The sequence below is a fragment of the Halpernia frigidisoli genome (assembly GCF_900113805.1).
Lineage (GTDB): Bacteria > Bacteroidota > Bacteroidia > Flavobacteriales > Weeksellaceae > Halpernia > Halpernia frigidisoli.
Window position 1 is genome coordinate 1 of record NZ_FOQT01000003.1, and the last position, 57,671, is coordinate 57,671.

The following is a 57,671-nucleotide window of genomic DNA, read 5'->3' on the forward strand; positions in this document are numbered from 1 at the left end:
TCTCGATTAAGGTCTGCAAAAGTAAATATTAATTCCCAGCTATACAAACTTTTTTAAATAAATATCTAAAAAATTTAACCGCCTTCTCTCCTACTCCTTCGCTACAAATCCCTTCCGATTTGAGAGTGCAAAAATACATATTCCAAACATAGCAACCAAAAATATATCCCTATTATTTTATACGAAAATCCTAAAATTCTAATAATCAAGAACTAAAATTTTACCAACCATCCCCTATTATTAATTTAACACTTTAAATAAATTCTTTAAACAGAAAAAAACTTGAAATTAAAGCCTTTTGAGAAGGAGTTTATGGAAAAGATACTCCTCACCTCTATAAAATAATCAGATATATTTTGATTACTAAAATAAAAAAAGCCTGAAAAAATCAGGCTTTTGTATTATATATGGTATAATTTTAAAATCTCTTTAATGCTATTTTATATGTTATCATACCAAGCGACGATCCCACTAAATCTGCTAAGATATCAAGCAACTCAAACGATCTACCCATATGCATCACTTCCTGAAGTATTTCTGTGCTTAATCCATATATGAATATAATGACAAAGAAATAAACAACACTTAATTTTTGGAATGACATTAACAGACAAAAACCCAAAAAGGCAAAGATGCTTAAATGAATTATTTTATCAATCCCTTGAAACATGAACCAATACTCTTGGTTTTCTACTCCAGGTTTTAATAACATATAAGTAAGAAAGATTAAATATGCAGGAAAAACCAGCATTTTAAATAAAGAACGAAACTTATCCAATTACTTCCTGATATTCATCCGCAGATAATAAATCACCTTCTATATCTCCATCATTCAACTCAACTTTCACAATCCATCCTCTACCGTAAGGATCAGAGTTAAGTAATTCTGGTTCATTTTCTAAATCACCGTTAAATTCAATAATTTTCCCGGTTAGAGGCAAAAAAAGATCTGAAACTGTTTTCACCGCCTCTACACTTCCGAAAACGTCACCGGCAGCCAACTCATCATCTACACTGTCTACATCTACAAACACGATGTCTCCCAGCTCACCCTGCGCAAAATCAGTGATACCGATGGTAGCGATGTTGTTTTCTATCTTAACCCATTCGTGGTCTTTTGTATATTTTAATTCTACGGGAATATTCATAAGTATATTTTTAAATGTTTATTTATGGCAAATTTAATTTAAAATTGACAACACACCAATGAATTTCCTAGGTAAATATGTTTTTTAAAAAAAACCTTTAGAAATGTAAAGTGCACGGCCACTATATAATAGATGCAATATTTCACATATATAATAGAGTGACCAAAAATCTGGCAGTAATTTTTTAATATTTAGAAAGCAAAAAAATATTTAATCTTAAAGAATTTTATATATTTGCAGCATTAACAATTATTAATTAAAATTAAAATTATGTCAGACATTGCATCAAGAGTAAAAGCTATCATTGCGGATAAGCTTGACGTTGAAGAATCAGAAGTAACTCCAGAAGCTAGTTTCACTAATGATTTAGGCGCAGATTCTTTAGATACTGTAGAATTAATCATGGAATTTGAAAAAGAATTCAACATTCAAATCCCTGATGATCAAGCAGAAAAAATTACTACGGTAGGTCATGCTATTGCATACATCGAAGAAGTAGTAAACAAATAATATTTGCAGAAATAAAATTTATGGAATTAAAGAGAGTAGTTGTAACTGGTTTTGGAGCGATAACACCAATAGGTAATAATGCGCAAGAATACTGGGAAAATCTAATAAAAGGTGAGAGCGGAGCAGCTCCGATTACTCTTTTTGATACCACAAATTTCAAAACAAAGTTTGCGTGCGAGGTTAAAAATTTTGATCCTTTAAATTATTTTGATAAAAAAGAGTCAAAAAAAATGGACCGGAATACGCAGTTTGGTATTGCTTCCGCTCGTGAAGCAGTCGCACACTCAAGAATTATTGAAGACAATTGTAATAAGGACAGAATTGGTGTGATCTGGGGCTCTGGGATTGGCGGTCTGGAAACTTTTGAAAAAGAAGTTTTAGGATGGGCAGCTTCCACGGGCATTCCAAGATTTAATCCATTTTTTATCCCGAAAATGATTGTGGATATTACGCCAGGACATATTTCTATAGAATATGGTTTTCATGGACCAAACTACGCAACCGTTTCGGCTTGCGCTTCCTCAGCAAATGCACTTATCGATGGAAAAATGCTTATTCAACTCGGAAAAGCAGATATTATCGTTTGTGGCGGTTCTGAAGCAGCAGTAACAGCTAGCGGTGTAGGTGGATTTAATGCTATGATGGCTTTATCAACCAGAAATGATGATCCAAAAACTGCTTCAAGACCTTTTGACAAAGACCGCGACGGTTTTGTTTTAGGAGAAGGCGCAGGATCTATTATTCTGGAAGAATATGAACATGCTAAAAAACGTGGCGCAACGATCTACGCAGAATTAAAAGGCGGTGGAATGAGCGCAGATGCTTATCACATGACAGCTCCTCATCCTGAAGGGCTTGGCGCATACCTCGTAATGAAAAATTGTTTAGAAGACGCTGGGGTCTCTACTCATGAGGTTGATCACATTAATATGCACGGTACTTCTACTCCGCTTGGCGACGTAGCAGAATCTAATGCAATTTCCAAATTATTGGGAGATCACGCTTATAACATTCAGATCAATTCCACAAAATCTATGACGGGTCATCTTTTAGGTGCAGCCGGCGTTATAGAAGCAATCGCCGTTTTGGGAAGTGTTACCCATTCAATTGTACCTCCTACTATCAACCACTTTACGGATGATGAGAGAATAGATTCAAGGTTAAATTTTACTTTTGGTAAAGCTGTTCAAAAAAATGTTGACATTGCAATGAGCAACACTTTCGGTTTCGGCGGTCATAATGCATGCGTTTTATTTTCTAAGATCTAAATTCTGAAATATGCAGTTTCAAAAGTATTTTTCTAAATTGCTTTTAAAGGATAAAAAGAAAAATTACTCTGAAGATGATTATTTATTTAAAACTGAAATTGAAAAAATATTAGGTGTTCAAATAGAAAACCTGGATCTTTACAAAGAAGCATTTTCGCTTCGGACTTCATCAAAATTAAAAAACAAAAAAAACTATGAACGTTTAGAGTTTCTGGGCGACTCAGTTTTAGGAACAATAATTTCATGCTATCTTTTTGAGAAATATGCTACTTCCAACGAAGGCTATCTCACACAGATGAAATCTAAAATTGTAAACCGGAAAAATCTAAATAGATTAGGTGATGAATTAGGTTTAAAAAATTTAATTCAAAACAAAAAAAACTTAACACTGAGTGAAAACATCTCAGGAAATTTGCTGGAAGCCTTAATAGGTTCGATATATTTAGATTTTAATTATGAACTTTGCCACAGAATTGTTCTCGAAAAACTTTTAAAGGCAAGCGACATCTTTAAACTTGAAAACAAGATCATCAGTTATAAAGGTTTGCTTTTAGAATGGAGTCAAAAAAAGAAAGTAGCGATCTGCTACGAAACCTGTGAAGAATTTCACGCCAATAACATTCTCGTTTTTAGAAGCTGCATCATTTTAGATCAGGAGAAAATTTCTAATGCTACAGACAGTTCCAAGAAAAAAGCGGAAGAAAAAGCAGCACAACGCGCATTTTACGTTTTAAATAAAAAAGAAAATATCGTTGAAAACCAAAAAATTATTTCTTGAGGAAGAAGAGGAAGAAAATCTCAACCTAGGTCTTTTAAGACTTGCACAGGATCTTCCGGCTCATGAATTATTTTTTAAAATCAATCTATTAAATTCATTTAAATTTACCAGAATTATAGATCTCGTAGTTCAGGGTACTTTTTTTCAGTACAATTTCGCAAGATTTCAAGCCTATCATCATTTAGATAAAAACTGCCTTCAAATCATTAGTAATAAATCTGAAGTCAGCTACAAAATAAAAGAGCAAAAAGAACTGTTTAATTCTGAGACCGAAATGGCTTATATCTTCGAAGAATTACCTGATGTTGATTATCTTATAAAAACCTCAGACTATATTGATGATTTTTCCTTAATTTTGTTGCCGGAAAATTCTGCGTTTAATATTCAGACATTTTCCTTAAGTTCAACAAATGAACGTTACCAACTAATAAAATATTATGAATAAATTTTTAAAGAAAACTAAGATCATCGCCACTTTAGGACCTGCATCTTCCTCCAAAGAAGTAATGCTGGACATGGTAAAAGCAGGTGTAGATGTTTTTAGGATAAATTTTTCTCACGCCGATTATGATTTGGTGCGAATAAACGTAAATACAATTAGAGAAATAAACCAGGAATTTGGTTACACTGTTTCAATATTAGGAGATTTACAGGGACCAAAACTTCGTGTCGGTGTTGTGAAAGAAGGCTCTTATCTTAATCCAGGTGATATTCTTACTTTCACTAATGAAAAAATTGAGGGAGATTCTACAAAAGTTTACATGACTTATCAGAAATTCCCGCAGGATGTAAAAGTCGGTGAAAGAATTTTGATCGACGACGGTAAATTGGTTTTAGAAGTAATTGAAACCAATGAAATAGATACTGTAAAAGCAAAGACGATTCAAGGTGGACCGCTTAGTTCAAAAAAGGGTGTAAACCTTCCAAACACAAATGTTTCACTTCCTGCATTAACTGAAAAAGATGTAGAAGATGCTAATTTTATCTTAGATTTAGAATTAGATTGGATCGCTTTATCTTTTGTACGCCACGCTCAGGATATTATTGATTTAAAGGAAATCATTAAAAACCATCCGACCAATAAACAAAAAACACCAATCATTGCCAAAATTGAGAAACCGGAAGGTGTAAAAAATATTGAGCAAATCTTAATGGAATGTGATGCGATAATGGTTGCCCGTGGTGATCTTGGCGTAGAAGTTCCTATGGAAGAAGTTCCTGCCATTCAAAAAACTTTAGTAGAAAAAGCGAGATTTCATTCAAAGCCGGTAATTATTGCTACGCAGATGATGGAAACAATGATCAACAGTTTAACTCCTACCAGAGCTGAAGTAAATGACGTTGCAAACTCCGTTCTTGACGGCGCAGATGCCGTTATGCTTTCCGGTGAAACCTCTGTTGGCCGATATCCAGTTGAAGTCGTAGAAAATATGACCAAAATTGTAAAAAATATTGAGAACACAGACTTCTATCAAAATAAAAACGCACCTATTGAGAAAGATATCAATTGCATTGATGAGCGTTTTCTTACCAACAGAATTTGTCTTGCTGCAGTAAGAATTGCAAAAAGCACCAATGTTGAAGCAATTGTAACACTAACCTATTCAGGTTATACAGCTTTTCAGATTTCTGCTCACAGACCAAACTCACACATCATCGTTTTTAGCGCCAACAAACGCGTGATCACGATGCTTAATCTTTTATGGGGCGTACGTGCGTATTTTTACGATATGAACAAATCCACCGATGAAACTATCGTCCAGGTCAATACTTTGGCACACCATTACGGTTTTGTAGAAGGTGGAGATTACGTCATCAATCTTAATGCAACGCCTGCCAATGCAGATGGAAAAACAAATACTTTGAGACTGACTACTATTTAAAATAATTTGGGCGTATCCCTCATTACTGCTTTCGCAGCAATGACGGTCGCGCTATCCATTCCAAGTCCTCAGAAAAAAAATAGAGCGCCGCTTTTCAAGCGGCGCTCTATTTTTTTTCTTCCGGGCTTTCCATTACTATCGCTTACGCAGGAGTTTGCTTCTTCACACCAATATTTTCAAAAAGTAAATTCACTATTTTTTGAAAATTCTAAACCAAACTCATTCTCAGCCTAAATTATATCCTTTACATTGAAAATTTCTTATCTTTAATAAAAAGAAAATTTATGATTTGGCAAGGCAGATTTGATGGCGAAGATCCATTACACCACCGCATCTTCCAGCGTGTAACTTTAGAAAATAACTTCGAAAATATTAAAGAAAATGATTTCGCACTCCAGGGTTTTTCCGTTGATGAAGGCGTAAGAAGAAACAAAGGAAAAGTCGGCGCTGCAGTGGCACCAGATCATATCCGAAAAAATATGGGCAATTTTCCAGTAACGACAGCTTATTTTTCATTAAAAGATTTCGGAAATATTTCTTGTCAAGATCAAAATTTAGAAGAAGCCCAACAAAAACTGGCGAAGAACGTTCATCAAATTTTATTTAATAAAGCAAAATCAATTGTTTTAGGTGGCGGACATGAAGTCATGTTTGCACACTATTCTGGGATTAGAAAAGCTTATCCAAATTCAAAAATCGGAATTATTAATATTGACGCCCATTTTGATAACCGCGAAATTCAACCAGAAATCGGCGCCACTTCCGGCACAGGATTTTATCAAATCGCAGAAAATGAAACTTTAAATTCACTTCATATCGGCATTCAAAAAAACTCAAATACACTTAAATTATTTGATTACGCCCATCAAAACAACATGAAATACATTCTCGCTGATGAACTATTTTTTGAAAATCTACCGAAAGTTTATGAGAAAATAAATGAATTCTCGGATTCTGTTGATATTATTTATCTCACCATTTGCATGGATGTTTTCAACGTTGCAATCGCGCCCGGCGTTTCCGCACAAGCCTGTAACGGAATTTTTGCCGATCCAACTTTTATGCACTTTTACCGACATATTTTAAATAATAAAAAATTGGTAGCATTGGATGTTGCAGAAGTCAATCCAGGAATAGATCTACAGGAAAGAACCTCGCGTTTGGCAGCAAGCCTAATTAATGAATGGTTTATGGAAGGTTAGATAAAGTATAAAAATAAAATTTATATTTTTCAGGAAATACATAAATTATCAGAATATAAAAATTGTTCAAAATAGATTGAATTTTCTTACAGTTAAATTAATTTCATTTTGACTTTGTGGTAAAAATCACTCTCTATTTTTAAAAACGAGATTATCAATCTATTTCAATAGCTTTCAATTTAATTATTCACGATCTTTCCATCATAAAATTTAAAAAATGAATTTAGATAAATCTCAGAAAACTTTTGAATCATGGCGTACAACTCTATTTACGGAACGTCAAGATCTGCTTCATAAACTTTCAGAAATACTTTTAAAAAAGAAAGAAATCTTTGGTGAAATCATGACTAAAGAAATGAATAAACCCATTTCGCAATCTATTTCAGAGATTGAAAAATGTGCAGCAATGGCGCAGTTTTACGCAAATGCAGAAAATGTTTTAGCACCAGAAAAAATAGAATCAGAATTTGATTATTCAGAAATCCACCACGAACCAATGGGAATCATTCTTGGCGTCATGCCTTGGAATTATCCTTTTTGGCAAGTTCTACGATTTGCAGTTCCAGCAATTTTAGCCGGAAATGTGGTCATTATGAAACACGCCGCAATTTGTTTAAAATCCGGTGATGCATTACAAGAAGCTTTTGAAGAAGCAGGTTTTCCGGAAAATGTCTTTAAACATATCAAAGTATCTCATGATGAAATAGAAACTATTTTGGAAAATCCATTTGTGCAAGGCGTAAGTTTAACCGGAAGCGAAAAAGCAGGAAGTACAGTCGCGGCAATTGCCGGTAAAAATATCAAAAAATCTTTATTAGAATTAGGCGGAAATGATGCGTTTATTGTTTTAGATGATTCAGATTTAGACAAAGCCGCCAAAAGCGCCGCGCTTGGAAGACTGCAAAATTGCGGACAAACTTGCGTTGCATCAAAACGATTTATTATTCAAAGTTCTGTTTATGATGAATTTTTAGAAAAATTTATAGCAGAATTTAAAACTTATTTTGTTGCAGATCCGATGGACAAAGAGACAAAAATCGCCGGAATGGCGCGGGAAGATCTAACAGAAGATCTGGAAAAACAATATAATAAAGCAATCGAAAACGGCGCTGAAATTATTTTACCTTTGGAACGAATCGATAAAATCTCCTTCAAACCTGGTTTACTAAAAATGAATCCAGGAAATCCAGTTTTAGATGAAGAATTGTTTGGACCTCTGGGAATGGTTGTAGAAGCAAAAACGGATAAAGAATTATTAGAAATCGCCAATAATACAAAATTTGGTTTGGCAAATTCAGTTTGGTCAAAAGACAAAAAACGTCTCGAATTTTTCTTTAATGGTTTAGAATCCGGAACAGTTTCTATCAATCAAATTACAAAATCTGATGCGCGTTTTCCTTTCGGCGGAACGAAAAGTTCTGGTTATGGAATAGAACTTTCGCTAAATGCTTTGAAGGAATTCACGAATACGAAGATGGTTTTGGGGAAAATTTAAAAGTCACATAATTGATGAAAAAATATATTTTACTAAATATTGCACTAATTATTTTGATAATTTTTGCCTCAACTTTTGGAACATATTTTTCACCTCTCAACCAAAGATTTGCATATTGGTGGTCTATCACAGATTTTGATTGGTTAGCAATATTATTAATTATAAGTGCATCTATTGTTTTTGCATTATTAATGAGTATAATAAAGATCAAAAACTTGAATTACAAACAGAAATTTTTGAAGACATTTTGTATTTTTAATGTTTTAATTTTAATCTTTATGCTTTCCTTAATAATTAAGAATTATATAAACGTAAGGAAGGAATTAATTAAAATTGAAAAAGAATATGTTGACAAAGCAAAAAACGATATAAAAAATGATAATGTAACTTTTGAATTCACCGGTGGACTGTCAATTCGATATACTAAAAGCCCGGAAAACAAAATCAATAATATCTATAAAACTTACGGAATCACATATTTAAGCACTGGTTGTTTGTTTGATGACTACAATTCCGCAGGCCAACAGAAATATAAAGAAGTAGTAAAACCTTATTTAGAAAAACGAAATGGCAAAAATTGGGAACAAAAAATGAAAAGTGAAGTTGAAAAATTAAAAGATTAAACACTAACTATAAATGAAAAAATCCGGTTTATTTCTAAACCGGATTTTCTATTTATGCTATTTTGCTCATCACATTCTGCTTCTCAGCAAAAGCAATCGCGGCTTCTTTTACCCAAAGGTTTTCGCGTTGCGCTTTATTTTTTGTTTCTAAACGTTTTTTATTGCAAGGTCCGTTTCCTTTTAAAACTTCCATAAATTCGTCCCAAGGTAAAGCCCCGAAATCATAATGTTGTCTTTCTTCATTCCATTTTAGATTTTCATCTGGTACTTTTAAACCTAAAAAATCGGCTTGTGAAACGGTGACGTCAATAAATCTTTGTCTCAAATCATCATTACTTTCACGTTTTACCTTATAATTCATGGATTTTTGAGAGTTCGGTGAATCCGAATCATTTGGTCCAAACATCATTAAAGCCGGCCACCAAAAACGATTTAATGCTTCCTGTGCCAATTCTTTTTGCTCTTTTGTTCCTTTACAAAGCGTCATCAAAATCTCGTAACCTTGTCTTTGATGGAAAGATTCCTCTTTACAAATTCTCACCATTGCCCGGGAATAAGGACCGTAGGAATTCCCCATCAACATCACTTGGTTCATAATTGCAGCGCCATCAACGAGCCACCCAATTGCACCAATATCCGCCCAACTTAATGTCGGATAATTAAAAATACTGGAATATTTTGCTTTACCAGAAAGCATATCGTTGTAAGTAGAATCTCTATCCGCGCCGTTTGCACCGTTATTTAATGTTTCAGAAGCGGCATACAAATATAGTCCGTGTCCTGCTTCATCCTGAATTTTTGCTAAAAGTGCCATTTTTCTTCTCAAACTTGGCGCACGGGAAATCCAATTTGCTTCAGGCAACATTCCTACAATTTCAGAATGGGCGTGTTGGGAAATCTGACGAACCAAAAGTTTTCTATAATCTTCGGGCATTACATCTTTTGGTTCTACTTTATTTTCGGCTTGTACGTAATCTAAAAATTTATTATTTTCCATATCGAATTTTATTTAGAGATTTGAATTGGCTTAATATCTTTTCAATTCAGCATTCAAATTTAATCAATTGCATTAAATTATAGCAATTTTCCTTCCATTAATTTATCTTTAGTAAAAATTCCTACTTTTCCGTTTGAAAATTCACCTGCAATAAAGTTAATTTTTTTACCCTGATCTTCAATTTCATATTCATTAAACAAATAAATATGACCTTCATCTGGCTCCTGAACCTCAATCTTCCTGTCTGAACAATGCCAATAAAAATTCCAGATATTTAAACCTTCAACTTTATATTCTTTATCGATCTCAATGTAAGAAGCAAATTTCCAGGGATTCATAATTTTGGTTTTAATGTAACAATCTAAAAATGTAACAATCTAAAAATGTAACAGTTTAACAATATTTGTTGTGCTTAAATAATACTTGATCTTTTTTATAAATTTATAAAAAATAAAACAAATTCAGTTCATCATTGTTACATTGGTAAACTATTAAATTGTTATATTGATTTACACGTCATAACTCAACATCACAATATTCGTGGTCGGATGACATTGACAGGTCAAAACAAATCCACGCTCAACTTCATCTTCTGTTAAAGCGAAATTTTTATCCATAAAAACCTCGCCTTCCATTACCAATGCCTTACAAGTGCAGCAAACGCCGCCTTTACACGCAAAAGGAACGGGAAGTTTATCATTTAAAGCCTGATCTAAAATACTTCTTTTCTTAGAATTAAGGTGAAAAGAATATTCATCATCGTCAATAATAAGCGTCACCATACTTTCTAAATTCGGAATGGCTTTAAATTCATCGCTCATTTCCGCATTTTCTTCGTCGTCTGGCGCAGCATAATATTCAAACATGACTTTAAGTGAAGGCACTTTTTTGTCATTTTTTAAATAAGTCGACACATCTTTTATCATTTCTGAAGGTCCGCAAATAAAGAAAATACTTTCTTTCGGATCAATTTCTGGGAATCTTTCAAATAATAATTCTAATTTTTGGGAAGAAATTCTGCCTTCGAAAAGTTCATCTTCAAAATGTTTTTCTCGGGAAAGTAGATAAACGACTTTTAATCGACCTTGAAATTTATCGACCAAAGCGTCAATTCTTTCTTTAAAAATAATATCATTTAAACTTTTATTGCTAAAAAAAAGATAAGCCGTGCTTTCCGGTTCCTGGTATAATGCTTCAATTAAATTTGATAAAACCGGCGAAATTCCACTTCCGGCTGCTAAACCAATATAATTTTTTCGGTTGCTTTTATGATAATTTGTATAAAAATGTCCTGCAGGTGGCGAAACTTCTATCACATCACCCAAAGTTAAATTTTCATTTAAAAAAGAAGAAACTCTACCATCATCTAAATGTTTAACCAAAATTTCCAATTGGTCGTTTCCGTCCGTTGGTGCATTTACCACAGAATAAGAACGGCGCAGATCTTCACCATTCAACATCATTTTTAAATTTAAATACTGACCTTGCTTAAACTGAAAAAGCGGCTTTAAATCCTGAGGAATTTCAAACGAAATATGAACCGAATCATTGGTTTCTTTTGCGACTATTGAAGTTTTGAGCGAATGAAAATGATGCATTTTTTTACTTAAAGTGATTATTAACAAATATAGGAAATGCAAAGCGAATCTTCAAATAAACTTAAAATGCCATTTTTCGGAAATTATGTCTTAAATATTTTGATTAATTTTATATTATTCGGAAAAATTGACTTACTTTATTATGAAATTTTAATTAGAATACCTTTTGATATGTAGTTGGAAATCACAAGTAACATAACTAAGAATGAACTTAAATCAATATACAACCAAATCCCAGGAAGCGATCCAAAAAGCACAGCAAGTTGCGATGGAATTTGGGAATCAAAGCATAGAAACTCAACATTTGTTAGAAGGCATTTTGCAATCTGATGAAAATATTTCTGTTTTTTTAATGAAAAAATCAGAAGCAGAGTTAAATTTAATTCGTGAACGCAACAGAGAAAACATTGAAAAATTAGCAAAAGTAGAAGGTGGAAATATTTATTTATCACAAACTGCAAATAAAGTTTTACTCGATGCACCAAATATTGCCAAAAAAATGGGCGATGAATATGTGACGATCGAACATCTTTGGCTGGCGTTATTTGAAACAAATTCTGACGTTTCTAAAATGCTGAAAGATATGGGTGTTACAAAAAAATCCTTGGAAAGCGCGATTAATGAATTGCGAAAAGGCTCAAAAGCAACCTCGTCAAGTTCGGAAGAAACTTATCAGGCTTTAAATAAATACGCGAAAAACTTTAATGAACTAGCCGCAGAAGGAAAACTAGATCCCGTAATCGGAAGAGATGAAGAAATCAGAAGAGTTTTGCAAATTCTTTCAAGACGGACAAAAAATAATCCGATTTTAATTGGTGAACCGGGCGTTGGTAAAACCGCAATTGCAGAAGGAATCGCGCACAGAATAATTTCCGGTGATATTCCGGAAAATTTGATGGACAAAACCATTTATTCTTTGGATATGGGTTCATTAATTGCAGGCGCAAAATTTAAAGGTGAATTTGAAGAACGTTTAAAATCAGTCGTAAATGAAGTGATAAAATCTGACGGACAAATTATTTTATTTATTGATGAAATTCACACATTAGTTGGCGCAGGCGGCGGTGAAGGTGCGATGGACGCAGCCAATATTTTAAAACCTGCTTTGGCGAGAGGTGAATTAAGAGCAGTTGGCGCTACGACTTTAAACGAATATCAAAAATATTTTGAGAAAGATAAAGCCTTAGAAAGACGTTTCCAGAAAGTAATGGTGGAAGAACCGGATACTGAATCTGCAATCACGATTCTGCGTGGAATTAAAAATAAATATGAAGCGCACCATAAAGTTCGGATAAAAGATGAAGCAATAATTGCGGCCGTTGAACAGTCCCAACGTTATATTTCTGACCGATTTTTACCTGATAAGGCGATTGATTTAATTGATGAAGCGTCGGCAAAATTGAGAATGGAAATTAATTCTAAACCAGAAGAATTAGATACTTTGGATAGAAAACTGATTCAAATGGAAATAGAATTGGCGGCGATTTCTAATGAAGGAAATGATGTTCGCGTCAATCATTTAAAGGAAGATATTGCGAAATTTCAGGAAGATAGAAATGAAATTAATGCAAAATGGCTAAAAGAGAAACAAAAATCTGAGGATTTAAATTCTATTAAAAGAGATATTGAAGCCTTAAAATTAGAAGCCGAAAGAGAATCCCGCGCAGGAAATTATGCGAAAGTGGCTGAAATTCAATACGGAAAAATTAAAGAAAAAGAAAGTGATTTGCAAAAACTGGAACTGGAAATGCAAAATCACGAAAATGAACTCATAAAAGAAGAAGTTACCGCAGAAGATATTTCGGAAGTGATTTCTAAATGGACGGGAATTCCGGTAACTAAATTAATTCAGTCAGAACGGGAAAAATTACTGCATTTGGAAGATGAACTTCATAAAAGAGTTGTCGGGCAAGAAGAAGCGATTGAATCTGTTGCCGATGCGATCAGAAGAAATCGTGCTGGTTTGAATGATGAAAAAAAACCAATTGGTTCCTTTTTATTTCTTGGAACAACAGGAGTTGGAAAAACAGAATTAGCAAAAGCGCTTGCTGAATTATTGTTTGATGATGAAAATAATTTGACTAGAATTGATATGAGTGAATATCAGGAGAGTCATTCTGTGTCGCGATTAGTTGGTGCGCCTCCAGGATATATTGGTTATGACGAAGGCGGACAATTAACAGAAGCCGTTCGAAGAAGACCTTATTCAGTTGTGCTTTTAGATGAAATTGAAAAAGCACATCCAGATGTATTTAATACTTTATTGCAGGTTTTGGATGATGGAAGATTGACGGATAATAAAGGACGTTTGGTAAATTTTAAAAATTCAATTATTATTATGACTTCCAATCTAGGATCGCATTTAATTCAGGAAAACTTCGAGAATTTAACGGAAGAAAATCACAGTGAAATTTTAGAAAAAACAAAGAGTGATGTTTTATCTTTATTGAGAAAAACTTTGAGACCGGAATTTCTGAATAGAATTGATGAAACAGTTATTTTCCAACCTTTAACGAAGAAAGAAATTGGCAAAATCGTTCACTTTCAATTGCATGGTTTTAATAAAATGCTTGCAAGTAGAAATATTATAATGACGGCAACAGAAGACGCAATAAAATATATTACGCATAAAGGTTACGAACCAAGTTTTGGCGCAAGACCTTTAAAAAGAGTTCTTCAGCAGGAAGTTTTAAATAAATTATCGAAAGAAATCCTCGCCGGAAAAGTGAATGATGGCGACAGAATTACATTAGATTATTTTGAAGAAAGCGGTTTGGTTTTCCGCGCAATAGAATAAACCAAAATTTCATAGTTAGATTTTTTAATGGTTGAAGTCCGTTCTCAATTTTTTTGAGGACGGATTTTTTTTATATAAATTAGTTTAAAATTAAAAGGATGAATCCAAAAGTTAATTTTTATTTTGAAAAAGAGTCGAAGTTTCAAACTGAGATCCAGGAATTGCGAAAAATTGCTTTAAAGACCGGACTTCAGGAAGACTTAAAATGGGGACAACCCTGCTATATTTTAGAAGGAAAAATTATTTTCTTAATTCATCAGTTTAAAGAATATTGCGCCATTTTGTTTTTTAAAGGAATGTTGATGAAAGATCCTGAAAAAATTTTAATTCAACAGTCTTCAAATACGCAATCATCAATGCAGTTGAGATTTACCAATTTAAAGGACATAAAAAATTTAGAAAAAACAATCGAAAAATATTTAAGTGAAGCCATAAAAATTGAGAAAACCGGTGAAAAAGTAGTTTTAAAAAAAACTTCAGAATTTGAAATGCCAGAAGAATTTGCAAAAGTTTTAAATGAAGATTCAGAACTTAAAATTGCATTTCAAAACTTAACGCCGGGAAGACAGCGTGCATATTTATTATTCTTCGCAGCGGCAAAACAAATGAAAACCAGAGAAGACAGAATTGAAAAGAACAGAGTGAGAATAATGAATGGGAAAGGTTTAAATGATTAATTATTAAAAATAAATTAAATACAATAAAGATTTTTCAATACAATAAACTTTTATTTAATTTTATGGCATAATTTATGCAAATCCTTTAACAGATTTTCATCATTTGTGTTTTAGAAATCCCCTCGACTAGATTTTTGTCAGGGGATTTCTTTTTGCTTGAAAAAACTTTATTCTTAATTTTTATTTTTAAGTAAAATCCACCCGGTTTTTTGATAATTATTACCCAGATCTAATATATAATAATACGTTCCGGTCGCTAAGATTCTGCCGAGATATCGACCGTCCCAACTTAAACTGTCTTTATCTTTTGAAATAAAAACTGCTTTTCCGTACCGATCAAAAATGCTGATCTTCGCATTTGGAAAAAACTGAATATTATTAATTTTAAATATATCATTAAGCGAGTCATTATTTGGTGTGATCACATTTGGGATAAAAATAACAGCCGTTTCCTGCGAAATACTGCAAGAATTTAGTTGGGATTTTACAAAAACTGTATAAATGCCAGGCATTAAATTGGTAAAAACATTATTGTTTTGAAAGCTTTGTTGATTGTCTATCGAATAAGAATAAGGAGGATTTCCGCCAGAAGCAATAATCTCAATTGACTTTTCGGTAGAAATTATATTTACAATTGTTGGCGTTACGCCTGCCGTTACTTTTACGCTTTGAGTTGCAGAACAGTTATTTGCGTTTGTTAAAATAACAGAATAGGTGCCAATTTTCGAGACCTGTAATGTTTGTGTAAAAATAGGTGGTGTCGTATTCCATTCATAACTGCTAAAACCGCTTCCGGCGTCTAACACAATTGTTTCGCCGTTACATATTGTAGCATCAACCAATGTGGCGGAATGCGGTTCCTGAGAAATATTGACTTTAATTTCTGCGCGTGTACTCTCGCAATTTCCGTTATTTTGAGAAACGAAATAAGACGTTGCTCCTACTGTTGAAGTATTTGGAATTGGCGCAGTGGCGCTTCCTGTTCCGCCAGTTGCGGAAGTGTACCAAAGCAAATTAGTCCCATTTGCGGTTAAGGCTATTGCAACGGAATTTTGGCAATAATTTACAGGTGAAGTTACAGTTGGAGCATTTGGATTTGCTAAAATATTGACTTTAATTTCTGCTCTTGTACTTTCACAACCTACAATTGTTTGAGTAACAAAATAAGAAATTGTCCCTAAAACGGAAGTGTCTGGAATTGGCGCAGTTGTGCTTCCCGATCCTCCTGTTACAGAAGTGTACCAAAGTAAATTTGTTCCAGTTGCTGTTAAAGAAATTGCAATAGAATTTTGACAATAATTTATTTGTGAAGTTACGGTTGGCGCAGTTGGAATTGGATTAATTATAACTTTAATTTCTGAACGAGAACTTTCACAATTACCGTCATTCTGAGAAACAAAATAAGAAGTTGTTCCAACTGCAGAAGTGTTTGGAATTGGCGCATTGGTGCTTCCCGTTCCGCCCGTGTCAGAATTGTACCAAAGCAAATTGTTTCCGGTTGCAGTTAAGGAAGTTGCGACCAAATTTTGACAATAATTTATTTGTGGAGTTACAGTTGGAGGATTTGGATTTGCTAAAATATTAACCTTAATTTCTGCTCTTGCGCTTTCACAATTTCCATTGTTTTGAGAAACGAAATAAGAAATTGTCCCTAAAATTGAAGTATCTGGAATTGGCGCAGTTGTATTTGCGGTTCCACCAGTTGCAGAAGTGTACCAAAGTAGATTTGTGCCATTTACATTTAGTGCGATAGCAATAGAATTTTGACAATAATTTATTGGTGAAGTTACAGTTGGGACAGTTGGAATTGGATTAATTATAACTTTAATTTCTGAACGCGGACTTTCACAACCTGTAGTTGTTTGAGAAACAAAATAAGAAGTTGTTCCTAAAATGGAAGTATCTGGAATTGGCGCAGTTGAACTTCCCGTGCCGCCAGTTGCAGAAGTGTACCAAAGTAAATCAGTTCCGATTGCTGTTAAAGCTGTTGCAACAGAATTTTGACAATAATTTATTGGTGAAGTTACAGTTGGCGCAGTTGGATAGCCATTTATCTTCAAAGAAATTGGTGTAGAAATTACCTGACAATTGGTCGACAATATATTTAAAGCCTCTCCTACTATAAATCTAAATTGATCCCCATTTTGATAAGTTCCACCTAAAATATTCAAATTTGGATTTGAAGTAGGTAAAGTTTGGTTTATCCAGGTTATTCCGTTATCAGTACTTTTTTGCCAAATATAATTAACGTTTAAAAACGTATTGGTACTAAGATTTGCAGTAAGTTGAACATCCTGAGAATTATCACAAACACCAGTTGTAAAAATATTGGAAACATTTGCCGAAGTACTTGTAGATGGACCACAAGGTCTAAAACTGATATCGTCAATGGCAATATCATTTCCATTGCCGCCGGGAGAATTATTGATAAGAATCACCTGAACATCAGTAGAACTAACATCAGATTTAAAATCAACAGAAAATTCTTTCCAGGTGGCATCTTGAGCGATATCTCCCGTACTAATTGTACCGAGAAGCGCATTTGTTGTACTTCTAATTTCTACAGTTACATTTGGTTTTATATTATTGATACCGGGTTTATCGATATTTAATATCCATGTTGAAAATTTGTAAACCTGATTTGGACAAAGATTTGAAACCCGTCTCCGGTAAAACTCTCCCGCTGAAGCACTTGCATTTACAATCAGCATATTGCCATAAGTTCCAGGCGTATCAACTGTGTGATCGAAAGAATCTAGCCAAACGTAAGGATCCCATCTGGATTGATTTGCAATTGTGTAAGAACCATCTACCACAGGAAAAGTCGCTGTATAAGGATAAGTTGTGGAAGCAGGTGAAGCCAATGGTGGAGAAACGGTCTGGTTTGGCGTGTTAACAGATCCAAATGTTTCTGTAAAAATTGGGTTCCCGAAAGTGCCGCCGCAAGTTTGAGCCGGAGAAAATAAATTTAAAAATATTAATAAAATAATTAATTTAATATTCCTACCAAAATCTTTTATATTTTCCAAAATTTCATCATTTGTTATTTAATATAATTTTAATGTCTGGGAAGATTTTTACTTAAATTTTTACAATCATTATATTAACAAATGTATTTAATTTTGAATTGCTTTATCAGTATTAAACAAAAAAAAACTTCTTCATTGCTGAAGAAGTTTTTCTCAATTATTTAAATAAAAATTTAGTCTCTGGTAAACTTAAGATTTTGTCCGTTTACAGAAAGATCAAAGCTTTTTTTATCCGGTGCAAATTGTAGCACTAAACCAGCTTGCTCAAAAGTAAATTTATCTTTTCCATCACTTTCAAGTTGAAATTCCGGTTGTCCTGTTGCCTGAGCATTCAGAACATCGCCATCTGCTTTTAAAGTAATTTTGATAGGCGCCATTTTTGAGGAATAAGTTCCTTCATAAGCTTTCACATTTACAACATCCGCTTTAGCAGTTTTATCAGAATTCCAAACATTATTTTTACGGTTAGAATCCGGTATTGCTTTATTAGGATCTAACGTAACTGTTTTGATTTCTTTAGTTGAATCAACTCTGAAAGACCAGGTTTTATTTCTTTTCCAAATTTCTACCGGTAATCTTTTATTCTCAACAGTTCCATCAGCGTAAGTGATCTGCGCGTCAACTGGCATTGGCATTTGCTCCATGTTTGAGATTGAAATGATGGCTCCGTTTTTAAAGTCACCTTTTTCATATTTCACGCCATCTACAGACTGGTCAATTTTCCAGTTATTAAGAAACCAACCTTTCCAGAACCAACTTAGATCTTCGCCCGAAACATTCTCAATTGTTCGGAAAAAATCTTCCGGTTGTGGATGCTTGAACGCCCATCTTTGAATGTAAGTTTTGAATGCTTTGTCAAATCTTGCTTCACCTAAAATATTTTCACGTAACATATCCAGACCTGCACCCGGTTTTGCATATGCTAAAATACCAAGATTGGATTCTTTTAAACCATCCGGCGCATTTAATACTGGTTCTAATCTATCACTTGTTAAGTAATTTGCAGCATTTCCTAATTTTGAAGGTGATGCATATTCTCCTTTGTTAAAGTCCTGATCAGAAATTCCGTTAAAAAAAGTATTGAAACCTTCGTCCATCCACGCGTAACGTCTTTCATTAGATCCAACGATCATTGGAAACCAGTTGTGTCCAAATTCATGATCTGTTACTCCCCAAAGAGATTTTCCTTTTGATCTATAATCGCAGAAAACGATGCCTGGATATTCCATTCCACCTTCATTACCCGCAACATTTGTCGCATTTGGATAAGTGAATGAAAACCATCTTTTTGACATATTTTCAATAGAATATTTTACATATTCGGTTGATCTTCCCCACGCTTCATTTCCAACACTTTCTACAGGATAGGCAGAAATTGCCAAAGATTTTTTACCATCTGGCAAATTTATTCTTGCAGCATCTAAAATAAATGCGGGTGAAGATGCCCAGGCAAAATCACGTGTGTTTTCTATTTTAAATTTCCAGGTTTTTGTTCCGTTTGCAGTTTTTGCAGCATTGTTTACTTCGTCAGCAGAACGTATTGTTACTGTTTTATCACTGTTTCTTGCATCGTCCCAAAGTTTATTTTGAGCTGATGTATAAACTTCTCTTGAATTTTCAAGCTGACCGCCTGCTACTACAAAATGATTTGCAGGCACAGTGATCGCAGCATTAATATTTCCGTATTCAAGATAAAATTCACCTGCGCCTAAATAAGGAAGAGTATTCCAACCCATAATGTCGTCATAAACACACATTCTTGGAAACCATTGCGCTACTGTGAAAACTTTACCGTTTTTCGTGTCATTTATTCCCATTCTGTCTGAACCATAATCCGGCGACACAAAAGAGTAATTTATTTTAAATTTAATTTCTCCACCTTTTGCTTTTAATTCCTGTGGCAGATCGATCTGTAATCTTGTATCTACAACTGTATATTTTGGAGCAACTTTTACGCTCTTCCCATTTTCCGACATAATTTCTATGCTGGAAATAGTGTAACCGCCATCAAAAGTCTCTCCATGCGCACCATTTCTACTACCAGAAACCGGTATTACAGCATTACCGCGGGAATCTTTTTTAAATAAATTTTGATCCAGCTGCAGCCAAAGAAAACTTAGTTCATCAAAACTGTTATTTGTATAAGCAATTTCCGCAGATCCTGTGATTTCTTTTTTTGCTTCATTTAAACTGGCAACAAGATTATAATTAACCGTGTTTTGCCAATAGTTGTGACCGGGCTGTCCACTTGCAGACCTTGTTTCAGTCGCATTATTTTGGTAAAAATCCTGTTTAAAGGCGTCCGAGTAATCATACTTGGAAACTTGATCCTGTGCAAAGGCTGTAGCGGAAATCGCTAAGACACAGGCAAGAAAAGGTTTAGATAGTTTAAAGTTCATTTTTGAATGTTTTCATATAGGTAGAACAATAATGGCTTTTTGTTACAAATTTTTAAAGTTTAACTTATATAACATTAAAATTTTTAAAAATTGCTGTGTAAACGATTACATTATTATTTGTTTTTTATATTTTTACACTTCAATTTGAAAAAATTATGAAAAAATTAGCGGTTTCTTTCTTTATCTTTTTAACAGCTCTTTGCACAGCACAAAAGAACAGCATCGATTATTACATTAAAAATGCACCTTTTGACTTCGGTAAAATGGTTTTGCCTGAAATATCTGCAACATCTTATAATATTAAAGATTTCGGCGGTGTGGGAGATGGAAAAACTTTAAATACAGAAGCTTTTAAAAAAGCAATTTGTGCAATCAGCGAAAAAGGCGGCGGCATATTAAATGTTCCTTCAGGAATCTGGTTAACAGGACCAATTGAGGTAAAAAGTAAAATAAATTTTCACGTTGAGAAAGGGGCAATTATTCAGTTTTCAAATGATTACAAACAATATCCGATTCGTGAATATTCTAAAGGTAAATTTGATGTGACGCCTCCACTTTGGGGAAATAATCTTAAAGATGTTGCATTCACCGGCGAAGGAATTTTCGATGGTGCAGGTGAAGCGTGGCGACCAATAAAAAAGTTTAAACTAAGCTCTCAGGAATGGGATAAACTGGTTAAAAGTGGCGGCGTTCTAAGCGAAGACGGCAAAATCTGGTGGCCAAGTATTGACGCAATGAGCGGTGAAAATAATTCAAAAATAATTTCAAAATTGCCAAATGCGACCGCAGCAGATTATGAAAAACTGCATCTTTATTTACGCCCAATGATGTTCACTTTAGCTAAAGTTACCAACCTTTTAATTGATGGGCCAACTTTCCGCAACTCACCAAAATTTGTCATTAATCCTAAAAATATCACCAATTTAGTAATTAGAAATGTTACCGTTTATAATCCAAAATGGGCACAAAACGGCGACGGAATTGATATAAGTGCTTCCAAAAACGTGATCATTTATAATACAAAAGTAAATGCGGGCGATGACGGAATCTGTATGAAATCCAGCAGTTCCTCAAAAGATGACAGCGAAGCAAATCTTCAAAATGTGATCATCGCAGAATGCACTGTTAATGAAGCGCACGGCGGTTTTGTAATTGGAAGTAACACAGATGGCGGCATGAAAAATATTTTTGTTTCTAACTGTCTTTTTGATGGAACGGATATCGGTATTCGTGTAAAAAGCAATTCTGGACGTGGTGGCGATGTGAGCCAGATCTTTATTCAAAATATTGAGATGAAAAACATTATTAATGAAGCGATTTTATTTGATACTTTCTATGCCGATGCGCCTGCAGGAAGTTCAAAAGAAAGTCAGGATTCACAAATGACCGGAGACAAAGTGCCCTATTTTCATGATTTTCACATCAGCAATGTAAACTGTGAAAGTGCCGAAACGGCATTTAGCTTTACCGGCCTGCCAAATAAATTAATTGAAAATCTTTACTTTAAAAATATCAACATCACCAGCAAAAAAGGCATCACGGGAAAAAACGCCGCGAATCTTTACTTTGAAAATGTGAAGATCAATAATTCTACAGATTACAATATCGACAGTGCTTTAAAAAATGCGGTCGTAAAAAAGTAGGTTTCGGTAATTTGTATATAAAAAAAAAAGAGATGTTTTTTGCATCTCTTTTTTTATCTGTAAAAGTTAAAAAGTAAGTTAGGAACTCTTCTTCGCCTTGATCATCGCTTCCATCGCATCCCACATTTCCTGAGGTATAGCTTCCAGCATATTAAATTCTCCCGCACCCTGCAGCCATTCGCCGCCATCAATGGTAACAACTTCACCATTTACATACGCGGAAAAATCGGAAACCAGATACGCCGCAAGATTTGCCAGTTCCTGATGTTCTCCTACTCTTCTTAACGGTACTTTTTTCTTCATGTCAAATTTTTCGGCTAAATCTCCCGGCAACAATCTTTCCCACGCGCCTTTTGTAGGAAATGGTCCTGGTGCGATTGCGTTAAAACGAATATTATATTTTGCCCATTCTACCGCTAAACTTCGTGTCATCGCAAGAACACCGGCTTTTGCGCACGCGGAAGGAACAACATAAGCAGAACCCGTCCAGGCGTAGGTGGTCACAATATTTAAAACAGTTCCCGGAACTTTTTGATCGATCCAGTATTTTCCGATGGAAAGCGTGCAGTTTTTTGTGCCTTTCAAAACGATATCCAAAACAGAATCAAATGCGGAATGCGTTAAACGCTCTGTGGGCGAAATAAAATTACCTGCGGCATTATTTAATAAAATATCAATTTGCCCGAATTCTTTGATGGCAGCTTCTTTCATCGCTTCTACCTCATCCCAGTTTCTCACGTCACAAGCAACGCACAAAACTTTTCCGCCCGTTTCTTCTTCCAATTCTTTCGCGGTGTTTTGAAGTTTTTCTAAATTTCTGGAAGTGATCACGACTTTTGCGCCGAGTTGCAGAAAATATTTCGTCATCGCTTTGCCAAGACCGCTTCCGCCGCCGGTTACGATGGCGACTTTATCTTGTAAGGCATCTTCGCGAAGCATGGGTTGTGTGTATAAACTCATAGTTTTTATTTTGATTTAAATTTAAGCTTAATTTTCTAACCTGAAAAATCAGATAAAATGTAGTGAATATTAAAATACCACCTCCACAGTTGAGATTTTGTTTTATATTTGAATTTAATTAAAAGATGGGGTTTATCATACATATCACTACGAAATCGGATGTATATGTATAACTTTATCATACATATAAACAAGTTGGTAGCAATTTTATTAAACCCAGTGCCTATGAATAAACCTTGAACATTTAAAACTTATTTTTTAACTTACAAAATTTATTATTATGAAAACTTTAAATTATGCCTTTATAGCCTTATTATTAATAATGTCGTCATGCAGAACTTCTAATGACACATTGCCAAATCAGAAATTTAATTACGATGCCTACAATGCCAAAAACGCACTTTTTACCACGCTTAATAAAGTTAATCTGAAAAAGAATGTTGCCAAAACGACAAATTTAAATGAGTATGAGAATGCTTTAGCAACAATTAACGACGAGTTTGGAACCAATGTTTCTAAAACAGAATTTGATGAATACATAATTAACAATCCAACTTCAACAATTGACGATTTCGTTCAATCAGGATACATAAGTCAGGATGAGTATAATATTGTGGATAGTTTTTTTACTGATTTAGAAACGTACAATTTTGACGAAGCAAAAACTAGATTAGAAACAAGAATATTAGATAAAAATTATTCGAATAGTGAATTCCAGAAATACAATTTTCTAGTAAACCAACTTATGATTACGAATGATTATTACGTGAGTCATGGAGTAGATATTTTCGCAAAGGCTGGAACAAATAAAAATATTTCCAAACGAATAAGTGCAAGTTGTGCTGTATCTATTGCTGCAAATGCAATATCTACATACGGATTAATGTCATGTTTTGTTCCTGGTCCAAATTGTTGGGTTGCTTTAGCGGGAAAAGGATTGTCACTTGCTTCAATATTCTTAAGTTGTTAAACTTATGAACAATAAAATTACAATTGTCGTATTGATAATATCAATTATTCTTTTGATTATTGCAGTAATAAATAGTTATAATGTGTATGTAATTTTAGCATTATTCTTTTCTGTGATTAACTTTATCATACAAATTACAACTAAATCAAATAAATAGGTCTAAATAGATAAAACTGCTACCAACAAAGTATTTGCAAAAGAAGCCCCAAATTTACATAGTGAATAGGGGCTTCCTTCGCAAATACCCAACCGTTGGCAGAAATCTTAAAAAAAATTATGAAAGAAGATCTTTATACTTTGTATGAAAAGCTAGACAAATATTTCAACTTTGAAAGAATTAATTCAATTTTTACAACTATTTTAAAATCAATTATACTTTTAGCTTGTGGAGGATTATTTGGATATGTTTTGAGAGAATATTTTGGTTCTGGAAATATTAAAATTTTAGCATTACTAATTTTTATACTTCTACTTATAACTTATATTTTCTTAGAATCAATCAGGCTTAGTAAGGAACGCAACTTTCCTATTGGAATTTTGCAGCACTTAAAAGCAATAGAAGAATTACAAGAAACAAAAAAGAAAATTGATAGACATAATAAAGTTTTTGAGTTTATAGATAATTCTATACGTTCATTAAATAGTAATACTTGTCCGATTGCATTTGGAGAACCAAGCAATCAGTTATGTCATCAAAATTTGAGTGATGGATTAAAAGGAGTTCTAAATGATTTAGTTGAGAGAACAAATTATTTTTTTGATGTAGATAAATCAAAATTTACCATCGGCGTTTATCTTGAAAATATTATGGTAAAAAATAATTCTGACATAGTTGAAGCTAGTAAAAATTTTATTTTTAAAGATGATTTGAATTTAGAAGATAGTTTACCTATTGATTCAACTCATTTTAATTCAGAAAATGATTTACAATTTAAAATTCTTACTAAATTTTTAGAGTCAATAAATTTTTCAAGATATTTAGAAGAGAATATCAATGCAGAAAACAGAAATTTATTAATTGTTTGTTCTCCAATACCAAATGTATGTGAGAGTTGTCCCCCAATTGGTGTTATATATGCGATATATGAAGGTTGTGATAAATGTTCAACTGATAGCGAAAATGTTATGTTAATCAATGGAAGACTTTTATCTAATTGGATTTCAAAATATGAAGATTGTCTTTATAAAACCTATTCCACAAAAAATGAAACTCAAGAACCACATTCACATAATCAGATTATAGTGCCTAAAGAAGTACAAGAATTAATTGAAAAAAAAAGAGTCAAATCCGATGAAAACTAACAACCCCCGCTGGTGCGATCGTCACGCTCGTACACGTAGAAATAATTTTTAAGATTTGCGGGATAAAAGACACGAGCGTGACGCTCGCGCCAATAAGAGTTACTCATTGAAAAAAGGCGAGATTCTTCCTTCGTCAGAAATAGAATATTCGGCGGAGCCAATGACAAAATCTGTATAAGTTGAAATAATCTTCTGAAATATACGACCACCGCGCCCCGACTTGAGTGGAGCTCTTTTTGTTAGGAGGCACGACGAGCAAAAAAGCGGGAACGGAAGGCGGATAAAGGCGCCCAAAAAAATTGAAAACAGATTAACTGCTTGTTTTCATTATATTTGTGTAATGAAAAATCTATACATAATTGCAGGTTGTAATGGCGCAGGTAAAACTACCGCTTCATTTACTATTTTGCCTGAGATTTTAGATTGTAAAGAATTTGTAAATGCGGACGAAATTGCGAAAGGATTATCGCCTTTTCAACCCGAGAAAGTATCGTTTGAAGCTGGAAGGATAATGCTGCATAGAATTAACGAGCTTTTTTTTGTGAATGAAAATTTTGCTTTGGAAACTACTTTGGCTACAAAAATTTATAAGTCAAAAATAATTGAAGCACAAAATAATAATTACAAAGTTTCGCTTCTTTTTTTTTGGTTAGAAAATGTAGAATTAGCAATTGACAGGGTAAATACGAGGGTGTCGGAAGGCGGTCACAACATTCCTGAAAATGTAATCAGACGGCGATACGACAGTGGTATAAAAAATCTATTCAATATCTATTTACCAATCGTAGATGAGGCGATGATCTTCGATAACTCAAATGGAAAACCGGATTTGATAGCTTCTAAAACTCTTAACAGTAGTATTGAGATTTTAAACTTAGAAAAATATTCACAATTAAAAAGTTATCATGATAGAAAATAATAAGTTAACTGAAACGCAGGCTAAAATTCTTAAAGCAATGGATTTAGTTTATGAACGTTTGATCGAGTTTAAAAAGCAAAAAAACAGCGTTTTGGTAGTGATGCGCGATAATAAAATTGTAAAAATAAAACCATAATTTCTGTTCTAATTTTAACATAAAAAAACTGCAGGACAATTAATCCTGCAGTTTTTTATTAATTAAATATCTAAAAATTTAGTAGCCAAAGATCTCTTCTAAAGAAAGAACTTTTACGTCACCTAATTTTTTTAATTGATCCATTGTTACGTTTTTATCTGAGGCAACAACTGCGTAAGTGTAAGGTTTGCCGGAGAAATAAGTATCGTGGAAGGTTTTCATTTCTGCCATATTTACATTCCCAACATCTGCGTAAACTTTCTTGCGGATGTCTTCATTTAAACCCAGATCTTTTGCAGCTAAGTAATTATAAATAATACCGTCCTGCGTGATTCTTTCCGTCTGGATATCTTTACGAACCTGGTTTTTAGCCAGATTTAAGTTGCCATCCAGGTTTGGTAAAGTGGTCAAAAGATCGTTCATCGCCGCGGTAGATTCATTAAATTTATCTGCCTGACTTCCTACATAATTCATGATGTAATAATCCTGATCTTTTTTCTGCGGACTCATATAATAGCCGTAAGTGCTGTACGCCAAAGCCTTGCTCTCACGAATAGTCTGGAAAACCACGGAACCCATGCCGCCACCAAAATAATTATTGTAAACGTTGATCAAAGTGGTTTTGTCCGGGGAATAAACATCCGTATTTCTGATCCATCTCGTTTCTGCCTGCACCATATCATAGTTGGCAAACAACACCTGATTTTTCTTTAACTGAACCTGCGGAAAATCTTTTTTAGCAAGATCTGCATTAAAAGTTGCCGGCACTTTGTGCATTTTTTCTAAACTTGAAACCAGTTCATTTAAAGGTTTAGGACCGTAATAAATAATGGTCTGCTCAAAGTTATTTAAGTTTCTAAGACGGTCAACCAATTCGCGGGAAGTAGTTTCTGCCAGGTCTTTGGAAGATAATGTGTAATTAAATTTATTGTCTTTTCCATAAATTGCATAACTCGTAAGTCCTTGCATAATGGCACCTTTATTTAATTTTCTGTCTTTTCTACCTTTTTCAATTCTGGCTTTTAAACTTGCCAAAGCTGCATCATCAGGATCTACATTATTAATGATATTTTCGTAAAGCGAAACTGCTTTATCAAAATTATCCTGCAAACCTTCTATGGAAACCGTGGTGTATTCTTCACCCGCAGAGATATTAAAACTACAGGCAATCTTATAAAATTCTTTAGAGATCTGCTCTGCAGACATTTTATCCGTTCCTAAAAACTGAATGTAACTTGCAGCCAAAGATGCTTTAAGATCGTTTAAAGTCCCTTTTTTGTATCTGTATTTCAAACGGAAAATAGAATTGTCTTTATTAGGAACATAAAGCACTTCTGCCAAACCTATTTTAGATTTTTGAATGTCTTTATTATAATCTAAGAAAACCGGCGTTGATGCATTACTCGGCATATCATCTACCATTTTCACAAACGCTGATTGTTTATCAGGATTTGTTTCAACCGCTGTGATAATTGGTTTTTCAATTTTTTCACGGTTTGCTTTTTCACCTTTTTTCTTGTAAACAGCGACGTAATTATTACCTAAATATTTTTTGGCAAAATTAACAACATCCGCTTTCGTCACTTTAGAAAGGTCATTAACATAAGCCACCTGATCTCTCCAGTTTTGCTCAGATGTAAATGCGCTCATTAAAGAACCTGCGCGACTTCCGTAAGTTTCGCTTTCGTAAATTTTATCTTTTTTAATATTATTGACGATAGAAGTAATTAAAGAAGCATCAAAATTTCCGCTTTTTAAATTATCGATCTGACCTAAAAGTAAAGTTTTAACCTCATCTAAAGATTGACCTGTCGTTGGCGATGCCGATAAATAAAGAACGCCGTGATCAATCAAAGTATAAGTAAAAGCCGAAGCGCTCAATAATTTTTGTTTCTTAACTAAATTAAGATCCAATAATCCCGCTTTACCATTAGTCAAAACCTGACCAACAAGATCTGCAATCAAAACATCTTTGTCTTTATTCCCCGGAAGTCTGAAACCCATTGTCAAACTTTCTGCATCCGGACCAACAATTTCTTTAATAATTGGTGTTTTAATCGGACTTTCCTGCGCAAAAGTATATTTAGGAACCGGTTTAGACTTCATATTTTTAAATGAAGTATCAATTTTCGCGATCACTTCATTTGGATCAAAATCACCTGACATTATTACGCCCATATTATTTGGGACATAATAGGTGTTAAAATAGTTTCTGATTTTTACCAAAGATGGGTTTTTCAAATCCTGAATTGTACCGATCGTTGTTTGTTTACCGTAATTATGTTCTTTAAATAAATTAGCAAACAAAGTTTCAAAAACCTGGCTTCCATCGCTGTCTAAACCACGGTTTTTTTCTTCATAAACCGCTTCCAGTTCTGTATGGAAAATTCTTAAAACCGGCATTCTAAAACGTTCTGCCTGCACCGTAATATATTTGTCGATCGAAGAACTTGGAACATCATCCGTGTAAACTGTTTCTTCAAAACTTGTGAAAGCATTCGTTCCCTGCGCTCCCATTGAAGACATTAATTTGTCATATTCGTTCGCAATTGCAAACTTACTAGCCACACCGGAAACGGAATCTATTTTTTTGTAGATCGCTTTTCTCGCCGCGTCATCAGTCGTTTTATTGTAAGTTTCATACAATGCATCGATTTTGTCTAATTGCGGTTTTTCTTTTGACCAATCTAAACTGCCGTATTTATCAGTTCCTTTAAAAAGCATGTGCTCTAAATAATGCGCTAAACCTGTGTTTGTCGCAGGATCGGTTTTACTTCCCGCTTTTACGGCAACATAAGCCTGAATTCTTGGGTCTTTCGGTGTTGGACTAAGAATCACAGTTAAGCCGTTTTTCAAAGTATAAAACCTGGCTTTCATTGGATCATTTGAAACGTATTTATACGTATAACCTCCTTCTGTAGCAGTTTTCCACTCAAATTTACTTTGAGCAAAAAGATTGACTACCAAAAATAGAAGTAGAAATTCTAATGATTTTTTTATCATATTAGTAATATTTTTTAATGTGAAGTAAATATATATAAAATTTTGATTGATTTAGATTAATGATATTTATGTCTTCAACTTTTTTGAATCTGATTCCGATAATTATTTAACTTTTTTGGATTTGGATAGAATTTATTAAATCTATTTATAACACCACACGAAAATCTGCTTAATATGTTAAATCTGCGAGAAATAATACGAACAATTTATCTTTCAAAAAGCAATCTTTCACCAAATTTTTCTGATGTAATATTTCCATTTTCAAAAACGAGATTTCCATTAACGAAAGTGTGCGTTACTTTAGAATGAAAGGTTTTTCCCTCAAAAGGACTCCAACCACATTTTGCTAAAATATTATCTTTGGAAACAGTATATTTTTCATTTAAATCTACTAAAACCAGATCTGCTTTAAAACCTTCTTTTATGAATCCACGCATTTCAATTTCAAATAAAATGGCAGGATTATGACACATTTTTTGAACTAATTTTTCCAAAGAAATTTTTCCGTTTTTGTAATGTTCCAGCATTTGGTTTAAAGCATGTTGCACCAAAGGTCCGCCGGAAGGCGCGTCCAAATATTTTTTAGATTTTTCCTCTAAAGTATGCGGCGCATGATCGGTTGCAACAATGTCAATTCTATCATCTAAAAGGGCTTCCCAAAGTTGATCCTGCTCTTTTTGCGTTTTAATTGCTGGATTCCATTTAATTAAATTTCCTTTTTCGGCATAATCTTTATCTGAAAAAGTAAGATGATGAACGCAAACTTCTGCCGTGATTTTTTTCTCTTTTAAAGGAATATCATTTTGAAAAAGATCCATTTCCATCGCCGTAGAAAGGTGAAAAACATGCAGTCTTGCACCCGTTTTTTTAGCCAATTCAATTGCTTTTGACGAAGAAATATAACAAGATTCTGTACTTCTTATAATTGGATGCATTTCTACTGGAATTTCTTCACCATATTTTTCTTTTGCTTTTTCTAAATTTGCTTTTATGGTTGCCTCATCTTCGCAGTGAACGGCAATCAATAATTTAACATTTGAAAAAATCTTTTCTAAAGTTTCTGGATTGTCAACCAGCATATTTCCCGTGGAAGAACCAAGAAATAATTTAATTCCGGCGACATTTCTTGGGTTTGTTTTTAATAATTCTTCCAGATTATCGTTCGTTCCGCCCATCATAAAAGAATAATTGGCGTAAGAATTTTTTGCCGCAATTTTATATTTTTCTTCAAGTAATTCTTGCGTCACTGCATTTGGAACTGTATTTGGCTGTTCTATAAAACTGGTAATTCCGCCCGCAATTGCCGCGCGGGATTCACTCTCAATATCGCCTTTCCACGTTAATCCCGGCTCACGAAAATGAACTTGGTCATCAATAATTCCAGGCAAAAGATATTTTCCTTCTACATCAATAACTTTATCAACAGTTTCTCCTGAAATATTATCTGTAATTTCTTTTATTAAATCATTTTCAATAAGCAGATCGCTTTTAAAAATCTGATTTTCATTGACTAAAGTCGCATTTTTTATTAAAATTCTCATGGCTTAAATTTAATGAATTTTTTAATTTTTCAAATCATTAAAATAGTAAAACACATTTCAATTTTTCTCCTATTTAATTAAAACTTTACATTTGCAAAAAACATTAAGGAATTTTGAAAAAACTTTTAGGTGAAACATTAATTTACGGACTTGGCGCGATAATGCCGAGAATTATTTTATTTGTCTTAAATCCTTTATACATCAATCAAATTGATACAGACGCATTTGCTCAATTTTCAAATCTATATGCAATTGTTTCCTTTGTAAATATTTTTTTATCATTCGGTTTTGAAACTACTTATTTCAGATTTTCAGCGGATAAAGAAAATGAAGCCAAAACTTTTAATACAACATTTCTATTTCTGTTCGGGCTTTCCGCGGCTTTTTTAATAGGCGTGCTTTTATTTAATCAGCCAATCGCCAACTTTTTAGGCTACGAAAAACATCCGGAATACATAAGATGGTTTGCGATGATCGCTTTTTTTGATAATCTCTGCGTGATTCCATTTGCCTGGCTGCGTTTCCATAATAAACCTATTAAATATTCTTTAATAAGAGTTATTCAGTCACTTTTTCAAACTTTAATAGTTATTGCTTTTTTCCTTTTAATTCCGGTAGAAATTTTATCAAAATTTGGAATGAAAGAGAAAGTTTCTTATCCTTTTTATGCCAATTTAGCGGGAAGTATTTTTGGTGTTTTGCTTTTATTACCCATAATTTTAAAAATAAAACTACAGTTTTCGAAGGAATTATTTTCAAAAATGATAAAATATTCCTGGCCAATAATGGTTGCAGGTTTTGCATTTATGGTCAATGAAAATTTCGACAAAGCCATTCAATATTCCTTTATCAACGAAAGCGATGCAGGTGCTTATGGCGGTTGCTACAAATTAGCAGTTTTGATGACGCTTTTTGTTACAGCGTATAGAATGGGAATTGAGCCTTTCTTTTTTAAACAAATGAAAAATGAAAATGCAAAAATAACTTATGCAAAAGTGACAGAATATTTTTCCTTTTTTGCTTGCATTGTAGCACTCGGAATTATCACCAATATTTCCTGGCTAAAACATGTTTTCATTCCAAATAAAACCTATTGGACGGCAATTGACATTATCCCGATTATAGTAGTCGCAAATCTTTGTTTTGGTATTTATTATAATCTTTCCACTTGGTACAAAGTAACTGACAGAACCAAGTTTGGCACTTTAATTTCCTGGGTTGGTGGAATTTTTACCATCATTCTAAATTTGGTTTTTCTTAAAAAATACGGATTTATGGTTTCCGCCTGGGTAACTTTTGGCGCTTATTTTATGATGATGGTTTTGTCTTATTTTTTAGGTCAGAAATATTATCCAATTCCTTACAGAATAAAGAAAATTTCTTTCTTTTTAGCTTTGTTAATGATTTTTAGCGTCATCACAGTTAAAGTTTTTGAATACAATTTTTGGCTATCTAATTTACTTTTTGCTACTTATTCATTCATTTTAATTTACAGCGAAAAAGATTTTATTCTCAGAAAACTCAGAAACTAAATCATTAAAAATTACTATTTTTACAAACTTCAAAAAATTACATAAGACATTTATATATGAAAATAATAGTTCCAATGGCCGGTCGCGGTTCCAGATTAAGACCTCATACATTAACAGTTCCAAAACCTTTGATCCCAATTGCGGGGAAACCGATCGTTCAAAGATTGGTAGAAGATATTGCAAAAGTAGCTGGTGAAAATATTGAGGAAATTGCCTTTATTATTGGGGATTTCGGATCTGAAGTGGAGGCCTCTTTAATTAAGATCGCAGAAAGTCTTGGCGCTAAAGGAACAGTTTACACGCAGGATGAACCGCTTGGAACAGCGCACGCTATCAAATGTGCAGAAAATTCTATGCAGGGTGACGTTGTTGTCGCTTTTGCAGATACATTATTTAAGGCTGATTTTAATTTGGATAAAAATTCTGACGGCGTTATTTGGGTAAAAAAAGTGGATGATCCATCAGCTTTTGGCGTGGTGAAATTAGATGAATCTGGCTTTATCACAGATTTTGTGGAAAAACCAAAAGAATTTGTTTCAGATCTGGCGATTATCGGTATTTATTATTTTAAATCTGCTGAAAAATTGATGGACGAAATAAATTATATCATGGACAATAATATAATGGAAGGCGGCGAATATCAGTTGACAAGAGCTTTAGAAAATTTACGTCAAAAAGGAGCGAAATTTTCTTTGGGAAAAGTGGATGACTGGATGGATTGTGGCAATAAAAATGCAACTGTAGAAACCAATTCTAAAGTATTAAAATATGAAGCTGAAGAAATGTCTCATTTTCCAGCTTCCGCTATAATTGAAAACTGTTTGATCATTCCACCATGTTTTATTGGCGAAAATGTAAAAATAAAAAATTCAAAAATTGGTCCTGGCGTTTCTCTCGGAAACAATACTGTGGTAATTAATTCAAACATTGATAATTCTTTAATACAGGAAAATACAGTGATCGATCATGGGAATTTAACCAACTCAATGATCGGAAGTTCAGCTCATTATTATGGCGTTGCCCGTGAAATTTCTTTGGGAGATTTCTCTGTTTTGGATTTTTTATCTAAAGCTGACATATAGATTTAAAGCCCATCTTGACGATTTTTCGGCCTATGATTAATTTTATTTGGCTTAAAAGTTGTAAAAACTGGAGTAAAAAAGTTATGAAAAAGTATATTATATTAAGCTTCGCAGCTTTGTCAATTATATCCTGTAAAACTGTATCAACGGTGAACAAACCGGTTAACAGTAATTTACCTGTAGCGTCGGATGCTTCATTTTACAAAAAAATTTTAGCGGAAGAAAGCTACGAGGCTTTAAAAATAAACAGCAAAGTCGATATTGAAAACGGCAGTTTTATCCCAACATTGAACGCAACTCTGTATCTTGAAAAAGACAAAAAAGTCTGGCTAAATCTTTCTGCATTATTCATAAATGTAGCACGTGGTTTGGCAGATGAACAAGGCGTAAAAGGATATGAAATTTACAACAAAACATACATTGATTCTAATTTTGGTTATTTAAATAACTTACTGAATGTTAACTTTATAGATTTAAAATCACTGCAAAATCTTTTAACAGGTAAAACTTTTATTCCAATCAATGAAAATGACTTTAAACTGACAAAAAACAGCGCAGGCTATAATCTTAAATCTGTAAAGAATCAGATCATATCCAATAATGGGAAAACCAGTGAATATATTATTGATCTTAATTATACTTCAGATTTTCACCTCTCTACAGTAACGCTCCAGGATGCCAAATCACCGGATAAACTGGAAGTTTTATACAGTAATTGGGAAATTAATAACAATATTTCTTTACCTAAAAACGTTAAAATTATAATAAATGGGAAGAAAAGAAGTGAAATTTTATTAGAAAACACGAGATTTGATTTCTCGAAAATGGACACTCCATATTCGGTTCCCAATAATTATCAGAAAACTGAAATTAAATAATGCACAGGAAAATATTAATTTTTATAGGTCTTTTGTTGTTAAGTCAATTTTCAGCACAGAAAAAAGAGCAACTTCAGCAACAAAATGCTGATCTCAAGAAGCAAATTTCATTAATAAATGCCAATCTGGCGAAAACGAAAAATGAGTCTAAACTTTCAGTTGCCTACCTAAATGCAGTCAACCAAAAAATAGATCTTCGTCAAAAGGTATTCACCAATACTCAGAAGGAAAAAAGATTTATAGAAGATGATATTTACCTTCGTCAGCTTGAGATCAACCGCCAGAATAGAGAGTTAGTAGTTTTACGTAAAAATTACGCAGCAGTTTTAGTAAACGCATATAAAAACAAAGGCGTTCAAAATAAGGTTACTTTTATTTTATCTTCTAAAAATCTTGGTGAAGCGTTGCGACGTGTTCAATATTTAAAACAATATTCAGATTATCAGGATAAAAAATCTGCAGAAATTACAGATGCTTCCGTCAAGATAAAAACCTCTATTGCAAGCCGTCAAAAATCGATGCAGGAAAAGGAAAATTTGCTGTCTAATCAGGAAAAAGATCTTAAAACTATAAGCGTTGAAAAACAACAAAAAGAAAAACTACTTGCAGATTTTAAAGCAAACGAAACGCAACTAACAGCGGAATTAAAGCAAAAGCAAATACAATCTAATGCTTTGGAAGGAAAAATCAGAAATCTCATCAATGAGGAAATTAGATTAGCAAAAATAAGAGAAGAGGCAAATAAAAAGGCGGAGGCAGAAAAAGTACGTTTGGCGAAATTAGCTGCAGACAGAGAAAAAGCAAGAATCGATGCTGAAAATAAAGCACGAGCTGATGCCTTAGAGAAAGAGAGAATTGCCGCAGACCTTGCTGCAAAGAAAGCTCTTGAACTTGCCAACAGGAAAGCGGACGATGAGAGAAAAAGAAGTGCAGACGCAGCAAAGGCCGACGCCAGTGCGCGTGATGAAGAAAGACGAGTTGCTGCCTCAAAAGATGCTGCTGCTGCTGCAAATGCAGCGAAAATTGCACAAAACAAAGCCGTGGACGCACGTGCTGCCGAAGTACTTTTAGAGAAAAATAAAAATGAGGCAAAAAAAGTAGCAGAAACTAAGGCTAATACAAGTTACGGTGTTAATACAAATTTAGCAGGGAATAATTTTGTTGCTAACCGCGGAAAAATGAGTTTACCAGTTAGAGGAACGATCACTCACAGATTTGGCCGACAACCGCACCCAATATTTAAAAATATTTGGGAAGATAATAATGGTATAAAAATAGCTGTAAGTCCTGGTACAAAAGCGCAGTGTGTTTTCCCAGGTGTAGTGACGGGCGTGATGGTAGATGGCAACTTAAAAACAGTTATTGTAAAACATGGAGATTATTTCACCGTTTACAGCAATCTCTCTAATGTAAATGTTTCTTCCAATCAACAGGTTGCAGCCGGAACAGCGATTGGACAGGTAGGAACTGACTTCGATGGAACAAATACTTTGGATTTTCAAATCTGGAATGGCTCAAATCCCGTAGATCCTTTAGGATGGATTTCTTATTAAAAAAAATAATATAACTTTGTTAAAAATAAAAAAATGATTACAATTACAATACTTGCCCTTTCATGGGAACACATCGTAGTAATAGGTTTAATTTTAGTGCTTCTTTTTGGAGGTAAAAAAATCCCTGAATTAATGCGTGGAATGGGTTCTGGTATCAAAGAATTTAAAGATGCTGTTAAAAAAGAAGATGAGGTGCCTACACCGCAAAATCCAACCAGCAACCATGTAAATAATCCAGTTAACAATCCTGTGACTACGCCGGTTAATCATACTACTGAAAATACTGGTAACTCGATTTAAAAAAATCTTATGTCTTTTTCTGAAAATGCCTGGAAGATATTTAATCTTTCTGTGGAAAACTATCATATAAATGATGATGTCGATTTTATTATCGAAAATCCTTACTCAGACTCGTCTTTGGAACAAATATTGTATGCAAAAAACTGGATTGATTCCGTTCAATGGCATTTAGAAGACATTATCAGAGAAGATGAGATAGATCCAAAGTTAGCTTTGGCTTTAAAACGCAGGATTGATGCTTCTAATCAAAAAAGGACAGACCTTGTTGAATACGTAGATAATTGGTTTTTTGATAAATACCAAAATATAGAACCGAAGACTGATGCTAAAATCAATACAGAAACAATTGCGTGGGCAGTAGACCGTTTGTCTATTTTATGTTTGAAGGTTTATCATATGAGAGAAGAAGCATTGAGAGAAAGTGCTTCTGAAGACCACAGAATTAAATGCGGACAAAAACTTAAGGTTTTACTTGAACAACACATTGATTTGTCAAAAGCTATAGACCAGCTGATATTTGATATCGAGAACGGAACTGTAAAGATGAAGTTATACAAACAAATGAAAATGTATAATGATGAATCACTCAATCCTATCTTATATCAAAAAATAAAAAAATGAAACTAACTTTTTCTGCAGCATGCATCTTTTCACTTTTAATGATGAGTTGTTCTTCGGAAAAAGTTAATTTATCTCCAGTATCTGACAATCTTCGAAATGATCTTTATGAAAGTTCAAATGATTTAAGCAAAAAGACTGCAACTTTAGCTTACCAGTCAGATATTTCTAATTTACTTTCCACTTTTCCGAAATTTAATAATAAGCTTCTTGACCGGGAAGTTGATGCATTAAAAAGTGCCTTAAATGGCTATATTGCTGCAATATCAAATAAAGACATCAAAAAACGCAATAACTTCTATAAAAGTTACGTAAATTCATACATTAAAATTCAAAATTTACGCAAATCACTTACAAGCGATCTTGATAACATTCTAAACAGATATATGGTTCGATTGAAAACCAACGTAAATCTTTTAGAATCACTTAATTAAACAATTATAAAGAAAATTTCTACTTACAAAATGGTTACAAAACAAGCAGAATCTTTAGTTCCGACAGAGTTTGGAAACTTTAGAATTATTGCATTCTCCGAAGTTGAAAATAACTGGATGCCTCACATGGCAATTATTGCTGAAAATACAGATTTAAGCAAACCTGTTAATATCAGATTTCATTCTGAATGTATTACAGGAGAGGTTTTCCATTCAAAAAAATGTGAATGTGGGCAGCAACTCGATTACGCGATGCAGTACATGAATAAAAATGGTGGCGCTATTATTTACCTCCGTCAGGAAGGCAGAAATATAGGGATTATCAACAAATTAAAAGCTTATGCGCTACAGGAGCAGGGTTTTGATACTGTAGAAGCAAATCTAAAATTAGGACTTCCTGCAGATGATAGAAATTTTGATGTTGCTGTTGATATACTCCGAAAATTAGATATAAAGGAAATCAATCTTTTAACAAATAATCCATTAAAAATGGAGGCTGTTGAAAAAAGTGACATTATTTTAAGAAGCAGAATTCCCCTTCAAATTCCTTCGACTAAGGAAAGTAAAGATTATCTCGATACCAAAAAATCTTATTTCGGTCATTTACTTGAAGATGAAATTACAGAATAAAAAAAAGACAATTGATTTCTCAATTGTCTTTTTCATTTTAAATTTTATATTTAAAGACTCTTTAAATTTGCGTCTTTAATATTATAGAATCTCGCGACAGCGTTGTAATCTCTTGTATCAACAGAATTTGCAGAAGCATTCTTGCCCGTTTTTGCCGGAACTACTACTATACGAAAAGTCTGATTATTAATATAAGTAGGCGCTAAAGCAGGATCAAATGTACCGCCAGCTTTAATTAAAATATCAAGTCTACTAAAATCAAAATCGTAATCTAATTCACCCTGTGTTAAAAACAAAGTTCTTGGAATTGATTGCCAAACAGCAGTTCCGTCCGATAAAGTACTTGATTTTCTATAAATTAAAACAACATCGCTTTCGATTAATGCACTGTTAAAATTTCTTGAAATAGCATAAATACCACTGGCATTTTTTACAAAACTCACGTTATTCAAATCGTAAGCGGTAGAATAAGTATCAGTTCCCTGAACCTGATCTACAACATCATTGTTATTACGGTCACAACTAACTACACTGAAAGCCAGTAAACCAACTATTGCTAAAGAAAAAATTTTTTTCATAATATTTAATTTTATTAATAAACTCTACTCAAAATATATACCATTAAACTTTAATATGAAGATAACTTTAAATGCTTAATTTTGTACATCTACACATATATAGATACTGAAAAGCATGAAAAGTCAAATCTTATTATTTATATTTTTTTTATTTTGTTTTAAAGCTAATGCACAATATAAACCCCAAAATATAAAAGGCAAAAACGAAAAGGACGCAAAAAACTGGGTTGATAAAACGTACAACTCTCTTTCACAAGATGAAAAATTAGGACAATTGTTCATCATTGCTCTTTACACCAACAAAGGAGATGAACATATCGATTTTGTTAAAAATTTAGTTGAAAAAGAAAAAATTGGCGGTTTAATTTTAATGCAGGATGATGCAGCAAAGCACATTAATTTAGTTAATGAATTTCAGCAAAATTCAAAAGTTCCTTTAATTGTCGGGATGGACGCAGAATGGGGCGTTTTTCAAAGAATTGCGGCGGCGCATAAATTTCCCTGGGCGATGACTTTAGGTGCGATTCAGGATAAAAAACTCATTTACGAAATGTCTGCTCAGATAGCAGAAGATTGCCAGAGAATGGGAATCAACTGGGATTTTGCACCAGTTGTGGATGTAAATACAAATCCTGACAACCCAATTATAGGAAACAGAAGTTTCGGTTCTAATGTAAAAAATGTCGTAAAATCTTCAACTGCATACTTTAAAGGTTTGCAGGATCATAATGTTTTAGCTGCTATTAAACATTTTCCCGGTCACGGTGATGCAGCGACAGATTCTCACCTTGATCTGCCAGTAATTGATCAAAATATTTCGCGTTTAAAATCTGTAGAACTGGCGCCTTTTAAAAAACTGGCGCATAAAGGAATTGGTGGTGTAATGGTCGCGCATCTTTACGTTCCAGCTTTGGAAACACAGAAGATTCCGGCATCTTTGTCGCATGAAATTGTTACCAAACTTTTAAAGGAAAAAATCGGATATGAAGGTTTGATAATCACAGATGCTTTAAATATGGGCGCTGTTGCAAAGAGATACAAACCCGGCGAAGTTGATGAGATGGCTTTTAAAGCGGGAAATGATATTTTACTATTTTCAGATGGTGTTTCAGAGGCGAAAAAATTAATTCAGCAGGCAATCGATAAAGGCGAGATTTCTCAAAACAGAATTGAGGAAAGTGTTAAAAAAATTCTTTTAACTAAATATTATTTGGGTTTAACTAAATATGAAACGAGAAATCCTGAAAATATCAATCATGATTTAAATAATAAAAAGCACGTAAAATTAGCACGACTGCTTTACAGCAATGCGTTGACATTAATAAAAGATCAGGAAAAATTATTACCGTTAAAACCAACTGAAACTTATTATTACGTTCCACTGGAAGAAGCGCCTTATCAGACTTTTCTTAATCAGTTAAATTCTAAAACTACTGTAATTTTAAAAAAATCCTCTGAAATCTCCACGATTCCTGCAAATTCAAAAGTGATAGTTGGCTTTCATAAAGACAATTCTTCGGCTTATAAATCTTTTAAAATCTCTCAGGAAAGCAAAGATATTTTAGCAAAATTAAATAAAAACCAAAACGTAATTTTAACTTTTTTTGGAAGTCCTTATGCTTTAAAAGATGTGGATATTTCTAAAACTTCAACAGTTTTAGTCGCGTATGAAAATAATGATGATTCTCAAACCGCGGTTGCAAAAGCACTTTTAGGCGAAACAAAAATTCACGGTAGAATTCCGGTTTTGGTTAATGAGAACATTAAAGAAGGAATGGGAATTGATTTGAAAATTTTAAAAGATTGATCATGAAAATATTATCAGCCCTATTATTTTTACCAATAATTTTATTTTCGCAAAATAATAAAGTTTATTTTCAAAGGGAAAATGACTCTATGATTAGTTATAAAGATGAAAAAAATAATTACATTATTAAACCCTTTATATCATTAGGTTATTTGGATTCTATAATGCCTAAAAAAAAGGAAATATTTGATGATTTTTTTTATATTCATCCAAAAGGAAAATCAAATTATGCGGTTGATAGAAAGGGAAACTTTCTTTTTTATCCCTTTTATTTTGATAATAGTCCCGATTATATCAATGAAAATTATTTAAGAATAAAAGATGAAAAGGGAAAAGTCGGGTTTGCAAACAAAGAAGGAAAAATAATGATAAAACCAAAATATGATTTTGCTGAACCTTTCAGGATGGGTTTTTCTTCATATTGCAATGGATGCTACTTTGATAGAAAAAAGGATGAAGAGCACCCACCATTGAGTGGCGGAAAATGGGGCTTTATTGACAAATTAGGAAATGAAATTTCACCTTCAAATTTCCCCCAAAATCATAAAGATTTTAAAACTGAAAATGGAAAATATATTCCTTATCAATTTAGTTATAATGATTATGAAAAATCATTATTAAAAAAATTAGAAAAATTCAAGAGCCTTATTTCTGAACAAAATATATTTGGTGATGTTAACTTCAATTTTGAAATTATTTCCAGACCTTCAAAAGAAAATCCATTCTATTTCATAAAAATTTTCAGAAAAGATTTACCACATTATTTTTCTTCAGATAATGATGATGCGGAAGGTTTTAGTTTTTATATTGATAAAAATGAAAATATTCTTTTGAATCATTTAGTTATGGAAGATGGTGGAAAAAGTTGGCATTATTCCTTAATTGATATTAAAAACTGGAAATTAAATTAATAATTTTTTTGTCTCAATTATTGTGAAATTGTAAAATAGTGAAATAGTGACAAAAAAAATACTCTTCAAAAATAGCCCCGATTGCAGCGGCATCCTTTTTCTTTTGAAAAAAGAAAAAGATATAGCGGAAAGCGGGACTTCACTTGAAAAATAGCAGTAACTTTCTGCTTCAAAAAAAATAGAAATATAAAGATGAAAATAGGAATTCTCTGCTACCCAACTTACGGCGGAAGTGGCATTGTAGCGACAGAATTGGGAATGTCATTGGCGAATAAAGGTTATGAAGTGCATTTTATTTCAAGTGCGATGCCCGCAAGATTGGACATTGCTAATCCTAATATTTTTTTCCATAAAGTGAATGTGCAGACATATCCGCTTTTCAAATACCAACCTTATGATATTGCGCTTTCGTCCATGATCTATCGGGTCGTGAATCTTTATAAACTCGATATTTTGCACGCGCATTATGCAATTCCTTATGCTTATGCGGCTTTCACGGCGAAGCAAATGTTAAAAGAAGTGAATGCCGATATTCCCTTGGTGACAACGCTTCACGGAACGGATATCACGTTGGTCGGGCAACATCCGAGTTATAAACATGCGGTGGAATTCTCTATAAATCAATCAGATACCATAACTTCTGTTTCTGAAAGTTTAAAAATTGATACGCTTCAAAAATTTCATATTAAGAAAGAAATTCAGGTTATCACCAATTTTATTGATAATTCTGAATTTACGAATTATGAAGTTTGCCAGAGAAAACAATTGGCAAATGCTGATGAAAAAATCCTGATCCACGTTTCCAATTTGCGTCCTGTAAAAAGGATTAATGAGGTTTTAGAGATCTTTAAAAATGTTGAAAAAGTTATCAAATCAAAACTCATCATTATCGGTGAAGGTCCTGATATGGAAGTTATTACGCAATTTCTGGAAGAAAACCCGGATTTGATATCGAAAATTATTTTAATGGGGAAAGTGAACGATCTCTATAAAATTTTAGAATTATCGGACGTTTTTCTTTTGCCTTCTGAACAGGAAAGTTTTGGACTCGCTGCTTTGGAAGCGATGGCAGCCTCAACGCCGGTGATCAGTTCAAACGCGGGCGGAATTCCGGAAGTGAATATTCAGGGTGTTACAGGATTTTTAGCAGAAATCGGAAATGTTGAAGCGATGAGCAACTACACGATCAAACTTCTTCGAGATGAAGAACTTTTGGCACAACTCAAGATCAATGCAAAAGAACAGGCAATAAAATTTGATATTAAAAATATCCTGCCGATCTACGAAAAAATGTACGAAGAAACTTTGGAAAAATTTCATGCTGTTTCAATGTAAAATTTAAAATTTTCTTTTAAATGAATGAAAAACTCCTTCAATATCTTTGGAATTTCAAAATTTTCAACAGTTTTGATTTTAAAGATATTGAAGGTAATTCATTGGAAATTTTAAATTTTGGAAATTGGAATTTTAATTCTGGCGCCGATTTTCTGGAAGGAAAAATTAAACTCAATGATTTAATTTTAGCCGGAAATATAGAACTTCACGTAAAATCTTCTGATTGGATCTTTCATCAGCATTCCGGCAATCAGGATTTTGATAATTTAATTTTGCACGTCGTTTATCAGCACGATATAGAAATTGAGGAATTTTCAATCAAAAATATCCCAACTCTTGAACTGAAAAATTATATAGATGAAAACATTATTCAGAAATATAAAAAATTACTTGACAAAGTTCAATTCATTCCTTGTGAGAATATTTTTGACCCAAAAAAAATCCCTTTTAATTTTGCCGATGAAACTTTGCTTAAAAAATTAGATGAAAAATCTGAACAAATAAGTGTACAATTAAAATCTTCGCAAAATAATTATGAAGCCGTTCTTTTTCAAAATCTGGCTTACGCTTTTGGCTTAAAAGTAAACGCAGAAATTTTTCAGCAGTTTGCAATGGAAATTGATTTTAATGTAATTAATAAAATTCGTCAGAATGAAGTTCAGCTAGAAGCATTATTTTTTGGAATCTTCGGTTGGTTGAAAAATCCTAACGATGAAAAAATGCAAATCTGGAAACGGGAATTTGAGTTTTTAAAAGTAAAATATATTTTAAAAGAACTCACTTTTAAACCAAAATTTTTAAGATTACGACCGCCAAATTTCCCAACAATTCGGCTTTCTCAACTGGCAAATCTTTATTTCTCACAACCAAATTTATTTTCAAAAATCATTAATGCAAAGTCAAAAGCGGATCTTTTTTTGATTTTTAAAAATACAAAAGCGACAGAATATTGGGATGATCATTTTAATTTTGGTAAAATATCTACAGTCGATCATGAAAAAACAATTACTGAAGATTTTATTAATTTAATTATTATAAACGCCGTTTTACCTTTAAAATACCATTATCACAAAAACACGGAAGAAGAAATTGCGGAAGATATTTTAAAGTTTTATTCGGAAATTACCACAGAGAAAAATGCTATTATTTCTAACTGGAAAAATTTGAAAGTTCCTTTAAAAAATGCAATCGACAGTCAGGCTTTTCTTTACCATTATAAGAATTTCTGCGTTACCAAAAAATGCTTAAATTGCAGTATCGGTTTGCAGTTATTAAAAAATTAAACAAATGAAATTATTAAGAGAACCACAATTTAGCAGAAATTTCCGCATTAAAATTGAGAAGGAATGGTTTGGCGTTCTCACCAGATTAGGTGCTTTTTTAGGAATTCCGGTTTCTAAACTACGCGTTTTTTTCATTTATTCAACTTACGCAACCGCAGGAATTTTCTTTTTCATTTATTTAGGCTTGGCTTTCGCGCTGTGGGTAAAAGATATTTTTTTTATCAGAAGACCCAATGTTTTTGATCTATAAAAATGGAATTTAATCTTATCGATGAGTTCGAGGATTTCCGTGTGAAATCAATCTTTGAAGCTTACTGCGACACTTTTCCCGAAAATGAAAGACGCAGTGAATCGCAATTTGAAAACTTATTTAAAAAGGAAAAAGTATCGGTTTTTTCTATTGTAAATAATTCACAATTTATCGGTTATTTTATCATGTGGGATTTGGAAGGCTTCGCTTTTTTGGAACATTTTGAAATTTTTGAAGCGTTCAGAAGCAATAATTTCGGTTCAGAAGTTTTGCAAAAATTGAAAGAAAATTATTCAAAAATTATTTTAGAAAGTGAACCGGAACATTTTAATTCGATTGCAGGAAAAAGAATTAAATTTTATCAAAGAAATGGATTTAAAATCATTTCTGAAAATTACATTCAACCAAGTTACGGCGAAGGAAAACCAGATTTAAATTTGCTTTTATTTGCAAATTTCCAACCTAAAAATCTGGAAAAAATTACAGAAAATATTTATGATGTGGTTTATGGTAAGTAATTAAAAAATTAATTAACCTGATATTCCAGTTTTATCGTGATACTCGCCTCTTTATCTTTTGAGTTCGTGTTAAAAGTACCGCCATACGAATAATCTTCGTTTGAATTTGGCGCAGTAATCTGGATAACGCCCATCGTTGCTTTTTTCAGATGTCCCAAATTTGAACCTGCATTTTCTGCAATTTTTTCCGCGCGCGCTTTGGCATCTTTCGTCGCATTTGCGATCATTTCCTGTTTTACGTCTGCCAGTTTTGTGTAAAAATAATTTGGTGAAGATGATGTAAATTCAATTCCACGGTTGATGATTTCAGTAATATTTCGGCTTAAATTCTCAATTTTTTGTACTTCTTTACTTTCAATCGAAACACTCTGTGACAGATTATAACCTGCAAAAGTCTGGTGACTCGCGCCGTTGGAATCATTTGCGTAATTATAAGCTTTCTGAATATCTACTGCGGAGAAAACCATTTCATTTTGCTTAATTCCTTTTGACACTAAATAATCCGAGATGATTTTCCTATCCAAAGCCAAATCATCATAAGCCGTTTTTAGATCAAAATTATTTTTTGTAAAACTGCCCGACCAGGTGATAAGATCAGAAGTAAATGCCTTGGAACCAAGTCCAGTCACAGAAATTGTATTATCTGCCTGATTTCTATTTTTAATGGCACTTCCTAAAAAAGCCAATCCAATAATAAAACCTGCTGACGCAATCGCAATGGCTATAATATTTTTATTCATTTTGATAATAATTTGAGTATAAAAGTAACGAACTTATCGCAACAACAATATTATTTTTTATTTACACTCTTATTGTAAATGGAAACTTTTTCCTCCGCTGCAATTTGAAATTTTGAAATATCTGACGATGTTATTCTACCGAAACGCCTGATATTGTCTGTCTCAAAATCCTGCAAAACAAATTCTATAAAAGAAGATATCAGCGTTTTATCAATCCCTAGATTTTCAAAATAGCTATTACCAAAAATATCTTGAAAATTGTTTACCATAGTGAATTTGTCCCATTGATAGCCTTTTTTTGAAGTTTCAAATCCCGGCCCTTTTGGCTGTTTAAACTCACCTCTTTTTGGACTCATAACTTCTGAAGAAGATTGACTTCGGTTATATTTAACGAGATCTAGATTTAGTTTGCTGTCTTTTTTTGACGTTCCATAATGTTTTATGTCTTCCTTTAAATTTCCTGTGGGCTTGTAAGTGATTATCACTTCCTCAATATCTTCCGGTTTTCTGGCTAATATAATTTTTAAATAATTTTCAGAATTTACTGTGACAGAATATCTTTCATAATTATTTCTTAAAAAACGCAATTCATTTCCCGGAACTGCTGGAATTGAAAAACTTCCATTTTCGTTAGTGAAAATCTGTTGATCTGTTTTCATATTAATTACCAAAACGCCTGGAAAAGGATTTCCATTTTCATTTAAAATAATTCCCGAAACTGTATTTTGAGAAAATAATTGCAATGAAACAACGACGAAAATTAGAGTTATTAATTTCATATTTATTCTCGTCTTTTTAAATATGCAGGAATTAAACCTAAAAGTGTAAACTCCGCTTTATCAGTATTTTTTGTTTTAAAACAATTCTGCAAATCATTACTTTGTAAAAGAGAAAAATTTAAGAAATCTGAGATATCAGCCGTTTTAATATCATTTCTCAGAAAAAAATCTGCTTTAATATTAGATTTTAACCAATTTAATTTGTCCTGAAAATCATCGTATTGATAAAGTCGCTTTTGCCTTCTTGCCTTACCACTGATCAAGTCATAGATTGCCTGAGGTTTTAGAGATAAAGATAAAAGAGGTGCAATCACGTCTTTTTTTACATCCGCTGGTTTTTCACGCATTTTTAATGGCGCTTTCGGCAAACCAATATCTTTATTAAGTTGTGCTAATTTATCTTCCTTATTTAAAGATTTAGAATCTTTTGACAAATTTCCACTAAGTTTTGGTTTTACAATTACTTCTTCAATGTCGGTTGGTGCGTAAACCATAGTAATTTTTAAACCAAAAAAATAAGAATCAGATCTTATAATTACTGATGAACGTTCATAATTTTGTCTTACAAAACGCAGTTCGTCTCCAGAATTTGCATTGATTTCAAAATTGCCATTTTCATTTGTTTGTGTCTTTTGATCTAAATTGATATTCACGACCAAAACGCCGGAAAGTGGAATCTGGTTTTCATCAGAAACAATCCCCGAAACTGCTTTCTGAGAAAAAATAAAAACGGGGAAAAGTAGAAGTAGAGAGAATAAAATTATTTTCAAATGTTATTGTTTTTGTAAAAATAAATTTAAAAATGACTTCCTAATAAACTTTAACCAGACTTAACTTTAATTAAGATTTTTTGGTAAAAATTCTCTCTTTTTAATCATATGATCTTACCATAACTTTTTTAATTTTCCCTAAATTGCAGTAATTCAATTTAAAATAAATGCAAACTTATTTCGCCATCAACGCTTCCGCAGGATCCGGAAAAACTTATAATCTGGTGCAAAAACTTTTGATGATCTGCCTGCAGTCGCCGGATAAGTCAGACGGAATCAGTCATATTTTAGCCTTGACTTTTACCAACAAAGCAGCGAATGAGATGAAAGCGAGGATTCTCGGCTGGCTGGAAGATTTTACCAAAGAAAATTTTAAGGAAAATACGGAACTGCTCGGAATTCAAACAAAATTTAAAGAAAAAAACATCAATATTCCGCTTGAAGAACTTCACCGCCGATCAAAAAAAGTTTTAGATTATATTCTGCACCACTATTCCACTTTAAATATTGGAACAATCGATAAGTTTAATGCGCGACTCGTCCGAAGTTTTTCTAATGAACTCGGTTTGGCGCAAAACTTTAATTTAGAGATTCAAAGTGAACCTTTTCTAATTGAAGCTGTCGATAAAATGCTGGATAAAATTGGCGCAGATGAAACGATTTCTGAAGCTTTTATGGATTTTATTAACTACAAACTTGATAACGAAGAACGCATTTACATCAATCAAAGTTTATATAAAAAAGCGAAACAATTTGTCAGCGACGTTCATTATGAAGAACTAAAAAGTAACAAAGATTTTAACTGGGAAATCTATGATAAAGTAAAAATAAAACTTAGAAGTGAGATTGCAGAACATCAAAAAATTACAAAGGAAAAAGCCAGTGATATTGTCGAACTTTTAAAGGAAAAAGGTTTAGAAATTCCTGATTTTTCAGGTGGAAATGTAAATGGTTTAGCTAAATTTTTTATAGAATATTTAAAGTTTTTTAACGGAAAAAGAAAAGATTTTCCTTTTCCCGGTGATGAACAAAAAGCACTTTTGATTTTTGAAAAAGGCGCTTCAACAAAAGGGAAAAGTAAAGAACATCTAATTTTTGAAATTCAGGAATATCTTTTAGAGGCCAGGAAAATAATTATTAAAAATTACATTTCTGCCATTAAAAAAGAAAAAATCCTGCAGGAATTATTACCATTAAAAATCAACAAAGAAATTCAGGATCAACTGGCATTAATCGAGGAAGAAAATGATCTGGTTTTACTCTCAAAATTTAATGTTTTAATCAATGAAAATCTTAAAAACGAACCGTCTTCTTTTATTTATGAAAAAGTCGGTACAAAATACGATCATTATTTTTTAGATGAATTTCAGGATACTTCTAAAATGCAGTGGGACAATATTTTACCGCTTCGCGATCATACGATAAACTCTGAAGATAATACCTTTACTTTAGTTGGCGATCCCAAACAAAGCATCTACAGATTTCGCGGTGGCGAAAGTAAAATAATGCTTGAAATTTTAAATAAAATCGAGAAAACTAATGTTGAAGTCAGTTTAGAAAACCTGGAACATAACTGGCGAAGTGCAAAAAATATCGTTGATTTTAATAATGAACTATATGCATTTTTATCTAAAGATTTAGCCAAAGAACACGCGGAATTATTCAATGAAAGCGCGTTTCAAAATCCTCAGAAAAAATTTTTAGGACGCGTAAAAGTAAATCTTCAAGAACACAGTTCAAAAAATGCAGAATTTTTCGAAACGGCAACAGCGCAGATGCAGAAAGACATTCAGGAAATTCTGGAAAATGGTTTTGGCTTGTCTGACATTACGATTCTTTGTCGTGGCGGAAGTGAAATAAAAGAATTTTCACAACTTTTAGGGAAGCAAAAAATAGTTTACAATGGCAAAGAACAATACATAAAAACTATTTCTGAGAAAGGTTTAACACTGGATCTTTCGAAAACCATCAAAGCTTTAATTGAGTTTTTGCACTGGAAAATTCAGCCAAAAAACCGACAGCATTTGGTGAAATTATTCTATTATTTAAATGAATCCGGTCGTGTTTACATTGAAAATTTTACAGCGGAAATGCTGAAAGTTTTGAATATCATTGATCAAGAAGAACTTGAAAATTATATTTTAGAAAATTTTCAACTTAATCTAAATCCGAAAGAACTGCCAAAATTAAACCTCTATAATGAAATAGAATTTTTCGTGCACGAATTTTCGGTAAAAACTTTTGAAACCGATTTTCTTTTAAATTTTCTTGAAATGCTTTATAATTACAGTCAAAATGCGGGAAATACTTTAAAAGATTTTCTGCAATACTGGAAAGAAGAAGCGCATAAAATTTCTATTCAGGCGAGTGATAATGTAGATGCAATAAAATTGATGACGATTCACGCGGCAAAAGGTCTCGAATTTCCGATCGTTTTTCTTCCCATGAAAAACAGCAATAAAGACAAAAAAATCAATAACTGGCTACAACTTGAAGGCTATGAAGAATTAAAATCAATAAACATTGATGGGTTTTCTGATAAACTTGAAAGTTATGATGATGAAATAGCTGGTTTTAACGCAGAAAATATTTACAAAAATAAAATTGACCGTTATTGCCTGCAATATGTAGCGACAACAAGACCAGTAGAACAGTTATTTTTTTACCTGCAATGTAACAGCAAAAGCGGGGAAAATTCCATTGAATTGCTAGATTTCATTGCCACAAAAAATCCGGAAAACTTAATGGAACTGGAAATTTATCCGGAAGCTGATGGCTCTTATAAAAAACAAAATATTAAAAAAGAAAAAAAATTTAATACCAAAAATATCAGTTCGTTAACGGAAAAAACCTCAGCAAAAAATAATTTAAAAATAGCCACGCCTTCCAAAAATTATCAGGTGAGAAATGAAAAAGTACGTTTGGGGATTTTTGCACACGAAATTTTAGCTAAAATAAATCAGGAAAAAGATGTTGATTTTGTTTTGGAACAGTATGTTTTAGATGGAAATATTACACGAAATGAAAAAGAAATTATTTCGAAAAGGCTTTTAGAAATCGTTAAAAACCCTGCAAATGCTGATTATTTTAATGCTGATCTTAAAATTATAAATGAAAAAGATATCTTAATTTCAGAAAATGGTATTTCTGAAAATTACCGCCCCGATCGACTTATAGAAACAGAAAATGGCTGGTTGATCGTTGATTTTAAAACAGGTGAAGAAACCGATGAGAAAAAGAAAAAATATGAAAAACAGGTTCAGACTTATAAAATGGTTTTAGAAAAGCTGGGGAAAACAGTTTTAAAGACTGAAATAGTTTATGTTTAAACCAAAAAACTCTGCTAAATTGATCAGCAGAGTTTTTTGTATTTAATAAAAAATTTTATTTTTTAACCGCGGTTACAACCTGACCTTCCAGTTTTGTAATATTATCAAAAATCTGCTTAAAGGCAGGATAATATTCCTTCGGGTAAGTGGCATCATCAATGGAAGTTGTAGTTGTTACAGTAAGTTTATTACCTGCCTGAACAACATTGTATTCATAAACAATTTCGTTCTCTTCTGTACGGATCTTTTTTGATTTTGGAACATTTGAAAAAGCATAACCTTCAGGTAGTGTAATGGTCACTTTTTTTATTCTGTTGTAGGCAGATAAAAATTCTAAAGGGGCTTTTCTTGGCTCGGTCTGATCATAATCATGGTTTTTCGTGTATAAAAAAAGTAATGGATTAAAAACCAGTTTACCACCAATCGCATCAACAAATGTATCAGAATCAAAATCAAAGGATGTAGAAAATGCTTCATTCTCTGCAGGACCGGACTTTATATTTTTGTAAGGAAACTTATATTGATTTTTATATTGCTGGAGGTACGTATCTTTATTTTCACTATAAGATTCATTATTAACCATCGCATACATATTATTGTCGGTGTCAGAAAAATGACCACTAAAAGTACCATCATCATTCAATTTAGCATCTACTGCCAAAATGGTCTCGCTAACGTATGGATAAACGACATTCAGTTGTTTTGCCTCTTTTTCTGTCATTAAAAAACCATATGAATTAAAAGCGCGTGGCGGAATCGTATTTTGACTGCTAAATTTACTTGTTGCGTCGTAAATATAGAATTTTTCTCCAGTTTGTACACATGCGATCACATAATTTAAAAGTGTCACCGAAGGTGCGTAGGCTGTAAGAAGACCTTTGCCTACAGTAGATAAAACAATTGGATCGCATTTTAGCCCGGCATCTTTCATAAGCATCACTAAAAGCAAATTGATCTCAGCACTATTGCCTATTTTTGAGGAGATGAGACTTTTTACGCCTTTATCAGTATATAAAGCTAATTCATTGCTCCATTTATATTTATTTTGAACAAATTTTAAGATAGCATTTGCACGGTCTAAATCTACCGGAATTGATTTTATATTAGCAGGTAAAATATCTTTCACTGCGTTCATTTTTTTAAGCTGAAGACCAAAATCCTCATTATCATAAAGTCTTTTTCTTATATCTAACCAAGTTGAGGAAAAGTTAGTAGTGATATTATTTATGACACTGGAGTTTATTTCGGCTTTTATTGACGTTTTAAAGTTGTCATTATTTTTTACAAAACTCTCTTCTTTATACGCAGGCACATTATCGTAGGCAAAACGATAACTGTAATGATCGCCACCATAAATAGTTTTTTCTTCAACTTCCCTGTATGTTGGCGAAAGTGACCCTTGATAATTTATAGTATATCCCAGCTGTTTGGGCGTCTCAAAAACGTATTCTATATATTTTACTGGAATATCTCTTTCTATCATCACTTTGGGAATAGCGTAGTAAAAAGGTGTTTCAACCGTATATTTATATTCGATAACGGAACCGTTTTTTACGTCCGCAAAAGCAAATTTTGTGATATTGTAATTTTTGTCTTCTGTTGATTTAAATTTAGAATCTTTCTCAACTTTTGTTTCCTTTACCCTTCCGTTTTCAAAATTATAAGTAGCAGCTTTTAAATTGCTGAGTTTCTCACGATCGCTCCCAGTTGAACTTTCATACAACGGAATTTCAACATCAAGATAGTCGTTGGCTTTTTCCTTATCATAAATTTTCACACGGCTGACAATGTCGTTATACATATTGCCGTTGTAGTCAATTCTGTAATGATAAGATTTATATAAAATTTCTGCTGGCGCGTCAGATTTGATTGATGGTGTCATATTTTGCACATCCGCATCTGTTAATTTTGGTTCAACCAAATAGGTGTGTTTTTGGGCAAAAAGACTTGCACTGCACATAAAAGTTGATAAAAATAATAGTTTTATTTTCATTTCAAATATTTTTTTTAAAATTTTATAGCTTAGTAATTAAAACTTTGGTATTGTCAAGGCTCGAAGTCTTTTTGCGGAAATCGACGTAATTCTGATATTTTTCCTTAGGATAATTACCTCTGTTTATGGTTAAAATTCGGTGTACCATCAATTTTCCATTTTCATTTTTAAAAGATATTGAATAAGCACCAAACTCTGATTTTAGGTCCTGATCCTTTGGCATTTCTGAAAATTTATAACCTGCAGGGATCTCAAACTCTACGCTATAATCGTCCTGAAAAGGAAAAGAATTCTCGAATGGTAGCTTTCTATCAGGATCTGATGACAACATTGTGCTGCTGTAAAAAGGCATTACGCGGAAAAAAATATCATCGCCTAATTTTTTAGAAAAATCTGAAGCCGTAAATTTAAGTTCATAATTAATTTCAGCATTATCCCGGTTATTAAATAAATTTTCAACATTTAAATTTTCAATATGAAGATTGCCGTGTCTGTTTTTTAATGATTCTTTTAAGTCAGAATTATCTTTAAACAGAAGTCCCATATTCTGATCATACTGTCCACCGGTAAAAGAAAATTTTGAATCCGTATTAATACTGTTGTCCAAATTGATCTTAATTTTAGAATTTAATATTTCCTTACTGTCTTCCGGTTTGTAAACAGGCGTTTTGATCAGATCAATACCATCTTCTTTTACGGCCAAAACATTTCTGTAATTCGAAGTGTACATAAGATGATTAAAAGCAACATTTTGTGAAGTGTTTTCCAGCCAAATAGGTTCTTTTTCTGTAGGAATCATTAAGATAGCATGATTACCGGCAATCTCAGTAAAATCAGGATCAAAAGATTTTGCGGATTCATTGTCATTTATTACACAGTAATATGCTTTAATTCCGGCAGCCTGTAAAAGTGTTCTCATGTAATTGGTTAAAGCTTTACAGTCACCGTATCCTTTTTTTCGGACATCATCCGCAACCATCGGTTGCCATCCGCCAATTCCCATCGCTACAAAAATGTAATGGGTTTTGCTTTGCATATACTGATATAATTTTTTAACTTTTTCAGCAGTTGTTCCTGTTAAATTTAAATCGTTCACTTCTTTTTGAATTTCCGGTGTGATCTGGGAAACTGGCATGAGCAGATCATTATAATACCATTTACCAAAAGAATTCCAGGAAGTATTATCGCCCTCTCTTCTTGCAAGACTGAATTTTTGCATCGCAAAATCTACGTGCGGCACTAAAACATCAATGCTTGGTGCCAAAGTTTCTTCCTCTAAAGCAGGTATATTTTGATAAGTATATTGCGACATTCCAGCAACTTCAGACTTGGAAACTTTAGCCAAAAAAGTATCATAAATTTTAGAATTTAACTGAATACCTGATTTATTATTAAATGTGATCTGTGATTTTTCAACCGCTAAATTATATTTATTTAAAGGTCTGAAATTTAGAAAAGCCGTATTTGATGTGCTCGTTGTAAAAGAATATTTTAATGTGTAAGGATATTTTCCCACAACAGGTTTTAGGAACAAAACCCGATCATCTACATACAGCGCATTTGAGGGATTATTAGAAACGTCAGAAAAATCTTTTTTGGAAAATTTTTTAACTTCCTTACCATCTTCGTCATAAATAATGACTTTTATATCACTTACTCTCGTTGTAGGATTGTAGGGAATTCCGATCACTGAGAAATTTTCACCACTTGAACTGAGAATACTGATGGTAGTTTCCTCCGTAATATCCATGTCTTTTACTGAATTAACAGTATAATTCTCCGTATGATTTCTAATAACAGCGTAAGCATTTTTACGTAAACTATCAGAAATTGAGGCAATGGAAAAATTTTGAGCGAGAGTAAAAAGAGGAAGGAAAAACGGTAGAATATATAATCTGCGATACATTAATTTGTTAATTTTATGTTAAAACAAATATATAGAAAAATATTAAATTATTGAATAAATAACAAAAAAATAGCGGAGTTTAAAAAAACTCCGCTATAATATTAACAAATATTTATCGATCTATTTAGATTCCATTGTCATTGGCGATCCACCTTTGTGCATCATTTTTTTTCCTTTACCTTTTGCCATTTTATCTTTCATATTGGTTTGCCATTTTGAATATTGATCTGGTGTAAGGATTTTTTTCATTTCTGCCTCGGCATTTGCTTTTTTTTGCATTCTTGCAGTTTTGTCTGCCGCCATGTTTTGCTGATGATCTGCCATTCTGTTTTGTTGAAGCACTTTTAACTTCGCTACCTGATCATCTGACAGGTTTAGCTCAGTTTTCATTTTATCAAAATGCTTTTGTCCGCGCATTTCCATATTTTGTTTTCCATCGCCACGTTTCATTTTGGAAGTTGCGTTTGTTGTTTGCTGTGCCATTGCGAAAGTTCCAAATCCTACTAAGGCGATACTAAAAAGTAATTTTTTCATTTTATTTATTTTATAATTAATAATTAATTATTGTTCGTTTCTTTGATACTATAAAGTTTATAAAGTTAATCGCGAATTATCACAAAATTTGTTAAAGTTTTTTAAATATTTAGCAAACTTTAAGTAATGCTTTTGTTTGCTAAAATATTTGTTTTAAAAATATCATCTTAAGCCGCCTCCACGAATTCCTTCACTTCTTTTCTCTCCGCCTGATCTTTGGGTAGTATTTTCACTTGATTTGCGGGATCCGGATTCAGTTCTAAAACCACTATCATTCCGCTGATTTCTTTGACTTTGTACTTGTCTTTCGCCATTTTCGCCAGAATTTCTGCCATTTCTGAAACCGCCAATGTTATTTGGTGAAGTAACTTCATTTCTTTGTGGCGTGTTATTCTCAGCTGATGAACCTGATCTTAAACCACCTGATCTTACTTCTGGTGAAACAGTATTGTCTCTTAAAAATGGAGAATTTTCAGTTTTTATACCATTTCTAAAACCGCTGCTTTCTGAAGACTTATTCTGACTCAAATTATTTCTGTAATTTGGATCATAAAGACCGTTTCCTGCGCGGTTATCTCTATAAGTATCTCTATCAACTCTATATTTTACAATATTTACATTTCGATATTGAGTTCTCACATGATACCGCGGCACATAATAAGTTCTTCTGTAATTTTGAAAATAAACAACCGGATTATAACCATGGTAATAATGATTTTGAAAATTTATAAAAATCGTAGGTCCAAGAATAAATTTTAAAGCATTAAATCTCTCATAATACCATCTGTCAGGATTAACTCCGTAGTACGCATTCCAGGTATTAAAGTTTTGATATCTGTTGTTGATATAAATGATCTGGTTGATCTGATTTCTATTCAATCGGTATTGTCTGAATATCTGAGGCCAATTAATAGAAACAATACTTTTTCGGTAATCATTGTAGTAGCTTTCATAATAACTTTGTGGGTAATAATCGCTTGGGTAATCATAATAATAATCATCTGGATAATCGTTATCATAATCATCATAACTATTACCATAATTATTTGAATTATTGTAACTATTATTAGAGTCTCCCCAACCATTGTAAGACTGATTTTGCTGTGCAAAAGCTAAACTTCCCACCATTAGCAAAGAACAAAAAAGGATCTTTTTATACATGATTTCTAAATTTAAATTATTTGAAACAAAAAACCGAAAAGTCTGTTTTCCTGCTCATTTATTAAGATGTAAAAAAAGAAAAGAAGTTAAACGCAATGTTTAACTTCTTTTAAAATTATATTTTTTATTTACTTTATGACCGTTTAGAATCAACGATCCAACTTGCAATCTTCGCAGAAAAATCTTTTTCTCTAACTAAATTTTCTAATGATAAATGCATTCTGTATCGCCAATAATGAGGAAAAACATCAGGTTGATTGATTCTTTCATTATCCATTTTTGGATTTGTTAATTTACTTTCTAAAGCAAAAAACTCCTGGATCGGGAAAATCGCAAGCATTGAATCATTATACAAATGCTGCTTCATAATAATTTCTGCCAAATCCGCCGTTAAATCCCAAGGTGCAGTTCCATATTGATTAAGTTGATTATTGAAATATTTCTGTGTCAATTCTCTGTCTTCGTGCCACCATTGGCGAAGCGTGGAACTATCGTGAGATGAAGCAGTTACCACATTTAAATAACCCGCATATTTTGGATTATAAAACGGAACATTGTCAGACGGCATTCTTTGTACTTTCAATGCAACCAATCCCAATCTGTCCATAACTTGCGGCACACAATCTGGCACCAAGCCCAAATCTTCCGCGCAAATCAACATATTTGTTGAATTTAAGATCGGCGGTAATTTTTCCATTCCGCTTTTATACCAAAGTCCATATTGTCGTTTGAAAAAATAATCGATGTATAAATTATAGATCTGTTGCTTTTCCCAATCATTTAAATATCGGTAAGAATCAGTTTTGTGAACATTAAATCTTGGATGATAAACATAATCACCATCGCGTTCTTCCTGCAGAAACAAAACATTCGCACATAATCTGAACAATTTTTCTTCTTTCCAATCCTGTGGATTTTCTACAAAATAATCTTTCAGTTTTCTTTGCGTGTCAAATTCTTCTTTAAAGGTGTAATTTCCATTAAAGTGATTGTTCATAAAATGTTCAGCAACTTCAGTTTTTGAATCGCCGAAATATTTCCAGAGAATATCTTCGTTAATGAATGGTTTGCAATATCTGTCAAAATTAAAAGGAATATTTCTCGCGCCAAACTCCTCCATTCTCACCGGAACTGCTGGATAAAAATAACCTAAAATTCCCTGCGTTGCGCTCATCGGCATTCTCCAGATTCTGAAAAAACCAAGAATATGATCAATTCTCATCGCATCAAAATACTGTTCTAAGGCCTTGAATCTTTTCTTCCACCAGGCGAAATTATCCTGCTTCATAACTTCCCAATTGTAAGTCGGAAATTCCCAGTTTTGTCCTAATTCAGAAAAATTATCTGGCGGCGCTCCGGCTTGAAAATCCATCCCAAATAATTCCGGTTCTGCCCACGCTTCCACGGAATATCTGTAAATCCCAATTGGCAGATCACCTTTAATGGAAATTCCTAAATCATGTAAATAATCGCGCGCCTCAGAAAGTTGCAAATGAAGTTGAAACTGAACCCAACAATGAAGCATTACCGTTTCAAATTCCTTGTGCTTTTCGGCGAACATTACATTTATTTTGCCTGCAATATATTTTTTATGCGTTTTCCAGTCGTTAAAATTTGGCGTTTTATATTTATCTCTTAAAAGGCAAAATGCAGCATACGGAAAAAGCCAGGATTCATTTTCTTTAATGAAATTTTTGAAGTTTTTTTCCTTTAAAATTTGACTTTTATGTTCTTTAAAAATGATTTTGAGATAAGACCATTTAGAAGACATTACTTGTTCGTAATCAATTAATTCACAATTATTTAAATCAACTTTCTCTTTTAAATATTTTGCTTCAGATTTAGAATCTAATTTAAAATCTAACTTTTCTA

49 protein-coding genes (1 of these 49 running past the window's edge) are annotated in these 57,671 nt (G+C 32.9%); 30 read left to right on the forward strand and 19 right to left on the reverse strand.

What is annotated here, in order from left to right; genetic code table 11:
* Positions 1 to 418: 418 nt before the first annotated feature.
* Both BM238_RS08320 and gcvH read right to left on the reverse strand, forming a co-directional pair.
* On the reverse strand, positions 419 to 751 hold the full coding sequence (locus BM238_RS08320; RefSeq protein ID WP_090080463.1) for a VanZ family protein: 333 nt from the start codon (positions 749 to 751) through the stop codon (positions 419 to 421).
* Between the two features lie 19 nt (positions 752 to 770).
* Entirely contained in the window at positions 771 to 1,148 is a 378-nt protein-coding gene (gcvH, locus tag BM238_RS08325) for a glycine cleavage system protein GcvH (protein WP_090079798.1), read from the reverse strand.
* A 270-nt stretch (positions 1,149 to 1,418) separates the two neighbouring features.
* Here gcvH and BM238_RS08330 point away from each other — a divergent pair, with 270 nt between their 5' ends.
* The 8 genes from BM238_RS08330 (at position 1,419) to BM238_RS08370 (ending at position 8,907) form a co-directional block, all read left to right on the forward strand.
* A complete protein-coding gene (locus BM238_RS08330; RefSeq protein WP_090079800.1) occupies positions 1,419 to 1,658 on the forward strand; it encodes an acyl carrier protein in 240 nt (79 codons plus the stop codon).
* A gap of 20 nt (positions 1,659 to 1,678) precedes the next feature.
* Complete coding sequence (gene fabF, locus BM238_RS08335; protein WP_090079801.1) at positions 1,679 to 2,926, forward strand: beta-ketoacyl-ACP synthase II; 1,248 nt, start codon at positions 1,679 to 1,681, stop codon at positions 2,924 to 2,926.
* Between the two features lie 10 nt (positions 2,927 to 2,936).
* Complete coding sequence (locus tag BM238_RS08340) at positions 2,937 to 3,704, forward strand: ribonuclease III family protein (protein ID WP_090079803.1); 768 nt, start codon at positions 2,937 to 2,939, stop codon at positions 3,702 to 3,704.
* The gene (locus BM238_RS08345; protein ID WP_090079804.1) at positions 3,679 to 4,149 is read left to right on the forward strand and encodes an IPExxxVDY family protein; all 471 of its coding nucleotides are present in this window, start codon (positions 3,679 to 3,681) and stop codon (positions 4,147 to 4,149) included. The genes BM238_RS08340 and BM238_RS08345 overlap by 26 nt, the downstream gene beginning before the upstream one ends.
* Complete coding sequence (pyk, locus tag BM238_RS08350; protein ID WP_090079806.1) at positions 4,142 to 5,587, forward strand: pyruvate kinase; 1,446 nt, start codon at positions 4,142 to 4,144, stop codon at positions 5,585 to 5,587. The genes BM238_RS08345 and pyk overlap by 8 nt, the downstream gene beginning before the upstream one ends.
* A 284-nt stretch (positions 5,588 to 5,871) precedes the next feature.
* On the forward strand, positions 5,872 to 6,789 hold the full coding sequence (hutG, locus tag BM238_RS08360; protein ID WP_090079808.1) for a formimidoylglutamase: 918 nt from the start codon (positions 5,872 to 5,874) through the stop codon (positions 6,787 to 6,789).
* A gap of 217 nt (positions 6,790 to 7,006) precedes the next feature.
* On the forward strand, positions 7,007 to 8,284 hold the full coding sequence (locus BM238_RS08365) for an aldehyde dehydrogenase family protein (protein ID WP_090079810.1): 1,278 nt from the start codon (positions 7,007 to 7,009) through the stop codon (positions 8,282 to 8,284).
* Positions 8,285 to 8,298: 14 nt separating this feature from the next.
* Positions 8,299 to 8,907 carry an FEKKY domain-containing protein gene (locus BM238_RS08370; RefSeq protein ID WP_090079811.1) on the forward strand — a complete coding sequence of 203 codons (609 nt, stop codon included), beginning with the start codon at positions 8,299 to 8,301 and terminating at the stop codon, positions 8,905 to 8,907.
* 52 nt (positions 8,908 to 8,959) lie between these two features.
* On the opposite strand, the gene paaA is transcribed toward BM238_RS08370, so the two are convergent.
* From paaA to BM238_RS08385, 3 genes are all read right to left on the reverse strand, one after another.
* Complete coding sequence (gene paaA / locus BM238_RS08375) at positions 8,960 to 9,904, reverse strand: 1,2-phenylacetyl-CoA epoxidase subunit PaaA (protein WP_090079813.1); 945 nt, start codon at positions 9,902 to 9,904, stop codon at positions 8,960 to 8,962.
* Between the two features lie 77 nt (positions 9,905 to 9,981).
* The gene (locus BM238_RS08380) at positions 9,982 to 10,242 is read right to left on the reverse strand and encodes a hypothetical protein (protein ID WP_090079815.1); all 261 of its coding nucleotides are present in this window, start codon (positions 10,240 to 10,242) and stop codon (positions 9,982 to 9,984) included.
* A gap of 171 nt (positions 10,243 to 10,413) precedes the next feature.
* The gene (locus tag BM238_RS08385; RefSeq protein ID WP_090080465.1) at positions 10,414 to 11,502 is read right to left on the reverse strand and encodes a 2Fe-2S iron-sulfur cluster-binding protein; all 1,089 of its coding nucleotides are present in this window, start codon (positions 11,500 to 11,502) and stop codon (positions 10,414 to 10,416) included.
* A gap of 205 nt (positions 11,503 to 11,707) precedes the next feature.
* On the opposite strand from BM238_RS08385, the gene clpB reads away from it, so the two are divergent.
* On the forward strand, positions 11,708 to 14,299 hold the full coding sequence (clpB, locus tag BM238_RS08390; RefSeq protein WP_090079816.1) for an ATP-dependent chaperone ClpB: 2,592 nt from the start codon (positions 11,708 to 11,710) through the stop codon (positions 14,297 to 14,299).
* Between the two features lie 98 nt (positions 14,300 to 14,397).
* Positions 14,398 to 14,976 (forward strand): YdeI/OmpD-associated family protein, encoded by a 579-nt coding sequence (locus tag BM238_RS08395; RefSeq protein WP_090079818.1) that lies wholly within the window; start codon positions 14,398 to 14,400, stop codon positions 14,974 to 14,976.
* 173 nt (positions 14,977 to 15,149) lie between these two features.
* Here BM238_RS08395 and BM238_RS08400 read toward each other — a convergent pair whose 3' ends face one another.
* Positions 15,150 to 18,005, reverse strand: a complete 2,856-nt coding sequence (locus tag BM238_RS08400; RefSeq protein WP_090079820.1) for an Ig-like domain-containing protein — start codon at positions 18,003 to 18,005, stop codon at positions 15,150 to 15,152.
* Between the two features lie 173 nt (positions 18,006 to 18,178).
* Positions 18,179 to 20,404 carry a M1 family metallopeptidase gene (locus tag BM238_RS08405; protein WP_090079822.1) on the reverse strand — a complete coding sequence of 742 codons (2,226 nt, stop codon included), beginning with the start codon at positions 20,402 to 20,404 and terminating at the stop codon, positions 18,179 to 18,181.
* A 155-nt stretch (positions 20,405 to 20,559) separates the two neighbouring features.
* On the opposite strand from BM238_RS08405, the gene BM238_RS08410 reads away from it, so the two are divergent.
* Entirely contained in the window at positions 20,560 to 22,047 is a 1,488-nt protein-coding gene (locus tag BM238_RS08410; protein ID WP_090079824.1) for a glycoside hydrolase family 28 protein, read from the forward strand.
* A gap of 78 nt (positions 22,048 to 22,125) precedes the next feature.
* On the opposite strand, the gene BM238_RS08415 is transcribed toward BM238_RS08410, so the two are convergent.
* On the reverse strand, positions 22,126 to 23,007 hold the full coding sequence (locus tag BM238_RS08415; RefSeq protein ID WP_090079825.1) for an SDR family oxidoreductase: 882 nt from the start codon (positions 23,005 to 23,007) through the stop codon (positions 22,126 to 22,128).
* A gap of 322 nt (positions 23,008 to 23,329) precedes the next feature.
* Between BM238_RS08415 and BM238_RS08420 the strand changes: the two genes are divergently transcribed.
* From BM238_RS08420 to BM238_RS14415, 4 genes are all read left to right on the forward strand, one after another.
* Positions 23,330 to 23,977: a hypothetical protein gene (locus tag BM238_RS08420; RefSeq protein WP_143093370.1), complete on the forward strand. Its 648-nt coding sequence runs from the start codon at positions 23,330 to 23,332 to the stop codon at positions 23,975 to 23,977.
* A 276-nt stretch (positions 23,978 to 24,253) separates the two neighbouring features.
* On the forward strand, positions 24,254 to 25,279 hold the full coding sequence (locus tag BM238_RS08425) for a hypothetical protein (RefSeq protein ID WP_143093371.1): 1,026 nt from the start codon (positions 24,254 to 24,256) through the stop codon (positions 25,277 to 25,279).
* 340 nt (positions 25,280 to 25,619) lie between these two features.
* Positions 25,620 to 26,198 (forward strand): ATPase, encoded by a 579-nt coding sequence (locus BM238_RS08430; protein WP_090079830.1) that lies wholly within the window; start codon positions 25,620 to 25,622, stop codon positions 26,196 to 26,198.
* Positions 26,185 to 26,334, forward strand: coding sequence for a hypothetical protein (locus BM238_RS14415; RefSeq protein WP_177205447.1), 150 nt, complete (start codon positions 26,185 to 26,187; stop codon positions 26,332 to 26,334). Before BM238_RS08430 ends, BM238_RS14415 begins: the two co-directional genes overlap by 14 nt.
* Before the next feature lie 78 nt (positions 26,335 to 26,412).
* Here the strand turns inward: BM238_RS14415 and BM238_RS08435 are convergent, their stop codons facing one another.
* Together BM238_RS08435 and BM238_RS08440 are read right to left on the reverse strand one after the other, a co-directional pair.
* Entirely contained in the window at positions 26,413 to 29,337 is a 2,925-nt protein-coding gene (locus tag BM238_RS08435) for a M16 family metallopeptidase (RefSeq protein WP_090079831.1), read from the reverse strand.
* A 206-nt stretch (positions 29,338 to 29,543) separates the two neighbouring features.
* Entirely contained in the window at positions 29,544 to 30,878 is a 1,335-nt protein-coding gene (locus BM238_RS08440) for a dihydroorotase (RefSeq protein WP_090079833.1), read from the reverse strand.
* Positions 30,879 to 30,991: 113 nt separating this feature from the next.
* Here BM238_RS08440 and BM238_RS08445 point away from each other — a divergent pair, with 113 nt between their 5' ends.
* The 8 genes from BM238_RS08445 (at position 30,992) to ribA (ending at position 37,905) form a co-directional block, all read left to right on the forward strand.
* A complete protein-coding gene (locus BM238_RS08445) occupies positions 30,992 to 32,410 on the forward strand; it encodes a lipopolysaccharide biosynthesis protein (RefSeq protein WP_090079834.1) in 1,419 nt (472 codons plus the stop codon).
* 56 nt (positions 32,411 to 32,466) lie between these two features.
* On the forward strand, positions 32,467 to 33,492 hold the full coding sequence (locus BM238_RS08450; RefSeq protein ID WP_090079836.1) for a sugar phosphate nucleotidyltransferase: 1,026 nt from the start codon (positions 32,467 to 32,469) through the stop codon (positions 33,490 to 33,492).
* Positions 33,493 to 33,575: 83 nt separating this feature from the next.
* Positions 33,576 to 34,370 carry a lipoprotein insertase outer membrane protein LolB1 gene (locus BM238_RS08455; RefSeq protein ID WP_090080466.1) on the forward strand — a complete coding sequence of 265 codons (795 nt, stop codon included), beginning with the start codon at positions 33,576 to 33,578 and terminating at the stop codon, positions 34,368 to 34,370.
* On the forward strand, positions 34,370 to 35,923 hold the full coding sequence (locus tag BM238_RS08460; protein ID WP_090079838.1) for a murein hydrolase activator EnvC family protein: 1,554 nt from the start codon (positions 34,370 to 34,372) through the stop codon (positions 35,921 to 35,923). The genes BM238_RS08455 and BM238_RS08460 overlap by 1 nt, the downstream gene beginning before the upstream one ends.
* Before the next feature lie 33 nt (positions 35,924 to 35,956).
* Entirely contained in the window at positions 35,957 to 36,223 is a 267-nt protein-coding gene (locus BM238_RS08465; protein ID WP_090079839.1) for a Sec-independent protein translocase subunit TatA/TatB, read from the forward strand.
* Between the two features lie 9 nt (positions 36,224 to 36,232).
* Positions 36,233 to 36,844 (forward strand): DUF4254 domain-containing protein, encoded by a 612-nt coding sequence (locus tag BM238_RS08470; protein ID WP_090079840.1) that lies wholly within the window; start codon positions 36,233 to 36,235, stop codon positions 36,842 to 36,844.
* Complete coding sequence (locus BM238_RS08475) at positions 36,841 to 37,275, forward strand: hypothetical protein (protein ID WP_143093372.1); 435 nt, start codon at positions 36,841 to 36,843, stop codon at positions 37,273 to 37,275. Before BM238_RS08470 ends, BM238_RS08475 begins: the two co-directional genes overlap by 4 nt.
* Before the next feature lie 30 nt (positions 37,276 to 37,305).
* On the forward strand, positions 37,306 to 37,905 hold the full coding sequence (gene ribA, locus BM238_RS08480; protein ID WP_090079844.1) for a GTP cyclohydrolase II: 600 nt from the start codon (positions 37,306 to 37,308) through the stop codon (positions 37,903 to 37,905).
* Positions 37,906 to 37,955: 50 nt separating this feature from the next.
* On the opposite strand, the gene BM238_RS08485 is transcribed toward ribA, so the two are convergent.
* Positions 37,956 to 38,483 (reverse strand): hypothetical protein, encoded by a 528-nt coding sequence (locus BM238_RS08485; protein WP_090079846.1) that lies wholly within the window; start codon positions 38,481 to 38,483, stop codon positions 37,956 to 37,958.
* A 115-nt stretch (positions 38,484 to 38,598) separates the two neighbouring features.
* Between BM238_RS08485 and BM238_RS08490 the strand changes: the two genes are divergently transcribed.
* The 6 genes from BM238_RS08490 to BM238_RS08515 all read left to right on the forward strand — a co-directional run bounded on the left by BM238_RS08490 (position 38,599) and on the right by BM238_RS08515 (position 44,587).
* Positions 38,599 to 40,290, forward strand: a complete 1,692-nt coding sequence (locus BM238_RS08490; protein WP_090079847.1) for a glycoside hydrolase family 3 protein — start codon at positions 38,599 to 38,601, stop codon at positions 40,288 to 40,290.
* A 2-nt stretch (positions 40,291 to 40,292) separates the two neighbouring features.
* Positions 40,293 to 41,201, forward strand: a complete 909-nt coding sequence (locus BM238_RS08495; protein ID WP_090079848.1) for a WG repeat-containing protein — start codon at positions 40,293 to 40,295, stop codon at positions 41,199 to 41,201.
* Between the two features lie 192 nt (positions 41,202 to 41,393).
* A complete protein-coding gene (bshA, locus tag BM238_RS08500; RefSeq protein ID WP_090079850.1) occupies positions 41,394 to 42,536 on the forward strand; it encodes an N-acetyl-alpha-D-glucosaminyl L-malate synthase BshA in 1,143 nt (380 codons plus the stop codon).
* A gap of 20 nt (positions 42,537 to 42,556) precedes the next feature.
* Positions 42,557 to 43,819, forward strand: a complete 1,263-nt coding sequence (locus BM238_RS08505; protein WP_090079852.1) for a DUF2851 family protein — start codon at positions 42,557 to 42,559, stop codon at positions 43,817 to 43,819.
* Between the two features lie 4 nt (positions 43,820 to 43,823).
* Positions 43,824 to 44,069, forward strand: coding sequence for a PspC family transcriptional regulator (locus BM238_RS08510; protein ID WP_090079855.1), 246 nt, complete (start codon positions 43,824 to 43,826; stop codon positions 44,067 to 44,069).
* A gap of 2 nt (positions 44,070 to 44,071) precedes the next feature.
* Positions 44,072 to 44,587 (forward strand): GNAT family N-acetyltransferase, encoded by a 516-nt coding sequence (locus BM238_RS08515; RefSeq protein ID WP_090079857.1) that lies wholly within the window; start codon positions 44,072 to 44,074, stop codon positions 44,585 to 44,587.
* Between the two features lie 8 nt (positions 44,588 to 44,595).
* Here the strand turns inward: BM238_RS08515 and BM238_RS08520 are convergent, their stop codons facing one another.
* Genes BM238_RS08520 through BM238_RS08530 form a run of 3 tightly spaced genes read right to left on the reverse strand, consistent with a single transcriptional unit; the run spans position 44,596 to position 46,876 of the window.
* Positions 44,596 to 45,327, reverse strand: a complete 732-nt coding sequence (locus tag BM238_RS08520) for an SIMPL domain-containing protein (RefSeq protein ID WP_090079859.1) — start codon at positions 45,325 to 45,327, stop codon at positions 44,596 to 44,598.
* A 50-nt stretch (positions 45,328 to 45,377) separates the two neighbouring features.
* On the reverse strand, positions 45,378 to 46,106 hold the full coding sequence (locus BM238_RS08525; RefSeq protein ID WP_090079861.1) for a carboxypeptidase-like regulatory domain-containing protein: 729 nt from the start codon (positions 46,104 to 46,106) through the stop codon (positions 45,378 to 45,380).
* 2 nt (positions 46,107 to 46,108) lie between these two features.
* A complete protein-coding gene (locus tag BM238_RS08530) occupies positions 46,109 to 46,876 on the reverse strand; it encodes a peptidase associated/transthyretin-like domain-containing protein (protein ID WP_090079864.1) in 768 nt (255 codons plus the stop codon).
* Positions 46,877 to 47,043: 167 nt separating this feature from the next.
* Between BM238_RS08530 and BM238_RS08535 the strand changes: the two genes are divergently transcribed.
* Entirely contained in the window at positions 47,044 to 50,205 is a 3,162-nt protein-coding gene (locus BM238_RS08535) for a UvrD-helicase domain-containing protein (protein WP_090079866.1), read from the forward strand.
* 55 nt (positions 50,206 to 50,260) lie between these two features.
* Here the strand turns inward: BM238_RS08535 and BM238_RS08540 are convergent, their stop codons facing one another.
* The 5 genes from BM238_RS08540 to BM238_RS08560 form a co-directional block, all read right to left on the reverse strand.
* Complete coding sequence (locus BM238_RS08540) at positions 50,261 to 52,198, reverse strand: DUF3857 domain-containing protein (protein ID WP_090079868.1); 1,938 nt, start codon at positions 52,196 to 52,198, stop codon at positions 50,261 to 50,263.
* Positions 52,199 to 52,220: 22 nt separating this feature from the next.
* The gene (locus tag BM238_RS08545) at positions 52,221 to 54,104 is read right to left on the reverse strand and encodes a DUF3857 domain-containing protein (RefSeq protein ID WP_090079870.1); all 1,884 of its coding nucleotides are present in this window, start codon (positions 54,102 to 54,104) and stop codon (positions 52,221 to 52,223) included.
* Positions 54,105 to 54,224: 120 nt separating this feature from the next.
* On the reverse strand, positions 54,225 to 54,638 hold the full coding sequence (locus BM238_RS08550) for a hypothetical protein (protein ID WP_090079871.1): 414 nt from the start codon (positions 54,636 to 54,638) through the stop codon (positions 54,225 to 54,227).
* A 162-nt stretch (positions 54,639 to 54,800) separates the two neighbouring features.
* A complete protein-coding gene (locus tag BM238_RS08555; RefSeq protein WP_177205448.1) occupies positions 54,801 to 55,799 on the reverse strand; it encodes a hypothetical protein in 999 nt (332 codons plus the stop codon).
* Positions 55,800 to 55,932: 133 nt separating this feature from the next.
* Positions 55,933 to 57,671, reverse strand: the 3' portion of a protein-coding gene (locus tag BM238_RS08560; RefSeq protein ID WP_090079873.1) for a 4-alpha-glucanotransferase. It continues 916 nt past the right edge of the window; only the last 1,739 of its 2,655 coding nucleotides appear in the window; its start codon lies off the right edge, out of view; it ends in the stop codon at positions 55,933 to 55,935.

Excerpts from the sequence above, each read along its gene's own strand:
- BM238_RS08320 (WP_090080463.1), bottom strand. The coding sequence starts at position 751 with ATGCTGGTTTTTCCTGCATATTTAATCTTTCTTACTTATATGTTATTA.
- gcvH (WP_090079798.1), bottom strand. The coding sequence starts at position 1,148 with ATGAATATTCCCGTAGAATTAAAATATACAAAAGACCACGAATGGGTT.
- BM238_RS08330 (WP_090079800.1), top strand. The coding sequence starts at position 1,419 with ATGTCAGACATTGCATCAAGAGTAAAAGCTATCATTGCGGATAAGCTT.
- fabF (WP_090079801.1), top strand. The coding sequence starts at position 1,679 with ATGGAATTAAAGAGAGTAGTTGTAACTGGTTTTGGAGCGATAACACCA.
- BM238_RS08340 (WP_090079803.1), top strand. The coding sequence starts at position 2,937 with ATGCAGTTTCAAAAGTATTTTTCTAAATTGCTTTTAAAGGATAAAAAG.
- pyk (WP_090079806.1), top strand. The coding sequence starts at position 4,142 with ATGAATAAATTTTTAAAGAAAACTAAGATCATCGCCACTTTAGGACCT.
- hutG (WP_090079808.1), top strand. The coding sequence starts at position 5,872 with ATGATTTGGCAAGGCAGATTTGATGGCGAAGATCCATTACACCACCGC.
- BM238_RS08365 (WP_090079810.1), top strand. The coding sequence starts at position 7,007 with ATGAATTTAGATAAATCTCAGAAAACTTTTGAATCATGGCGTACAACT.
- BM238_RS08370 (WP_090079811.1), top strand. The coding sequence starts at position 8,299 with ATGAAAAAATATATTTTACTAAATATTGCACTAATTATTTTGATAATT.
- paaA (WP_090079813.1), bottom strand. The coding sequence starts at position 9,904 with ATGGAAAATAATAAATTTTTAGATTACGTACAAGCCGAAAATAAAGTA.
- BM238_RS08380 (WP_090079815.1), bottom strand. The coding sequence starts at position 10,242 with ATGAATCCCTGGAAATTTGCTTCTTACATTGAGATCGATAAAGAATAT.
- BM238_RS08385 (WP_090080465.1), bottom strand. The coding sequence starts at position 11,502 with ATGCATCATTTTCATTCGCTCAAAACTTCAATAGTCGCAAAAGAAACC.
- clpB (WP_090079816.1), top strand. The coding sequence starts at position 11,708 with ATGAACTTAAATCAATATACAACCAAATCCCAGGAAGCGATCCAAAAA.
- BM238_RS08395 (WP_090079818.1), top strand. The coding sequence starts at position 14,398 with ATGAATCCAAAAGTTAATTTTTATTTTGAAAAAGAGTCGAAGTTTCAA.
- BM238_RS08405 (WP_090079822.1), bottom strand. The coding sequence starts at position 20,404 with ATGAACTTTAAACTATCTAAACCTTTTCTTGCCTGTGTCTTAGCGATT.
- BM238_RS08410 (WP_090079824.1), top strand. The coding sequence starts at position 20,560 with ATGAAAAAATTAGCGGTTTCTTTCTTTATCTTTTTAACAGCTCTTTGC.
- BM238_RS08415 (WP_090079825.1), bottom strand. The coding sequence starts at position 23,007 with ATGAGTTTATACACACAACCCATGCTTCGCGAAGATGCCTTACAAGAT.
- BM238_RS08420 (WP_143093370.1), top strand. The coding sequence starts at position 23,330 with ATGTCGTCATGCAGAACTTCTAATGACACATTGCCAAATCAGAAATTT.
- BM238_RS08425 (WP_143093371.1), top strand. The coding sequence starts at position 24,254 with ATGAAAGAAGATCTTTATACTTTGTATGAAAAGCTAGACAAATATTTC.
- BM238_RS08430 (WP_090079830.1), top strand. The coding sequence starts at position 25,620 with ATGAAAAATCTATACATAATTGCAGGTTGTAATGGCGCAGGTAAAACT.
- BM238_RS14415 (WP_177205447.1), top strand. The coding sequence starts at position 26,185 with ATGATAGAAAATAATAAGTTAACTGAAACGCAGGCTAAAATTCTTAAA.
- BM238_RS08435 (WP_090079831.1), bottom strand. The coding sequence starts at position 29,337 with ATGATAAAAAAATCATTAGAATTTCTACTTCTATTTTTGGTAGTCAAT.
- BM238_RS08440 (WP_090079833.1), bottom strand. The coding sequence starts at position 30,878 with ATGAGAATTTTAATAAAAAATGCGACTTTAGTCAATGAAAATCAGATT.
- BM238_RS08450 (WP_090079836.1), top strand. The coding sequence starts at position 32,467 with ATGAAAATAATAGTTCCAATGGCCGGTCGCGGTTCCAGATTAAGACCT.
- BM238_RS08455 (WP_090080466.1), top strand. The coding sequence starts at position 33,576 with ATGAAAAAGTATATTATATTAAGCTTCGCAGCTTTGTCAATTATATCC.
- BM238_RS08460 (WP_090079838.1), top strand. The coding sequence starts at position 34,370 with ATGCACAGGAAAATATTAATTTTTATAGGTCTTTTGTTGTTAAGTCAA.
- BM238_RS08465 (WP_090079839.1), top strand. The coding sequence starts at position 35,957 with ATGATTACAATTACAATACTTGCCCTTTCATGGGAACACATCGTAGTA.
- BM238_RS08470 (WP_090079840.1), top strand. The coding sequence starts at position 36,233 with ATGTCTTTTTCTGAAAATGCCTGGAAGATATTTAATCTTTCTGTGGAA.
- BM238_RS08475 (WP_143093372.1), top strand. The coding sequence starts at position 36,841 with ATGAAACTAACTTTTTCTGCAGCATGCATCTTTTCACTTTTAATGATG.
- ribA (WP_090079844.1), top strand. The coding sequence starts at position 37,306 with ATGGTTACAAAACAAGCAGAATCTTTAGTTCCGACAGAGTTTGGAAAC.
- BM238_RS08485 (WP_090079846.1), bottom strand. The coding sequence starts at position 38,483 with ATGAAAAAAATTTTTTCTTTAGCAATAGTTGGTTTACTGGCTTTCAGT.
- BM238_RS08490 (WP_090079847.1), top strand. The coding sequence starts at position 38,599 with ATGAAAAGTCAAATCTTATTATTTATATTTTTTTTATTTTGTTTTAAA.
- BM238_RS08495 (WP_090079848.1), top strand. The coding sequence starts at position 40,293 with ATGAAAATATTATCAGCCCTATTATTTTTACCAATAATTTTATTTTCG.
- bshA (WP_090079850.1), top strand. The coding sequence starts at position 41,394 with ATGAAAATAGGAATTCTCTGCTACCCAACTTACGGCGGAAGTGGCATT.
- BM238_RS08505 (WP_090079852.1), top strand. The coding sequence starts at position 42,557 with ATGAATGAAAAACTCCTTCAATATCTTTGGAATTTCAAAATTTTCAAC.
- BM238_RS08510 (WP_090079855.1), top strand. The coding sequence starts at position 43,824 with ATGAAATTATTAAGAGAACCACAATTTAGCAGAAATTTCCGCATTAAA.
- BM238_RS08515 (WP_090079857.1), top strand. The coding sequence starts at position 44,072 with ATGGAATTTAATCTTATCGATGAGTTCGAGGATTTCCGTGTGAAATCA.
- BM238_RS08520 (WP_090079859.1), bottom strand. The coding sequence starts at position 45,327 with ATGAATAAAAATATTATAGCCATTGCGATTGCGTCAGCAGGTTTTATT.
- BM238_RS08525 (WP_090079861.1), bottom strand. The coding sequence starts at position 46,106 with ATGAAATTAATAACTCTAATTTTCGTCGTTGTTTCATTGCAATTATTT.
- BM238_RS08535 (WP_090079866.1), top strand. The coding sequence starts at position 47,044 with ATGCAAACTTATTTCGCCATCAACGCTTCCGCAGGATCCGGAAAAACT.
- BM238_RS08540 (WP_090079868.1), bottom strand. The coding sequence starts at position 52,198 with ATGAAAATAAAACTATTATTTTTATCAACTTTTATGTGCAGTGCAAGT.
- BM238_RS08545 (WP_090079870.1), bottom strand. The coding sequence starts at position 54,104 with ATGTATCGCAGATTATATATTCTACCGTTTTTCCTTCCTCTTTTTACT.
- BM238_RS08550 (WP_090079871.1), bottom strand. The coding sequence starts at position 54,638 with ATGAAAAAATTACTTTTTAGTATCGCCTTAGTAGGATTTGGAACTTTC.
- BM238_RS08555 (WP_177205448.1), bottom strand. The coding sequence starts at position 55,799 with ATGTATAAAAAGATCCTTTTTTGTTCTTTGCTAATGGTGGGAAGTTTA.